This window comes from Halomonas sp. NO4 (assembly GCF_010994375.1).
Taxonomy (GTDB): Bacteria; Pseudomonadota; Gammaproteobacteria; order Pseudomonadales; family Halomonadaceae; genus Halomonas.
This window is the reverse complement of record NZ_WHMA01000001.1, coordinates 196,634-252,280: the sequence shown is the minus strand read 5'-3', so window position 1 is coordinate 252,280 and position 55,647 is coordinate 196,634. Positions and strand designations below refer to the sequence as shown.

At 66.4% G+C, this 55,647-nt stretch carries 53 protein-coding genes and 4 tRNA genes (2 of these 57 only partly in view); 32 read left to right on the top strand and 25 right to left on the bottom strand.

What is annotated here, in order from left to right:
• The 4 genes in view from FEF15_RS01275 to FEF15_RS01260 are tightly spaced (at most 25 nt apart) and all read left to right on the top strand, a layout consistent with a single transcriptional unit that may run on beyond the window.
• Window positions 1-1,687, top strand: the 3' portion of a protein-coding gene (locus tag FEF15_RS01275) for a cbb3-type cytochrome c oxidase subunit I (RefSeq protein ID WP_163557266.1). Its footprint begins 80 nt before the window's first position; the window shows 1,687 of its 1,767 coding nt (coding positions 81-1,767); its start codon lies beyond the left edge, outside the window; the stop codon is at window positions 1,685-1,687.
• A complete protein-coding gene (locus FEF15_RS01270; protein ID WP_163557265.1) occupies window positions 1,684-2,379 on the top strand; it encodes a cytochrome oxidase subunit III in 696 nt (231 codons plus the stop codon). Before FEF15_RS01275 ends, FEF15_RS01270 begins: the two co-directional genes overlap by 4 nt.
• Before the next feature lie 13 nt (window positions 2,380-2,392).
• On the top strand, window positions 2,393-3,145 hold the full coding sequence (locus FEF15_RS01265) for a heme-copper oxidase subunit III family protein (protein WP_240454032.1): 753 nt from the start codon (window positions 2,393-2,395) through the stop codon (window positions 3,143-3,145).
• A 25-nt stretch (window positions 3,146-3,170) separates the two neighbouring features.
• Complete coding sequence (locus FEF15_RS01260; RefSeq protein WP_163557264.1) at window positions 3,171-3,488, top strand: cytochrome C oxidase subunit IV family protein; 318 nt, start codon at window positions 3,171-3,173, stop codon at window positions 3,486-3,488.
• Between the two features lie 42 nt (window positions 3,489-3,530).
• Here the strand turns inward: FEF15_RS01260 and FEF15_RS01255 are convergent, their stop codons facing one another.
• The 11 genes from FEF15_RS01255 to FEF15_RS01205 all read right to left on the bottom strand — a co-directional run bounded on the left by FEF15_RS01255 (window position 3,531) and on the right by FEF15_RS01205 (window position 14,873).
• The gene (locus FEF15_RS01255; RefSeq protein WP_163557263.1) at window positions 3,531-3,719 is read right to left on the bottom strand and encodes a hypothetical protein; all 189 of its coding nucleotides are present in this window, start codon (window positions 3,717-3,719) and stop codon (window positions 3,531-3,533) included.
• Between the two features lie 94 nt (window positions 3,720-3,813).
• Entirely contained in the window at window positions 3,814-5,073 is a 1,260-nt protein-coding gene (locus FEF15_RS01250) for a TRAP transporter large permease (RefSeq protein ID WP_163557262.1), read from the bottom strand.
• Window positions 5,070-5,603, bottom strand: a complete 534-nt coding sequence (locus tag FEF15_RS01245) for a TRAP transporter small permease (protein WP_163557261.1) — start codon at window positions 5,601-5,603, stop codon at window positions 5,070-5,072. Before FEF15_RS01245 ends, FEF15_RS01250 begins: the two co-directional genes overlap by 4 nt.
• A 12-nt stretch (window positions 5,604-5,615) precedes the next feature.
• A complete protein-coding gene (locus FEF15_RS01240) occupies window positions 5,616-6,611 on the bottom strand; it encodes a TRAP transporter substrate-binding protein (protein WP_163557260.1) in 996 nt (331 codons plus the stop codon).
• Window positions 6,612-6,708: 97 nt separating this feature from the next.
• Window positions 6,709-7,812: an aminotransferase class I/II-fold pyridoxal phosphate-dependent enzyme gene (locus FEF15_RS01235; protein WP_163557259.1), complete on the bottom strand. Its 1,104-nt coding sequence runs from the start codon at window positions 7,810-7,812 to the stop codon at window positions 6,709-6,711.
• A gap of 65 nt (window positions 7,813-7,877) precedes the next feature.
• Window positions 7,878-8,324 carry a GNAT family N-acetyltransferase gene (locus FEF15_RS01230; RefSeq protein WP_163557258.1) on the bottom strand — a complete coding sequence of 149 codons (447 nt, stop codon included), beginning with the start codon at window positions 8,322-8,324 and terminating at the stop codon, window positions 7,878-7,880.
• Entirely contained in the window at window positions 8,321-9,724 is a 1,404-nt protein-coding gene (locus tag FEF15_RS01225) for an FAD-binding oxidoreductase (protein ID WP_163557257.1), read from the bottom strand. The genes FEF15_RS01230 and FEF15_RS01225 overlap by 4 nt, the downstream gene beginning before the upstream one ends.
• A gap of 75 nt (window positions 9,725-9,799) precedes the next feature.
• Window positions 9,800-11,413 (bottom strand): ABC transporter ATP-binding protein, encoded by a 1,614-nt coding sequence (locus FEF15_RS01220; RefSeq protein ID WP_163557256.1) that lies wholly within the window; start codon window positions 11,411-11,413, stop codon window positions 9,800-9,802.
• Between the two features lie 21 nt (window positions 11,414-11,434).
• Window positions 11,435-12,271, bottom strand: a complete 837-nt coding sequence (locus FEF15_RS01215) for an ABC transporter permease (protein WP_163557255.1) — start codon at window positions 12,269-12,271, stop codon at window positions 11,435-11,437.
• Window positions 12,268-13,245, bottom strand: a complete 978-nt coding sequence (locus FEF15_RS01210; RefSeq protein WP_163557254.1) for an ABC transporter permease — start codon at window positions 13,243-13,245, stop codon at window positions 12,268-12,270. The genes FEF15_RS01215 and FEF15_RS01210 overlap by 4 nt, the downstream gene beginning before the upstream one ends.
• A 71-nt stretch (window positions 13,246-13,316) precedes the next feature.
• Window positions 13,317-14,873 (bottom strand): ABC transporter substrate-binding protein, encoded by a 1,557-nt coding sequence (locus FEF15_RS01205; RefSeq protein ID WP_163557253.1) that lies wholly within the window; start codon window positions 14,871-14,873, stop codon window positions 13,317-13,319.
• 197 nt (window positions 14,874-15,070) lie between these two features.
• Between FEF15_RS01205 and FEF15_RS01200 the strand changes: the two genes are divergently transcribed.
• The 3 genes from FEF15_RS01200 to FEF15_RS01190 all read left to right on the top strand — a co-directional run bounded on the left by FEF15_RS01200 (window position 15,071) and on the right by FEF15_RS01190 (window position 17,692).
• Window positions 15,071-15,763 carry a GntR family transcriptional regulator gene (locus tag FEF15_RS01200; RefSeq protein ID WP_163557252.1) on the top strand — a complete coding sequence of 231 codons (693 nt, stop codon included), beginning with the start codon at window positions 15,071-15,073 and terminating at the stop codon, window positions 15,761-15,763.
• A gap of 122 nt (window positions 15,764-15,885) precedes the next feature.
• Window positions 15,886-16,347, top strand: coding sequence for a TerB family tellurite resistance protein (locus FEF15_RS01195; protein WP_163557251.1), 462 nt, complete (start codon window positions 15,886-15,888; stop codon window positions 16,345-16,347).
• 100 nt (window positions 16,348-16,447) lie between these two features.
• Entirely contained in the window at window positions 16,448-17,692 is a 1,245-nt protein-coding gene (locus FEF15_RS01190; RefSeq protein WP_163557250.1) for an FAD-binding oxidoreductase, read from the top strand.
• A gap of 21 nt (window positions 17,693-17,713) precedes the next feature.
• On the opposite strand, the gene FEF15_RS01185 is transcribed toward FEF15_RS01190, so the two are convergent.
• Entirely contained in the window at window positions 17,714-18,127 is a 414-nt protein-coding gene (locus tag FEF15_RS01185) for a hypothetical protein (RefSeq protein ID WP_163557249.1), read from the bottom strand.
• Between the two features lie 159 nt (window positions 18,128-18,286).
• Between FEF15_RS01185 and pyrC the strand changes: the two genes are divergently transcribed.
• Window positions 18,287-19,324 carry a dihydroorotase gene (pyrC, locus tag FEF15_RS01180; RefSeq protein ID WP_163557248.1) on the top strand — a complete coding sequence of 346 codons (1,038 nt, stop codon included), beginning with the start codon at window positions 18,287-18,289 and terminating at the stop codon, window positions 19,322-19,324.
• An 89-nt stretch (window positions 19,325-19,413) separates the two neighbouring features.
• Here pyrC and mtnN read toward each other — a convergent pair whose 3' ends face one another.
• From mtnN to folD, 3 genes are read right to left on the bottom strand one after another with little or no spacing between them, the layout of a single operon-like run.
• Window positions 19,414-20,154, bottom strand: a complete 741-nt coding sequence (gene mtnN / locus FEF15_RS01175) for a 5'-methylthioadenosine/S-adenosylhomocysteine nucleosidase (RefSeq protein WP_163557247.1) — start codon at window positions 20,152-20,154, stop codon at window positions 19,414-19,416.
• 38 nt (window positions 20,155-20,192) lie between these two features.
• Window positions 20,193-20,666, bottom strand: coding sequence for an S-ribosylhomocysteine lyase (locus FEF15_RS01170; protein ID WP_163557246.1), 474 nt, complete (start codon window positions 20,664-20,666; stop codon window positions 20,193-20,195).
• Between the two features lie 59 nt (window positions 20,667-20,725).
• Window positions 20,726-21,604: a bifunctional methylenetetrahydrofolate dehydrogenase/methenyltetrahydrofolate cyclohydrolase FolD gene (gene folD / locus FEF15_RS01165; protein ID WP_163557245.1), complete on the bottom strand. Its 879-nt coding sequence runs from the start codon at window positions 21,602-21,604 to the stop codon at window positions 20,726-20,728.
• A 219-nt stretch (window positions 21,605-21,823) separates the two neighbouring features.
• Between folD and FEF15_RS01160 the strand changes: the two genes are divergently transcribed.
• The 11 genes from FEF15_RS01160 (at window position 21,824) to FEF15_RS01110 (ending at window position 32,206) form a co-directional block, all read left to right on the top strand.
• A tRNA-Pro gene (locus FEF15_RS01160) sits at window positions 21,824-21,900 on the top strand.
• A gap of 67 nt (window positions 21,901-21,967) precedes the next feature.
• Window positions 21,968-22,044 (top strand) — tRNA-Arg (locus tag FEF15_RS01155).
• 43 nt (window positions 22,045-22,087) lie between these two features.
• A tRNA-His gene (locus FEF15_RS01150) sits at window positions 22,088-22,162 on the top strand.
• 25 nt (window positions 22,163-22,187) lie between these two features.
• Window positions 22,188-22,262, top strand: a tRNA-His gene (locus tag FEF15_RS01145).
• 274 nt (window positions 22,263-22,536) lie between these two features.
• Entirely contained in the window at window positions 22,537-23,892 is a 1,356-nt protein-coding gene (gene tig / locus FEF15_RS01140; RefSeq protein ID WP_163557244.1) for a trigger factor, read from the top strand.
• 95 nt (window positions 23,893-23,987) lie between these two features.
• Window positions 23,988-24,608, top strand: a complete 621-nt coding sequence (clpP, locus tag FEF15_RS01135) for an ATP-dependent Clp endopeptidase proteolytic subunit ClpP (protein ID WP_163557243.1) — start codon at window positions 23,988-23,990, stop codon at window positions 24,606-24,608.
• A 74-nt stretch (window positions 24,609-24,682) separates the two neighbouring features.
• On the top strand, window positions 24,683-25,960 hold the full coding sequence (gene clpX, locus FEF15_RS01130; protein WP_163557242.1) for an ATP-dependent Clp protease ATP-binding subunit ClpX: 1,278 nt from the start codon (window positions 24,683-24,685) through the stop codon (window positions 25,958-25,960).
• A 152-nt stretch (window positions 25,961-26,112) separates the two neighbouring features.
• On the top strand, window positions 26,113-28,521 hold the full coding sequence (gene lon / locus FEF15_RS01125) for an endopeptidase La (protein ID WP_163557241.1): 2,409 nt from the start codon (window positions 26,113-26,115) through the stop codon (window positions 28,519-28,521).
• Window positions 28,522-28,696: 175 nt separating this feature from the next.
• On the top strand, window positions 28,697-28,969 hold the full coding sequence (locus tag FEF15_RS01120; RefSeq protein ID WP_163557240.1) for an HU family DNA-binding protein: 273 nt from the start codon (window positions 28,697-28,699) through the stop codon (window positions 28,967-28,969).
• 193 nt (window positions 28,970-29,162) lie between these two features.
• Window positions 29,163-30,980 (top strand): SurA N-terminal domain-containing protein, encoded by a 1,818-nt coding sequence (locus tag FEF15_RS01115; protein ID WP_163557239.1) that lies wholly within the window; start codon window positions 29,163-29,165, stop codon window positions 30,978-30,980.
• Window positions 30,981-31,186: 206 nt separating this feature from the next.
• A complete protein-coding gene (locus tag FEF15_RS01110) occupies window positions 31,187-32,206 on the top strand; it encodes a GTP-binding protein (protein ID WP_163557238.1) in 1,020 nt (339 codons plus the stop codon).
• A 74-nt stretch (window positions 32,207-32,280) separates the two neighbouring features.
• Here FEF15_RS01110 and lpxH read toward each other — a convergent pair whose 3' ends face one another.
• Window positions 32,281-33,042, bottom strand: a complete 762-nt coding sequence (gene lpxH, locus FEF15_RS01105) for a UDP-2,3-diacylglucosamine diphosphatase (protein ID WP_163557237.1) — start codon at window positions 33,040-33,042, stop codon at window positions 32,281-32,283.
• A gap of 84 nt (window positions 33,043-33,126) precedes the next feature.
• Window positions 33,127-33,639 carry a peptidylprolyl isomerase gene (locus FEF15_RS01100; RefSeq protein ID WP_163557236.1) on the bottom strand — a complete coding sequence of 171 codons (513 nt, stop codon included), beginning with the start codon at window positions 33,637-33,639 and terminating at the stop codon, window positions 33,127-33,129.
• Between the two features lie 167 nt (window positions 33,640-33,806).
• On the opposite strand from FEF15_RS01100, the gene FEF15_RS01095 reads away from it, so the two are divergent.
• Both FEF15_RS01095 and cysS read left to right on the top strand, forming a co-directional pair.
• A complete protein-coding gene (locus FEF15_RS01095; protein WP_163557235.1) occupies window positions 33,807-35,486 on the top strand; it encodes a glutamine--tRNA ligase/YqeY domain fusion protein in 1,680 nt (559 codons plus the stop codon).
• Window positions 35,487-35,500: 14 nt separating this feature from the next.
• Window positions 35,501-36,898 carry a cysteine--tRNA ligase gene (gene cysS, locus FEF15_RS01090; RefSeq protein ID WP_163557329.1) on the top strand — a complete coding sequence of 466 codons (1,398 nt, stop codon included), beginning with the start codon at window positions 35,501-35,503 and terminating at the stop codon, window positions 36,896-36,898.
• Here cysS and FEF15_RS01085 read toward each other — a convergent pair.
• Window positions 36,871-37,866, bottom strand: coding sequence for a DUF1853 family protein (locus FEF15_RS01085; protein ID WP_163557234.1), 996 nt, complete (start codon window positions 37,864-37,866; stop codon window positions 36,871-36,873). The two genes, cysS and FEF15_RS01085, sit on opposite strands and share 28 nt — an antisense overlap.
• A 92-nt stretch (window positions 37,867-37,958) precedes the next feature.
• Here FEF15_RS01085 and FEF15_RS01080 point away from each other — a divergent pair, with 92 nt between their 5' ends.
• The 8 genes from FEF15_RS01080 (at window position 37,959) to FEF15_RS01045 (ending at window position 47,678) form a co-directional block, all read left to right on the top strand.
• Entirely contained in the window at window positions 37,959-38,876 is a 918-nt protein-coding gene (locus FEF15_RS01080) for an ABC transporter substrate-binding protein (protein WP_163557233.1), read from the top strand.
• 3 nt (window positions 38,877-38,879) lie between these two features.
• Window positions 38,880-40,034, top strand: a complete 1,155-nt coding sequence (locus FEF15_RS01075) for an ABC transporter permease (RefSeq protein ID WP_240454031.1) — start codon at window positions 38,880-38,882, stop codon at window positions 40,032-40,034.
• Window positions 40,031-40,969, top strand: a complete 939-nt coding sequence (locus FEF15_RS01070) for an ABC transporter ATP-binding protein (RefSeq protein WP_163557232.1) — start codon at window positions 40,031-40,033, stop codon at window positions 40,967-40,969. Before FEF15_RS01075 ends, FEF15_RS01070 begins: the two co-directional genes overlap by 4 nt.
• Entirely contained in the window at window positions 40,966-41,724 is a 759-nt protein-coding gene (locus FEF15_RS01065) for an ABC transporter permease (protein WP_163557231.1), read from the top strand. Before FEF15_RS01070 ends, FEF15_RS01065 begins: the two co-directional genes overlap by 4 nt.
• A gap of 163 nt (window positions 41,725-41,887) precedes the next feature.
• Entirely contained in the window at window positions 41,888-43,123 is a 1,236-nt protein-coding gene (locus FEF15_RS01060; protein WP_163557230.1) for a thiamine pyrophosphate-dependent dehydrogenase E1 component subunit alpha, read from the top strand.
• Between the two features lies 1 nt (window position 43,124).
• Entirely contained in the window at window positions 43,125-44,102 is a 978-nt protein-coding gene (locus FEF15_RS01055; RefSeq protein WP_163557229.1) for a transketolase C-terminal domain-containing protein, read from the top strand.
• Between the two features lie 28 nt (window positions 44,103-44,130).
• Window positions 44,131-45,783, top strand: a complete 1,653-nt coding sequence (locus FEF15_RS01050; protein ID WP_163557228.1) for a dihydrolipoyllysine-residue acetyltransferase — start codon at window positions 44,131-44,133, stop codon at window positions 45,781-45,783.
• 11 nt (window positions 45,784-45,794) lie between these two features.
• On the top strand, window positions 45,795-47,678 hold the full coding sequence (locus tag FEF15_RS01045) for a protein kinase (RefSeq protein WP_163557227.1): 1,884 nt from the start codon (window positions 45,795-45,797) through the stop codon (window positions 47,676-47,678).
• Here the strand turns inward: FEF15_RS01045 and FEF15_RS01040 are convergent.
• Genes FEF15_RS01040 through FEF15_RS01030 form a run of 3 tightly spaced genes read right to left on the bottom strand, consistent with a single transcriptional unit; the run spans window position 47,644 to window position 50,564 of the window.
• Window positions 47,644-48,942: a TRAP transporter large permease subunit gene (locus tag FEF15_RS01040; RefSeq protein ID WP_163557226.1), complete on the bottom strand. Its 1,299-nt coding sequence runs from the start codon at window positions 48,940-48,942 to the stop codon at window positions 47,644-47,646. The two genes, FEF15_RS01045 and FEF15_RS01040, sit on opposite strands and share 35 nt — an antisense overlap.
• Before the next feature lie 16 nt (window positions 48,943-48,958).
• The gene (locus FEF15_RS01035) at window positions 48,959-49,510 is read right to left on the bottom strand and encodes a TRAP transporter small permease (protein ID WP_163557225.1); all 552 of its coding nucleotides are present in this window, start codon (window positions 49,508-49,510) and stop codon (window positions 48,959-48,961) included.
• A gap of 55 nt (window positions 49,511-49,565) precedes the next feature.
• Window positions 49,566-50,564, bottom strand: coding sequence for a TRAP transporter substrate-binding protein (locus FEF15_RS01030; RefSeq protein WP_205598449.1), 999 nt, complete (start codon window positions 50,562-50,564; stop codon window positions 49,566-49,568).
• Between the two features lie 194 nt (window positions 50,565-50,758).
• Between FEF15_RS01030 and FEF15_RS01025 the strand changes: the two genes are divergently transcribed.
• Genes FEF15_RS01025 through FEF15_RS01015 form a run of 3 tightly spaced genes read left to right on the top strand, consistent with a single transcriptional unit; the run spans window position 50,759 to window position 53,177 of the window.
• Window positions 50,759-51,514: a 5-oxoprolinase subunit PxpA gene (locus FEF15_RS01025; RefSeq protein ID WP_163557224.1), complete on the top strand. Its 756-nt coding sequence runs from the start codon at window positions 50,759-50,761 to the stop codon at window positions 51,512-51,514.
• Entirely contained in the window at window positions 51,511-52,236 is a 726-nt protein-coding gene (pxpB, locus tag FEF15_RS01020) for a 5-oxoprolinase subunit PxpB (protein ID WP_240454030.1), read from the top strand. Before FEF15_RS01025 ends, pxpB begins: the two co-directional genes overlap by 4 nt.
• Entirely contained in the window at window positions 52,236-53,177 is a 942-nt protein-coding gene (locus FEF15_RS01015; RefSeq protein WP_163557223.1) for a biotin-dependent carboxyltransferase family protein, read from the top strand. The genes pxpB and FEF15_RS01015 overlap by 1 nt, the downstream gene beginning before the upstream one ends.
• Before the next feature lie 9 nt (window positions 53,178-53,186).
• On the opposite strand, the gene FEF15_RS01010 is transcribed toward FEF15_RS01015, so the two are convergent.
• The 4 genes from FEF15_RS01010 to sulP form a co-directional block, all read right to left on the bottom strand.
• Window positions 53,187-53,405 carry an iron-containing alcohol dehydrogenase gene (locus FEF15_RS01010; protein ID WP_163557222.1) on the bottom strand — a complete coding sequence of 73 codons (219 nt, stop codon included), beginning with the start codon at window positions 53,403-53,405 and terminating at the stop codon, window positions 53,187-53,189.
• 158 nt (window positions 53,406-53,563) lie between these two features.
• A complete protein-coding gene (gene csiR, locus FEF15_RS01005; protein ID WP_163557325.1) occupies window positions 53,564-54,250 on the bottom strand; it encodes a DNA-binding transcriptional regulator CsiR in 687 nt (228 codons plus the stop codon).
• 108 nt (window positions 54,251-54,358) lie between these two features.
• A complete protein-coding gene (locus FEF15_RS01000) occupies window positions 54,359-55,336 on the bottom strand; it encodes a cysteine synthase A (RefSeq protein ID WP_163557221.1) in 978 nt (325 codons plus the stop codon).
• Between the two features lie 75 nt (window positions 55,337-55,411).
• Window positions 55,412-55,647, bottom strand: partial view of a sulfate permease gene (gene sulP, locus FEF15_RS00995; RefSeq protein ID WP_163557220.1) — the 3' portion only. It continues 1,477 nt past the right edge of the window; the window shows 236 of its 1,713 coding nt (coding positions 1,478-1,713); the start codon falls outside the window, past its right edge; it ends in the stop codon at window positions 55,412-55,414.

Below are 55,647 nucleotides of genomic sequence, written 5' to 3'. Positions count from 1 at the left end.
GTTCATCGGTAAGTACATCTGGAGCCAGGATGCCAAGGTCATCGCCATCCAGTACATGTTGACCGCCACCGCCATCGGCCTGGTGGCGTTGGCGCTGTCGATCGTGATGCGGCTGCAGCTCGGCTTTCCCGATACCTTTTCGCTGATCGACCCCGCCGAGTACCTGCAGTCGGTGAGCATGCACGGTATGATCATGGTGGTCTACCTGTTGACGGCCTTCTTCCTGGGCGGCTTCGGCAATTATCTGATTCCGCTGATGTGCGGCACGCGGGACATGGTGTTCCCTTATCTCAACATGCTGAGTTTCTGGTTCTACCTGGTCTCCGTACTGATCCTGGCGGCGGGCTTCTTCGTGCCCGGCGGCAGTACCGGTGCCGGCTGGACTCTCTACCCGCCCCAGTCGATCAGCGAGGGGACGCCGGGGGTGGATGGCGGCATCATCACCATGCTGGTATCGCTGATGGTGTTCATCGCCGGTTTCACCATGGGCGGGCTCAACTACGTGGTCACTGTATTACAGGCCCGCACGCGAGGCATGACGCTGATGCGCCTGCCGCTGACCATCTGGGGAATCTTCATGGCCACGGTGATGGCGCTGCTGGCGTTTCCCGCACTCTTCGTGGCCTGTTTGATGCTGCTCTTCGACCGGCTGCTGGGCACGAGCTTCTTCATGCCGGAGATGCTGGGCGTGACCCAGGATGTGGCGCGCGAGGGGGGTAGCCCGGTCCTGTTCCAGCATCTCTTCTGGTTCTTCGGCCATCCGGAGGTGTATATCGTGGCGCTGCCCGCCTTCGGCATCGTCTCCGATCTGATCGCCACTCATGCGCGCAAGAACATCTTCGGCTACCGGATGATGGTCTGGGCACTGATCCTCATCGGCGTGCTGAGTTTCGTGGTCTGGGCCCATCACATGTTCGTCAGCGGCATGAACCCCTACTTCGGCTTCCTGTTCGCCACCACCACGCTGATCATCGCCGTGCCTACCGCCATCAAGGTGTACAACTGGGTGCTGACCCTGTGGCGCGGTAATATCCGCTTCACGCTGCCCATGCTGTTCGCCATCGGCTTTCTGTTCACCTTCCTCAACGGCGGGCTTAGCGGGCTTTTCCTGGGCAACGTCACGGTGGACGTGCCCCTCTCGGATACCTATTTCGTGGTCGGCCATTTCCACATGGTCATGGCGGTGGCACCGATCCTGGTGATCTTCGGGGCGATCTACCACTGGTATCCCAAGATTACCGGGCGGATGCTCAACGTACCGCTGGGCCAGATCCATTTCTGGGTCACTTTCCTGGGCACATACCTCATCTACTATCCCATGCACTTCATCGGCCTCGAAGGTGTGCCCCGGCGCTACTACGCCTACGGCGAGACCACCTTCATCTCCGACTCGGTGCAGTCGCTCAACGCCTTTATCACCATTGCCGCGATCGTCGTCGCCTTGGCCCAGCTGCTGTTCCTGTTCAATATCGTGTGGAGCTATTACCGGGGACGGGAAGCGGGTGACAACCCCTGGCACGCCACCACCCTGGAGTGGCAGACCGCGGAGACCCCGCCGCCCCATGGCAACTTCGGCAAGGAATTGCCGGTGGTCTACCGCTGGCCTTACGACTATTGCGTGCCGGGGGTGAAGGCGGATTTCATCCCGCAGAATGTTCCGCCCCAGGCGGTGGAGCGTGACTCATGACGGTTTCACTGGTCTTCCTGGCCCTCTTGATGATGGGCTTCGGCTTCTGGCTGTTTCGCCAGTCCCTCTTCGTCCAGCCCTGGGTGGCGGAGTCGGCAGGGCAGCTGCCGGCACTTACGGTGTCGCGCCGGTTCACGGCGCCGCGCCTGGGGCTGGTGGTGTTCATGGCGGTGGTAACCTCGCTGTTTGCCCTGATGATCAGTGCCTACCTGATGCGCATGGCCGAGGCGCCGCAGTGGGAGCTGTTGCCGCAACCCAACCTGCTGTGGGTCAACACCGGCATCCTGCTGATTGGCAGTCTGGCCCTGCAGTCTGCCTGGGAGGGGGCGCGTCGCGAACATCGCGGCAGACTGCAGGGCGGATTGGCCGTGGGGGCACTGTGCACACTGGCCTTCCTGGTGGGCCAGTATCTGGTATGGCGCGAGCTGCTTGCCGCGGGCTATTACCTCGATACCCACCCCGCCAGCGCCTTTTTCGTGATCATGTCCGTGCTGCATGCCCTGCACCTGATCGGCGGCCTTGGGGTGGTGGCTCTCTGTTTGCAGCGTGTGGCTCGCCGGACCTCGCTGGCGCAGCTGGTCGAGTGGACCGGTCTGTGCACCCTGTACTGGCACTTCCTGTACGTGGTCTGGCTGGTGCTGTTCGGCGTGTTGTTCGTCGGCGCGGCGCCGCTTTATGCATTGTGTCGCTAGGGAGGTGTTGGCCATGACTCGCCAAGACACGACCCACTGGTCCGATGAGGGCACCATGACAGGGGATACTCTGGCCGCTCGCTCCCCGGAGGCGAGCATCAAGCGAATGATGGCCGACTGGAGCTCGGACCAGCGGGTCTTCAAGCAGGTGCCGTGGGGCAAGGCCATGATGTGGGCCTTCATCCTCAGCGACATCTTCATTTTCGGCTGCTTTCTGATCGCCTACATGACGGTGCGGATCACCTCGACCGAGCCCTGGCCGAATGCCGCCGAAGTCTTCGCACTGCAGGTAGGGGGTGAGTACGTACCGCTATTGCTGATCGCCATCATGACCTTCGTGCTCATCAGCAGCAGCGGCACCATGGCGCTGGCCGTGAAATATGGTTATGAGCGGAACCGCCTGGCCACGACGCTGCTGCTGCTGTTGACCTCGCTGCTCGGGGCCTCCTTTGTCGGGATGCAGGCCTTCGAGTGGACCAAGCTCATCGAAGATGGGGTCAGACCCTGGGCCAACCCCTGGGGCGCGGCGCAGTTCGGGGCCACCTTTTTCATGATCACCGGTTTCCACGGTGCCCACGTCTCCTTCGGCGTGCTCTTTCTGATCATCATGACGGTAAAGGTGGCGCGGGGCTCGCTGGACAAGGAGCGCCCAGGCTTTCTGACCGGGCGCAAGGGCAACTACGAGATGGTCGAGTCGCTGGGCCTGTACTGGCACTTCGTCGACCTGGTGTGGGTCTTCATCTTCGCGTTCTTCTATCTCTGGTAGGCGCGTGCAGCGCCGGGAGGGTGACATGGCACACGAAGAGGGACAGCAGCATCCACTCAGCACCTATCTATGGGTGTGGCTCCTGCTGTTCGTGCTCAGCGTCCTGTCCTACCTGGTGGATTACGTCGGCTTCGAGGGCTACCTGAAGTGGTTCTTGATCACCCTCTTCATGTTGCTGAAGGCGGGCCTGATCATGGCGGTCTTCATGCACATGGTGTGGGAGCGGCTGGCGATCGTCCTGGCGGTTTTGGTACCGCCCGGCGCGCTGCTGTTCCTGATGCTGCTGATGGCGATCGAGGGGGAGTACGTGTTGTCGAGCCGCCTGGAGCTGTTCTTCCAGTAAGCCCGGCGCCCAGAGGCTCGCCCGTCTGCCAGTGGCGGGGCGTCACTCGGGAATCTCGCCGGGTACCCGGTACTCGACAGGGTCGCCCTGGCGATCGTCTTCGTGGCGCTTGACTTCCTCCTCAGCCGGTACCCCCCATACCGTCTCGCGGCGGCCATCTTCCCAGGTGTAGGTGGTGCAGCCGGCGAGCAGGGCGAGCGTCACGGCAGCCACGGTCATCAGTCGGTGCATGAGGCGTCCTTCCTTTTGGATGAGGGAACCGCCCGGGGCGGCATGCCTTGCCATCATCGCGCGGCGGCAGGGTGGCGAACAAGCCTCGCGCGGCTCATCCCGACAGGCCCAGCAGGATCGGCACGTAGACCACCAGCAGCAGCACGCTCACCAGGCCCAGCAGGTAGGGCAGGATGGCGCGGGTGATGCGTTCCAGCGGCAGCTGCGTCACCGACGAGGCGACGTAGAGGTTGATCGCCACCGGCGGGGTGATCATGCCGATGGCCAGACCCACCACGATGATGATGCCGAAATGGATGGGATCGATGCCCAACTGAGTGACCAGCGGGAGCAGCACCGGAGTGAGGATGATCAGCGCGCTGGCCGTCTCGATGAACACCCCCGTGAGCAGGATGACAGCTACCACCAGCAGCATGATGACCAGCGGATTGGTGGAGAGCGACAGCACCCACTGGGCGAGGCTGCCTGGTACCTGCCAGCTCGAGAGTGTCCAACTGAGGACTGCCGAGGTGGCGATCACGAACATGATCACCGCCGTGGTGATCGCCGAGCGGATCAGGATACGATAGACGTCGCCGAGGCTCAGGTCGCGGTAGACGAACAGCGACACCAGCAGGGCATAGTTGACCGCCACGACCGCCGCCTCGCTAGGCGTGAACACGCCGGAGAAGATGCCGCCGAGAATGATCACCGGTGTCATCAGGCCCCAGCTCGCGCCCTTGAAGGTTTGCCAGATCGTGGCTGCCGAGAGTGCGCTGCCCCGCGGGTACTGGCGACGATAGGCCTGGACGATGGCGATGGCGGCGAGGCCGATGCCCATCAAGATGCCGGGAATGATGCCGTTGAGGAAGAGCCGCGACACCGATTGCTGGGCGATCACCGCGTAGATGATCATCGGTACCGAGGGCGGGATCACCACGCCGATGGTGCCGCTGGCGGCGATCAGGCTGGCGGCGCTCGCCGGCTCGTAGCCCTTCTTGCGTAGTTCCGGTACCAGGGTGGAGCCCACCGCGGCCGTGGTGGCCGCGCCGGACCCGGAGATGGCGGCGAAAAACATCCCGGCGAGTACCGAGACGATGGAGAGCCCGCCCTTGAGGAAGCCGAACAGTGCATCGGCGAAGTTCACCAGGCGCTCGCTGACCTTCCCCTGGGCCATCAGGTCCCCGGCGAGGATGAACATCGGTACCGCCACCAGGGCGAAGGAGTTGATGCCCTGGAACATCTGCTGGGTGACGACCATCAGCGGTACGCCCTGGGCGTTGAGCGCCACCAGAGTGCTGGCACCGATGGCCAGGGCGATGGGCACGCCCAGCAGCATCAGGGCGATGAACAGCAGAAACAGCAGGGCGGTCATGGGGGGAGTTCCTCGCTGTCACCGCGATCCGAAGCCTTGCCGTCATCGGGACCGCGGACCAGCAGGCGCACCAGGTCCACCACGGCATAGCCGCTCATCAGCGCCGCACTGATCGGGATCACGGCGTATACCCAGGTCATGGACAGTCGCAACGAGGCGGATTTCTGGAAGCTCTGAGCCAGCATGTAGCGCTGCCCGACCACGGTGAGCGCGATCAGGAAGGCGAGCCCCGCTAGGATGGCCAAAAGCTGGGCGAAGTGGCGGAGCCGGCTCGGCAGCGCCTCGACGACGAAAGTCACGGCGATGTGCCGGCCGCGCTGGAAGGCCAGGGTGGCGCCGAGAAAGGTGATCCACACCAGCAGGAAACGGGCGACTTCCTCGGTCCAGCCCACGGCAGTGAAGAAGACGCGCGAGACGATCTGCAGGGTGATCACGGCGATCAACGCCGCCATGCCCGCGAAGACCGCGGGCTGAATGACGGCGTCGATGGCGCGCTCGAGGCGTTCGAGCAGGCCCAGCAGCTTGTGCATCGGGCCTGTCACTTACTGCATGGCCTCGCGGATGCGCGACAGGTAGTCGCCGAACTGGTCGCCATACTGCTCGTAGACCGGGTCCACGGCGGACTGGAAGGCCGCGATGTCGGGTTCCTCGACGATGGCCATGCCGGCCTCGCGCAGATCGGCCAGCTGCTCGGCCTCCATCTCGGCGTTGACCCGGCGCTCATGCTCGGCGGCTTCCTGGGCGGCCTCTTCGATCACTGCCTGTGCGGCTTGGGGCAGCTCGTTCCATACCGGCATGCCCATGACGAAGATCGCCGGGGCGTAGGTATGCCGCGACAGGGTCATGTGGTTCTGGGTCTCGTAGAGCTTGAAGGAGTGGATGACGTTGACCGGGTTCTCCTGGCCGTCGATGGTGCCCTGCTGCATGGCGGTGAGCGCCTCGGTCCAGGCCATGGGCACGGCGTTGGCACCCAGCTCGCGGAAGGTGTCGGTGTAGACGGGGTTCTCCATCACGCGGATGCGCAGGCCGTCGATATCCTCGGGGGCGTTGACCGGACGCACGCTGTTGGTGAGGTTGCGAAAGCCGCGCTCGGCGTAGGCCAGGCCCTTGAGGTTGACCTCGCCGAGCTTGTCGAGCAGTTCCTGGCCGATGGGCCCGTCGAGCACCTCGTAGGCCGCCTGCGGCGAGGGGAAGAGGAAGGGCAGTTCGAACACCGCCATCTCCTCGACGAAGTTGGCCACCGGACCGTTGGTGATCACGCCCATCTCCACGGTGCCGATCTGCATGCCCTCGAGGAGGGTGCGTTCGTCGCCGAGGGTGGCGTTGGGGTAGATCTCGATGTCCACCTTGCCGTCGGTGCGCGCTTCCACCAGTTCCTCGAACTTGGTGGCGGCGATATGGAAGCCATCCTGTTTGTTGACCACGTGGGCCAGGCGCAGGGTGACGGGCTCCATGTCGGCGAATTCCGATGCGTTGGCGGCGGTGGCCATGGCCAGGGAAACACCGAGTGCCAGCGTGCTGCGTGCAAAACCGTTCATTATGGTTTTTCCTCTGTCGGTTCAGTCTCTTGGGGACAGTTGAGAATGCCTCACGGGAGGGAGGCGGTCAATCGGCCTTGGCTGTTGCAAGGTCGGACTACCCGCTCAGGGTACGCTCGAGAATCTCGAAGCGGCCGGGCTCCAGGGCGTCGGCCACGGCGGTGATGCGCAGGATGTGGCCAAGGTCCGGATGCCCCGGCCGGGCGATCAGGCGGCCTGCCTCGAGTAGCTCGCGGTGCAGCCGCCCGGCAAGGTCGGCATCGGACAGGCGCAGGGCGATGAAGTTGGTGGCACTGGGTAGCACTTCGGCACCCAGGTCGCGAAAGTGGCCGGCAAGCCTTTCGCGCCGGGCTTTCACTGCCCTCACGTGTTCTCGCACTTCGTCATTGTGGTCGAGAACGGTCTCGGCGGCAGCCAGCGTCAGGGTGGAAACGGCGTAGTGGATACGCACCTTCATCATCATCGCCAAGGTGTCGGGCTCGGCCAGGGCATAGCCGATGCGCAGGCCGGCCATGCCGTGGGCCTTGGAGAGCGTGCGCAGGCGAATCACCCCGGGAAGCACCTCGCGGCTGAAGGGCGACTCGGCGTCGTCGCGAAAGTCGTGGTAGGCCTCATCGAGCAACAGCCAGCAATCCTCGGGCAGGTCACGACGCAGTTGGCGGATGGCGTCGTCGTCGTGGAGGTGGCCGCTGGGGTTGTCGGGGTTGGCCAGGTAGACCAGTCGCGCCTGATGCTCATGGGCCGTCTCGAGCAGGGCGTCGAGATCGGGGGCGAGCAGCCCGGGGTGTTCGGCATAGGGCCGTTCGAGCAAACGGCAGCCCTGGCCCTCGGCGAAGTAGCCGAAGGTGGGGTAGGTGCCGGCGGCGCTGACCACCGTGCAGTCGGGGGTGCAGGTGGTGCGCAGGGCCAGCGCGATCAGGCTGTCGGCGCCGGCGTCCACCAGGGTCGCCTCCAGGGGAAAGCCGTGCAACGCACAGAGGCGTTGCCGTACGCCGAGCGCTTCGGCGTCGCCGTAGCAGTAGGCGTGTTCGGCCATGGCGTCGCCGAAGCGCTCGCGCAGGGCGCGGTGAGGCATGTCGAGCCCCTCGTTGGAGCCCAGGCGGTGGGGAATCGTCCGGCCGATGCGGCGCTCCAGCACCTTGATGCCAGGAAAGGGGTTGCTGGGGCCCTGACCGCTCAGGTGGTCGGGAAAGCGGGGCATGGCAATCTCCCGGTATGGTTGGGTGGTTTTATGCTGGACCGGTTGCCCCGGGCCAGCAAAGGCATTCAGGTTGCCAACTGGTAGGTCTGCCAGTCCGTGTGGGTCGCCCAGCGGTCGTAGACGGCACGCGCCCGATAGTTCTGCTCGCGGGTGATCCAGCGCACGAAGGGCCAGCCCAGGTGGCGCGCCTCGGCCATGAGGCCCTCGAGCATGGTGTCCACGGCGCCACTGCCGCGGTGGGCCGGGTCGACGAAGAGGTCGTCGAGAAAGCCCACATAGGTGCCGCGTAGCGGGGAGGGCATGGCGCGAAAGTGCATCAGTCCCACGGCCTCGCCGGCGGGGGTGAGCGCCAGCCGGCAGTGGAAGGGCTCCGCCGGGTCGTGGATCCACTGCCAGACGGTGTCGAGAGTGGCCTGGGACGCGGGCAGGCCATAGTAGTCGGCATAGCTGCGGAAGAGGCGCTCCCAGTGGGAGCGGTCGGCCGCCGTGGGGGTGGTGAGAGTGACGCTCATGGGCTCTCCTCCGGGGCTGGGGGCAGCACCTTGTGGCGATTGAGCAGGTGGTAGGGGTCGAGCGCCTGCTTGAGGGTGCGCATCAGCGCGATTTCCTCGGGTGTGCGCGACAGTGACAGGTAGCCGCGCTTCTCGAGGCCGATGCCGTGCTCGGCGGAGACGGAGCCGCCGAGCCGGGCGAGCGGGGCATAGACTAGCCGCTCCACGCTGCGCCGAGCCTCGGCGCCGGCGCTGCCGACGCTCACCGAGACGTGCAGGTTACCGTCGCCGAGATGGCCGAACACCACCAGGCGCCCCGCCGGCCAGGCGTGGGACAGGGCGGCCTCGAGCCCTTCCACGTAGGCCGCCATCTCGGGGATGGGCAGGCTGATGTCGAAGGTGAAGAGCGGAGAGAGCGCCTGGATCAGCCCCTCGATGTCCTCGCGAATGGCCCAGAGGGCGTCGCGCTGGGTGGCCGAATGCGCCACGACCGCATCGCTGATCAGTTGCGCGGCAAGGGCCGTCTCCAGCGCCTCGCCAAGCTGGGCCGCGTTGCGGGCGTCATCCAGGCCGAGGGATTCCACCAGCACGTAGTAGGGGGCGCCAAGGGCGAGCGGTGGCGTATGGCGGCCGCTCTCCTCGGTGAGCAGCCGATAGTGGTTCTTCCACATCACCTCGAAGGTGCCCAGGGCACCGCCCAGGTGGTGGCCGAGATGGCGCAGCAGGCCGGTGAGGGCGTCGAAATCGGGGCAGGCTACCAGGGCGGTCTGCTCGCTGGGCAGGCGTGGCTGCAGCTTGAGCACGGCGCGGGTGATGATGCCCAGCGTTCCTTCGCTGCCGATGAACAGCTGCTTGAGATCGTAGCCGGCGTTGTTCTTGAGCATGCGGTTGAGCGAGCTGACCACGCTGCCGTCAGCCAGTACCGCTTCGAGGCCGAGCACCTGCTGGCGCATCATGCCGTAGCGGATCACGCGCACGCCGCCGGCGTTGGTGGCGATGTTGCCGCCGATGGTGCAGGAGCCGCGGGCTCCCAGGTCGAGGGGAAACTGCAGCCCCTCCGCCTCGGCCGCTTCCTGCACGCGTTGCAGGGGCACGCCGGCCTGCACGGTCATGGTGCCGCCGATGGGGTCGAGGGCCTCGATGGCGGTCAGGCGCTCCAGCGAGATCGCCAGCTCCTCGGGGCTCGCCTCGCCGCCGTGAACCAGTCCGGTGAGCCCGCCGTGGGTGACCACCGGCTGGCGGGCGGCATGGCACAGGCGCATCACCGCCGCTACTTCGTCGGTATCGCCCGGGCGCACGATCGCCCCGGCGCGGCAGCGCTCGCCGCTGAGCCAGTCGACCTGGCGGGCGGCCACGTCGTCACCGGTGAGCACGTTGCCGGGGCCGACGACGGCAGCAATGTTGTGGAGAAGGGCGTCCATTCGGTCTCCTTGCTGGAAATCAGGCATCAGGCATCAGGCATCAGGCATCAGGCATCAGGCATCAGGCATCAGGCATCAGGCACTGGCGAGTACCGCATCCCGCCCGGGGATCGCCTCGAGGAGCTCCCGGGTGTAGGCGGCCTGGGGCGTACGGAAGATCGCCTCGGCGGAGCCCTGCTCGACGATGCGGCCGTGCTGCATGACGATCAATCGGTCGCAGATCTGGGCCGCCACGCGCAGGTCGTGGGTAATGAAGAGCAGCGACAGCGAGAGCGTTTGCTGCAACTGCTCGAGCAATTCGAGGATCTGCGCCTGGATGGAGACATCGAGTGCCGAGACGGCTTCGTCGGCGACGATCAGCTCCGGCTCCAGCGCCAGGGCGCGGGCGATGCCGATGCGCTGGCGCTGGCCGCCGGAAAACTCGTGGGGGAAGCGGTCGGCGACACCGGCCAGTCCCACCAGTGCCAGCAGCTCATCGGCCTTGGCCAGGGCCTGCTGTCGCGGCACACCGTTGGCGATGGGCCCCTGGGCGATGGCCAGGCCCACTCGGGTGCGCGGGTTGAGCGAGGCGTAGGGGTCCTGGAAGATCATCTGCACCCGCCGGCGCTCGCGCCGCAGGGTCTCGCCCTTGAGAGTGGTGAAATCGACGCCATCGAGCAGTAGCTGGCCGCTATCGGGGCGCTCCAGGCGCACCACGCAGCGGCCCAGCGTCGACTTGCCGGAGCCTGACTCGCCGACGATGCCCAGGGTTTCGCCGCGGCCCAGGGTGAAGCTGACATCATCGAGTGCTTGCACTTCGCGGGCCGGCTTGAAAAAGCCGCCGCGCGAGCGAAACACCTTGTCGAGGTGGCGTACTTCAAGGAGCGGTGTCTCTTCCTCCCGGCGACGGGTGGGCGGGACGGCATTGGTGGGAATGGCATCGATCAGTGCTCGGGTGTAGTCATGCCGGGGGTGGTCCAGCACGTCCCGGGCTTCGCCCAGCTCGACGACCTCCCCTTCGCGCATCACGCACACGCGGGTGGCAACCTCGGCGACCACGCCGAAATCGTGAGTGATGAACATCACCGCCATGCCGTGACGCTGCTGAAGGTCGCGGATCAGCTCGAGGATCTGCGCCTGGGTGGTGACGTCGAGCGCGGTGGTGGGTTCGTCGGCGATCAGCAGTTCCGGTTCCAGCGCCAGCGCCATGGCGATCATCACCCGCTGGCGCTGGCCGCCCGAGAGCTGGAAAGGGTAGGCGCGAATGGCGCGCTCGGGCTGGGGGATGCCCACCTCCTCGAGCAGCGCCAGGGCGCGTGCCTGGCGCTCCTTGGGCGTGTAGCGGCCGTGGGCCTCGAAGACCTCGGCGATCTGGGCTCCCACGCGCATCAACGGGTTGAGCGCAGTCATTGGCTCCTGGAAGATCATGCCGATGCGCAGGCCACGCAGCGCGCGGTGGGCGTTCTCGTCGAGGGTCAGCAGGTCCTGGCCATCGAACAGGATCTCGCCGGCGGTGGCGTGGACGCCCTTGGGCAGCAGTCCCATCACGGCGTTGGCGGCCATCGACTTGCCGGAGCCGGACTCCCCGACCACGCAGAGAATCTCGCCGGCGGCCACGTCATAGCTGACGTGCTCCACGGCGAAAGCGCGGTCAGCCCCCTTGGGCAGCGCCAGGGTCAGGTCGCGAATGCTGAGTACGGTTTCGGTCATGGGACTCTCCCGGTGGGCGGCTCAAGTGCGTTCGCGAGCGAGCTTGGGGTTGAGGGCGTCGTCGAGCCCCTCGCCGACGAGGTTGAGGGCGAGCACGGTGAGCAGGATCGCCACGCCGGGGAAGAAGCTCAGCCACCACGCCTGCCGGATCACGGTGCGTGCCGCGCCGATCATGTAGCCCCAGGACATCACGTTGGGGTCGCCAAGCCCGAGGAAGGAGAGAGCGGATTCCAGCAGGATGGCCGTGGCCACCATCAGCGAGGCGAGCACGATGATCGGCGACAGGGTGTTGGGCAGGATCTGACGCAGGATGATGGCGGCGTTGCCCTGGCCTACCAGGCGCGCGGCCTCCACGTACTCGCGATGGCGCAGCGAGAGGAACTCGGCGCGCACCAGGCGTGCCACTGGCGGCCAGCTCACCAGGGCGATGGCCAGCACGATGGAGGTCACGCTGGGCTGCATGATCGCCACCAGCACGATGGCCAGGGCGAAGTTGGGGATGGTCTGGAAGAACTCGGTGAAGCGCATCAGGCCATCGTCGATCAGTCCGCCGAAATAGCCGGCCACGGCGCCGATGGGCACCCCGATCAACAGCGCCACGCTGGTGGAGACGAGCCCGATCAGCAGCGATACCCAGGCGCCGTGCATCAGCCCCGCGGCGACGTTGCGCCCCATCGTGTCCGTGCCCAGCGGGAAGCCCTCCGTTTCCAGCGGGGGCAGGAAGGGGCGCTGGACCATGCGCCAGGGCGATTCGGGATAGAGCAACGGGGCGAGAATCGCCATGAGGATGATGGCGACGAGGATGATCAGCCCGATCAGGGCACCGCGATTCTGGGCGAAGCGGGCGAAGAAGCTCATGAGGCCTCCTTGATGCGCGGGTCGGCCAGGCGGTAGACGAGATCGGTGACGATATTGAAGACGATCACCAGCGCCGCCGAGAAGAAGAAGATGCCGAGCAGCAGGTTGTAGTCGCGCTGCTGCAGCGCCTCGAACATCAGCCGGCCGATGCCGGGCCAGGCGAACACCGTCTCGGTCAGGATGGCCCCGCCCACCATCTGTCCCGCCTGGAGGCCGGCCAGGGTGATGATCGGCAAGAGGGCGTTGCGCAGGATGTGGCGCCGCTGGATGACGCTGTCCTTCAGTCCCTTGGCGCGAGCGGTCTTGACGTAATCCTGCTGCGAGGCCTCGAGCATCGAGGCGCGGGTCATGCGCGTATAGATTGCCATGAAGAAGAGCGCGAGCGTCGTGGCCGGCAGGATCAGGTGCTTGCCGACGTCGAGTGCGAGGGCCAGCCCGGTATGACCGGCGCCCACCGTGAACATGCCGTAGGCCGGCAGCCAGTCGAGATAGACCGAGAAGAGCACCACGGCCATCAGCGCCACCCAGAACAGCGGGGTGGCGTAGAAAAGCAGGGCGAGCGCCATGATCAGTGAGCCGGAGGGCTTCTTGACCCGCGCCGCGGCCAGGGAGCCGGCCAGGATGCCCAGGCCCAGGGAAAGCACGAAGGCGGTGCCGGTGAGCAGCAGGGTGGCGGGCAGACGCGCCAGAATGAGGTCGAGCACCGGCATCTGCTGGCGGTAGGAAAACCCGAAATCCAGCATGGCGACGCCCGAGACGTAACGCCACAGCTGCACGTGGAGCGGCTCGTCGAGGCCGAAGCGTTCGCGCAGCTGGCGCAGGAACTCCTCGTCGGTGGCGCCGGCCTCGCCGGCGAGAATCGCCGCGGGATCACCCGGCGCGAGCTGGATCAGGACGAAGTTGAGGATGATGATCAGGAAGAGCACGGTCACGGCCTTGACGAGCCGTGAAGCGATCAGTCGGGCGTAGAGCATGCGCGGGCCTCGGACGACGTGCGGGACCTGAAGGGCGGCAGTGGCCGCCCTTCACGGTGCGTGGGGCGCAGTCAGCGATCGAGCCAGGCGTCCTTGAAGCCGTCGTTGACGCCGACGCTCGAGGTCACCAGGTTCTTGACGTCGCAGCGGTAGATGGTCGGGAAACCGAGCTCCAGCAGCCAGCCCACCGGCACGTCCTCCTGGAGAATTTCCTGCACCTCGTGGTAGAGCGCCTCGCGTTCCTCGTCGGGGTAGGCCGTGGCGGCGGCGTTGAACAGCTCATCGACCCGCTCGTTCTCGTAGCCCTCGACGTTGTTCCAGGGCGAGCCCTTCTCGATGTTGTCGGAGAGGTAGGTGCGCGAGATGCCCAGCGCCGGATCGCCGTACTGGTAGAGGTAGGTGAAGGCCAGGTCATAATCCCAGTCGCCGAGGCGCTGGTTCCAGCCGCCCACGTCGGTGGCTTCGGTGCGCACGTTGATTCCCACTTCCTTGAGGTTCTGCTGCACGGCCTCGGCCCAGCGGGTCCAGGTCTCGCCGTAGGGCAGCGGCAGCAGGCGCACTTCCTCGCCGTCGTAGCCCATCTCGTCGAGCAGCTCGCGGGCGCGCTCCGGATCATGATCGAACGGCTCGAGATCGTCGTTCTGGAACCTGGCGTTGGAGCCAAAGGCGCCCAGGGGCACCTGGCCGAGACCGTTCCACAGCACGTCGCGGGCGAACTCGCGATCCATGGCGTACATCACCGCCTGGCGGAAGCGCTTGTCGGCGGTGGGGCCTTCGCGGTTGTTCATCCACAGCATGGCGAAGGGGCTGAAGTACTCGTGCCCCTCGTCGGTCACGCAGGTGTTGTCCATCTCGGTGAGGCGGGGAATGTCGAAGTTCTCCACCGTGCCGTAGGGCAGCACGTCGACGGTGCCGTTCTCGTAGGCCACGGCCCGCGAGGCGCCGTCGGGAATGATGTGCCAGTTGATGCCATCGAGGTAGGGCAGACCCTCTTCGTAGTAGTCCTCGTTCTTGACCAACTGGATGACCGTGCCGCGATCCCAGCGCTCGAACTTGAACGGGCCCGTGCCGATGGGGTGATTGTTGGCCTCGTTGTCGCGGAACTCGGTGCCCGCGTAGATGTGCTCGGGGACCATGGTGAAAGTGCCGGCCTCGAAGGAGATCAGGAAGGGACCGAACGGCTCCTCGAGGGTGAATTCGACGGTGCGCTCGTCGAGTGCCTCGATGGAGTCGATGTGCTGCAGCACGGCGCGAGCGCTGGGGTTGAGTTCGCGATGGAAGACATCGGCGGAGAACACCACGTCCTCGGCGGTGAAGGGCTCGCCATCGTGCCAGGTGACGTCGTCGCGCAGGTGGAAGGTGTAGGTGAGGCCGTCGTCGCTGATCTCCCAGGATTCGGCGAGCTGCGGCATCGGGTTGAGCTCGGTGTCGTAGCGCAGTAGCCCCTCGTAGATGTTGCCGGCCACGGTACGGGTAGGGGCGTTCTGGATCATGCCCAGCACCAGGCCCGGGGGCTCCGGCTGGATGATGGTGTCGATCACGCCGCCGGTTGTGGGCTCGTCGGCCGAGGCGGCATTGGCGGTAAGGGCTGCCGCAGTCGCGACGGCGATGGCGAGAGGTGTCTTCATCGTCCTGCTCCAGTCTTGTTGATGCTGTTGTCGAGCGGAGGTCGGGTAGGGAATGCCCGGCATCGTTGCCAAGGTGGCCGGGTACCGATCTGAACATAGCAGCGCCTGCAAAAACTGTCGACAGTCGTCAATCGACGGTCGACAAGTCAAAGTCAACGGCCATACTCTAGGACAGTGACTCCCCAACCCGAGCCGTCATGCCTGCAACCCTGTCCGACTCCGCCGTGTCATCCCCCTTCATCCAGCAGCGCAACCTGGTGGAGCAGGTGGCCGACTATCTCACTCAGTCGATCATCAATCAGCGTTTCGTGCCCGGCGAGCGCCTCTCCGAGGTGCAGCTGGCACGCGATCTGGGCGTAAGCCGTGCCCCGGTGCGCGAGGCGGCGCGGCTGCTCGAGAGTCGTGGTCTGCTGGTTTCCCAACCGCGCCGTGGCTTCTTCGTGCGTGCCTTGGATGCCGCCGAGCTGGGCGATGTCTTCGATCTGCGCCTGTGCCTGGAGCGCCATGCCATGCAGCGGCTGCTGGCACGCTATGACGCCGAGGCCGAGCGGGCCCTGCATCGGCAGGTCGAACGCATGTGCGAGGCGGCCGCTCGCGACAGCGAGAGCCGCAAGATCGAGGAGGACCTCGCCTTCCATCGCTTGATGATCGACCTGGCCGGCAACCGTCGCCTGCTCAAGGCGTTCGATGACCTGGCCCATGAGCTGCGCTTGTGCATCGCGCTGATCGGCAAGACCCACGCCGATCCCGACAGTATCGCCACCTCGCACTGGGCGCTGCTGGAGTCGCTGGCCTCCGGCAGGGAGCGACGCTGCCGCGAGGCGATCGATTATCACATCGGCGTGGCCCGCGACTATGTGGTCCAGGGTATCGGCGAGACGTCGCCGTGAAGGGGCTTGTCGATCACGGCCGGGTAGGGTGAGGGGGCGCCGTCAGGCCGGGATGAACGTGCCCGGGCCAGGGGTGTCATAAAGCCCGGGGTGTCCTAAGACAGTATCGCAGGGAGCTTGCCATGCTCGACAGGATCCAGCGTTTCTTCCAGCACGCACTGGCCGACCCCGACGCCAGTGATGACGCCGCGCCCACTCTGGAGCTGGCCACCGCGGCCTTGCTCTTCGAGGTGGCGCGTGCCGATTACCACCTCGACGACAGTGAACTCGCCCTGCTGCGTGATCAGCTGGGGCGACGCTTCGGCCTGTCCAGCGACGCCCTCGAGGAGCTGCTGCAGATGGCCGGCGAGGAAGCCGAGCAGGCGGTCGACCACTACCAGTTCGTCAGTCTCGTCAAGCAGCATTACGGCTACGCCGAGCGCTGTGAACTGGTGCGCATGATGTGGACCTTGGCGCTGGCCGACGGTGAGGCCCACCACCTCGAGGAGCATCGCATCCGGCGGCTCGCCGAGCTGCTCCACGTCAGTCACTCCGACTTCATCCGCACCAAGCTGCAGGCGCAGGACGCCGCTCCCGAAAGCTGAGCATCGCTCGGCGCCGCCTCGTGCGGCCTGCTAGAATGGCGCTTCGCCGCCGGCCATCGTCTGCTGGCGGCGCTGTCGTTCGTCTATCCGGAGGAGAGGCATGTCTCGTGAAACCATCGTTCTGGGAGCCGGCATGATCGGCGTTTCCATCGCCTGGCACCTGGCGCGACGCGGCCGCTCGGTGTTGCTGGTGGATCGCCAGCGGCCGGGGCGGGAGACCTCCTTCGGCAACGGTGGCCTGATCCAGCGCGAGGCGGTGCGGCCCTATCCCTTCCCCCGCGAGCTGAGCAAGCTGCTCGACGTCCTGCCCAACCGGCGTGCCGACATCCGCTACAGCCTGCGTGGCATGGTCAAGGCGGCCGGTCCGCTGTTCGCCTACTGGCGCCACTCCGCGCCACGCCAGCATGCGCGCATCATTCCCGAGTACGCCTCGCTGATCACCCTGTGCACCCAGGAGCACGCCGAGATGTTCACCGCGGCCGGGGCCGAAGACCTGATCAAGAAGCAGGGCTGGCTGGAGGTCTACCGCAGCCGGGCGGGCCTGGATGCGCGTGCGGCCGAAGCACAAGACGCTGCCGAGCGATTCGGGGTGACTCATGAGCTGCTGGACGCCGCCGGGCTGCGGGACCGCGAACCGCAGCTGGCCGACGGTCCAGCCGGGGCGATCCACTGGACCAATGCCTGGGGGGCGGTCGATCCTGGCGCGCTGGTCGCCGCCTACGCCGAGGCCTTCGAACGCGAGGGCGGGCGCTTCTTGCAGGCCGAGGTGAGCGGGATGCGCCAGGCCGGCCAGGGCTGGCGGGTGGATACCGATGCCGGTGTACACGAGGCGCAGGAGATTGTCGTGGCGCTCGGGCCCTGGGCCGGCGACTGGCTCAAGCCCCTCGGCTATCGCCTGCCGGCGTTCGTCAAGCGCGGCTATCACATGCACTACGGCGCCGAGGCGGGGAGGCGCCTGCATCACTGGCTGCTCGACGCCGAGGTGGGCTACATTCTCGCGCCCATGCGCGCTGGTATCCGCCTGACCACCGGTGCCGAGTTGGAGCCCCGTGACGCGCCGCCGCGTTCCGGTCAGCTGGATGCTGCCGAGGCCGAGGCGCGCCGCCTCTATCCCGGCCTGGGTGAGCGCCTCGACCCCGAGCCCTGGAAGGGCGCGCGCCCCTGTCTGCCCGACATGAAGCCGGTAATCGGTCCCGCGCCTCGCCATGACGGGCTATGGTTCGCCTTTGGCCATGGCCACCAGGGCTTCACCCTGGGGCCGGTGACGGGCCGCGTGCTGGCGGAAATGATGGAAGGGGAAGAGCCGGTTGTGGACATGACGCCCTTCCGCGCCGACCGCTTCTAGGCGAGGGCTGTGCGACGGCGGTCAGCGCCGCCGCTTGCACTGGTGGATGATGAACTTGACCACCAGGGTCATCACATAGACCACCCAGCCGGCGGTGGCCAGGATGTTGAACAGCAGCATCTTCTGCTGGCCGCTGAGCGGGGCAATCAGCACTTCCAGCACCACGCCGAGCAGCAGCGCCAGCAGCATGGGCAGTGCCAGGATGTGCATCCACATTTCCGTGCGTCGCTTGCGCACGTGATAGCGGCTCAGGTGGATGCGGATAGGGCGATGCACGAAGCTCAGCAAGATCATGGTGCCGAGCAATAGCAGGGCGGCGAGCACCGGTTCCATGCTGTCCATGCTGGCCGAGATGCTCACCGACCAGAACACCAGGATCCACATCAGGCCGGCCAGGATGGCGACGATGTCGGCGTAGTGGCGGACTCTGGGCATGGCGATGACTCTCCGGCTGAAACGGCGTCGATGATACGGGAAATCGCGCCGCGCTGCCTGATTCCCTGGCGGTTGACGCCACCCGGTACGCCCAGGCATGCGGTATACTCGGTGCCCCAGGCGCCGACTGGCCAATCCATGCCGACCACAGGAACGACCGTGAACGCTATCACCCTGACGCGACCCGACGACTGGCACCTGCACCTGCGCGATGGCGATGCCTTGCAGGCCGTGGTTCCCGCCTCGGCCCGCCAGATGGGGCGGGCGATCATCATGCCCAACCTCAAGCCGCCCGTCACCACCACCGAGCAGGCGCTGGCTTACCGCGAACGCATCCTCGCCGCGCGCCCCGAAGGCAGTGCCTTCGAGCCGCTGATGACGCTCTACCTCACCGACAATACCCCGGCCGAGGAGATCGAACGTGCCCATGCCAGCGGCCTCGTGCACGCGGTGAAGCTCTATCCCGCCGGCGCGACGACCAATTCGGCTTCCGGAGTCACCGACCTCGCCAAGTGCGAGGCGGCGATTGCCACCATGGCGCGGCTGGGCATGCCGCTGCTGGTCCACGGCGAGGTGACCGCTGCCGAGATCGACATCTTCGATCGCGAGGCGGTGTTCATCGAGGAGGTGTTGAAGCCGCTGCTCGAACGGCATCCCGACCTCAAGGTGGTGTGCGAGCACATCACCACTGCCGAGGCGGCCCGTTTCGTCAGCGAGGCACCGGCCAACGTCGCGGCGACCATCACCGCCCATCACCTGCTCTTCAACCGCAACCACATGCTGGTGGGCGGCATTCGCCCTCACTACTACTGCCTGCCGATCCTCAAGCGCGAGCGGCATCGCGAGGCGCTGCTGGTCGCGGCCACCTCGGGCAGCCCCAAGTTCTTCCTGGGGACCGACAGTGCTCCCCATGCCCAGGGCGACAAGGAGTCGGCCTGCGGTTGCGCCGGCGCCTATACCGCCCCGGCGGCCATCGAGCTTTACGCCACGGCGTTCGAACAGGCCGGCGCCCTGAAGCGCCTGGAAGGCTTTGCCAGCCACTTCGGTCCCGACTTCTACGGCATGCCGCGCAACCGCGATAGCGTCACTCTGGTGCGCGAGCCCTGGACGCTGCCGGCCTCGCTGCCCTACGCGGATGGCCAACGCATCGTGCCGCTGCTGGCGGGAGAAAGCCTGGAATGGCAGCTGGCCCGCTGATTCGCGGCTTCGAGAGCCGCGCTCGAGTGAGACGCAACAGCCGCCCTTGAGGGCGGCCGTTCGATCTCGGCTTGTTCTCGGCTGACGGCTCAGCCTGCGACTGTCTGGGAATCGACCTGGGGCGCGGGGGTGGCCAGGCGAGCGACCATGGCCTCGACCATGCGAGCGGAGTGGTCGGCTGCCTGGTCGAGGAACTGCTCGAAGGAGAGGTGGTTGTCGCCGCCGCCGGCGATGTCGGAGAGGGCGCGAATCACCACGAAGGGACAGCCATAGAGGTGGCAGGTCTGGGCAATAGCGGCGGCTTCCATCTCGGCGGCGAGCATGGTGGGAAAACGCGAGCGTGTCTGAGCGACCCGCTCGGGGCAGGCCATGAAGACGTCGCCGGTGGCGATCAGGCCTTCCACCACGCGCACCTCGCCGAGCGCCTCGACGCATTCGCGCGCGACGCGCACCAGCCGTTCGTCGGGCAGGTAGGCGGCCGGCATCTTCGGCACCTGGCCGTGCTCGTAGCCGAACACCACGGCATCGACGTCGTGATGGCGCACTTCGCTGGAGACCACGATGTCGCCGATGGTCAGGCCCTCGCCGAAGCCTCCCGCCGAGCCGGTGTTGATGATCGCTTCTGGCTGGTAGACGTCAAGCAGCAGGGTGGTGCCGATGGCGGCATTTACCTTGCCGATGCCGGATTGCAGGATCACCACGTCCACGCCATGAAGGCGCCCGTGATGGAAGGTGCAGCCGACGTGGGTGCGGGTCCGGCCGCCTTCCAGCAGCGAGGCGAGGTGGGCCACTTCCTGGGCCATGGCGCCGATAATGCCGATGCGTTTCATCTTTTTGCGTTCTCTCCGGCGAGGTCAGGAAAGCGGGATCACGCCGGCTCGGCGAAGACCTGGGGCCACTCGTCGCGCTGGGCGAGGAAGCGGCGGGCGATGGTCTGGGCGCCTTCCAGGCTGTGGCTGGCCGCCCAGCCGCACTGCATCTCGTTGCAGGCGGGCACCTCGGTGGCTTCCAGCACGTCCTCGAGAGTGTGCTGCAGCAGGCGCAGCACGTCGTCGTAGTCGTTGTGGTTGATCAGGGCCACGTAGAAGCCGGTCTGGCACCCCATGGGGCTGATGTCGACGACCTTGTCGGAATGGTTCCGCGACAGCTCGGCCATCAGGTGCTCCAGGGAGTGCAGGGCGGGCATCTCCATGTGGTCCTGGTTGGGCTGGCAGATGCGCATGTCGTACTTGTGAATGCGATCGCCGTTCGCGCCGGTCTTGATGTCGGCCAGGCGCACGTAGGGGGCCTTCACCTTGGTGTGGTCGAGGTTGAAGCTTTCGACGTTCATCTTGTCGCTCATGGGCGCGCTCCGGCAGGTGAAAGAGAAAACGCGCATTCTAGACGAAGCACCCCGGCCTGTCAGTCTTGAGGCGACGCCGGTGCCATGGCGTCATGCAGTTCCGCGGCGTGCAGGGTGTTCTCGAGCAACGAGGCGACGGTCATGGGGCCGACACCGCCCGGCACGGGGGTGATCCAGGACGCCCGCTCGGCGGCGGGGCCGAATTCCACGTCGCCCACCAGGCGACCATCCGCCTCGCGGTTGATGCCCACGTCGATGACGATCGCATCGTCGCGTACCCACTCGCCCTTGACGATACCCGGTTTGCCCACGGCCACCACGAGCAGCTCGGCGCGGCGCACGTGGGCCTCCAGATCACGGGTGAATCGGTGGCACACCGTGGTGGTGCAGCCGGCGAGCATCAGTTCCAGTGCCATGGGGCGGCCGACGATATTGGAGGCGCCCACCACGGTAGCATCCAGGCCGCGCACCTTGAGCCCGCTGGCCGCCAGCAGCGTCATCACTCCCTTGGGGGTGCAGGGACGCAGCAGGGGAAGGCGCTGCGCGAGGCGGCCGAGGTTGTAGGGGTGGAAGCCGTCGACGTCCTTGTCGGGCAGGATGCGCTCGAGCAGTGGCCGTTCGTCGAGGTGGGCGGGCAGCGGCAACTGAAGGAGAATGCCGTCGACCCTCGGGTCGGCATTGAGGTCGTCGATCAGCCTTTCGAGCGCCTGCTGGGTGGTGTCGTCGGGCAGCGTATGACGGAAAGAGAGCACGCCGGCCTGCTCGCAGGCGCGATGCTTGTTGCTCACGTAGACGTGGGAGGCTGGGTCGTCGCCCACCACGATGACAGCCAAGCCGGGTGTGCGCTTGCCTTCGGCATGGCGCGCCTCCACCTGGCGCGCGACCTGCTGGCGGACCTCGGCGGCTACGGCTTTGCCATCGATGCGTTGAGCGGTCATCGTCTCTTCCCCTGGTGGTGGTGAACGGATGGTAGCGAAAGGGTGCCGGCGGCAGCGGGTAGGCACCAGAAAGGGTGGGGATTTTCGCACGGTCGCCTGCTCAGGCAAAGCGCTAAAGCCCTGTCAGGTCAGGCGGCTATTGACCGTGGGGGATTCTCGGGTAGAATACGCAGCGCTCGATGAGGCCCGATGGCGGCATCGAGGCCGTGCGAAGGCCGGCGGGGTGTAGCGCAGTCTGGTAGCGCGCCTGCTTTGGGAGCAGGATGTCGGGGGTTCAAATCCCTCCACCCCGACCACAACCTCCTGTTTGAATTGATGAAATTCGCGTTCAGGGTTGCGGTCTGGCGTCATTGAACATAGAATGCGCCCATAGCTCAACCGGATAGAGCAACGGCCTTCTAAGCCGTGGGTTGCAGGTTCGAGTCCTGCTGGGCGCGCCATGCCGTGCGCAGTTGGGAGTCAGCGGTTCGAGCAGTCGATATGGTGGATGTAGCTCAGTGGTAGAGCCCCGGATTGTGGCTCCGGTGGTCGTGGGTTCGATCCCCATCATCCACCCCATCTCGACGTACCCGGTATTGCAGTGGTGGATGTAGCTCAGTGGTAGAGCCCCGGATTGTGGCTCCGGTGGTCGTGGGTTCGATCCCCATCATCCACCCCATTGCACCGGTTTTCCCTTCCTGCCCCAGTCTCTTCCCGGCCCTTCGGTCGACTGCGACCTGTGCGTCGTTTTTTTTGTTCGCGCGGTATCGGCAGCACGGCTGCACGCTGCTTCCCGATGTTGGAAAAATCCCGTCGATACGCCCCTTGCAATGCCCGCCGGTGCCCCCATCTCAAGGCCGTGGCGCTTGCCAGCGCAGGGTGGGATTCTTAAAATCACTCTTTTACGCATCCACGCATTCAACACAACGCCCCCAGTCGGTAGAGGACTATTCATGCAAGTTTCCGTCGAAGCGACCTCCCAGATCGAGCGCCGTGTCACGTTCCAGGTGCCTGCGGCCGAGGTCGATCAAGCCGTCGAGGCTCGCCTCAAGGACACCGCGAAGAACGTGCGCCTGGACGGTTTCCGCAAGGGCCATGTGCCCCTGTCCGTGGTCCGTCAGCGCTACGGCCGCGGGGTGCGCGACGAAGTGGTGGGCGAAGTGATGCGCGAGCGCTACGTCAAGGCCATCACCGAAGAGAACCTCAATCCGGCGGGGTATCCGAATATCGAGCCGCAGGTCAACGAGGCTGGCAAGGACCTCGAGTTCGTTGCCTCCCTGGAGGTCTACCCGGAAATCGAGCTCGCCTCCATCGAGGGAACGGAAGTCGAACGGCCGGTGGTTGAAGTGACCGATGCCGACGTCGACGAGATGATCGAGACGCTGCGCAAGCAGAACGCCAGCTGGGAAGAGGTCGAGCGTGCCGCCGAGGACGGCGACCAACTGACCATCGACTTCCAGGGCTTCCTGGGTGACGAGCCCTTCGAGGGGGGCAGCGCCGAGGGGCACGAGCTGGTGCTGGGGTCAGGCAGCTTCATTCCCGGCTTCGAGGAGCAGCTGGTGGGGGCCAAGGCCGGCGACGAGAAGGAGGTCAAGGTTACCTTCCCGGAGGACTACCAGGCCGAGCACCTGGCCGGCAAGGAAGCGACCTTCAAGGTCAAGGTGCACAAGGTCAGTGCCCAGCAGCTGCCGGAGGTCGACGCTGAATTCATCCAGCGCTTCGGTGTCGAAGGAGGTGATGTCGAGGCCTTCCGCGCCGAGGTCAAGAAGAACATGACCCGCGAGGCCAAGCAGGCGGTCGACAACCGCGTCAAGCAGCAGGTGCTCGAGGCGCTCAAGAAGGCCAACGAGGTGCCGGTGCCGCAGGCGCTGATCCAGCAGGAGACCGACGCCCTCAAGCGGCAGGCCGCCCAGCAGTTCGGCCTCGGCGAGGATTTCGACGTTTCCCAGCTGCCCAATGAGCTGTTCGCCGAACAGGCCAAGGGGCGCGTTCAGGTGGGGCTGCTGCTGGCCGAGGTGATCAAACAGGGTGAGCTCGACGCCACCGATGACGAGATCAAGGCGCGCGTCGAGGAGCTCGCCGAGCAATACCAGGAGCCGCAGCAGGTCGTTGACTACTACATGGGCAACGACCAGCTGAAGACCCAGGTCAAGTCGGCGCTGCTCGAGGAGAAGGCCGTCGATCGCCTTCTCGAGCAGGCTACCGTCAAGGACGTGGAGATGAGCTACCAGGAGGCGCTGGCTGCGGCCCAGCAGCAGCCTGAGCAGGACGACGAAGCGAACACGGAAGGCGAGGCCGACAAGGCCTGAGGTGCCAGCAGCCGACCCCGTTCGTCGACGGTCTGCCCGCGACGGACGGGGTGGCCCAGTTGCTTCCATTCAGCGGATGCAAGGACATCAAACAGATGAGCAACGAGTTCGATATCCACAACGCCGGCGGCCTGGTGCCGATGGTGGTCGAGCAGAGCGCGCGCGGCGAGCGGGCCTACGACATCTACTCCCGCCTGCTCAAGGAGCGTGTGATCTTCCTGATCGGTCCGGTGGAAGACTACACTGCCAACCTGGTGGTGGCCCAGCTGCTGTTCCTTGAATCCGAGAACCCGGACAAGGACATCCACCTGTACATCAACTCGCCGGGTGGCGGGGTGACCGCGGGCATGTCGATCTACGACACCATGCAGTTCGTCAAGCCGGATGTCTCCACCGTGTGCCTCGGCCAGGCTGCCAGCATGGGGGCGCTGCTGTTGGCCGGTGGCGCGGCCGGTAAGCGCTACTGCCTGCCCAACTCGCGGATGATGATTCACCAGCCCCTCGGCGGCTATCAGGGGCAGGCCTCGGACATCGAGATCCATACCCGCGAGATTCTCGGCATCCGCGACAAGCTCAACCGCATCCTGGCCCACCATACCGGCCAGGCCATCGAGACCATCGCCCGGGATACCGATCGCGACAACTTCATGAGCGGCGCTGAGGCCGCGGAGTATGGCCTGATCGATGCCGTGCTGGATAAGCGGCCGACATCCTGATAGCGTGATCTAGACACGCCCCCGATACGTGATCACCGGCGGCACCGTGCCGCCGAAGCGACAGAGGTACGCGAATGGCCGACGGCAAAGGCAAGGACGAAGGCGGCAAGCTGCTCTACTGCTCGTTCTGTGGCAAGAACCAGAACGAAGTGCGCAAGCTCATCGCCGGCCCGTCCGTGTATATCTGTGACGAGTGTGTCGATCTGTGCAACGACATCATTCGCGAGGAAGTTCTCGATGCCGATGCCGAGAGCGACGAGGAGCGTCTGCCCGTTCCCCGCGAGATCCGCCACACGCTGGATGACTATGTGATTGGTCAGGACCGTGCCAAGACGGTGCTGTCCGTGGCCGTCTACAATCACTACAAGCGGTTGCGTGCCGGCGTGAAGGGGGATGACGTCGAACTGGGCAAGTCCAACATCCTGCTCATCGGTCCCACCGGCAGCGGCAAGACGCTGCTGGCCGAGACCATGGCGCGGCTGCTCAACGTGCCCTTCACCATCGCCGATGCCACCACCCTCACCGAGGCGGGCTATGTCGGCGAGGACGTCGAGAACATCATCCAGAAGCTGCTCCAGAAATGTGAATACGACGTCGAGAAGGCCCAGCGCGGCATCGTCTACATCGACGAGATCGACAAGATCTCGCGCAAGTCGGACAACCCCTCCATCACGCGTGACGTGTCGGGAGAGGGCGTCCAGCAGGCGCTGCTCAAGCTGATCGAAGGCACCACGGCGTCTGTGCCGCCCCAGGGCGGGCGCAAGCATCCCCAGCAGGAGTTCCTGCAGGTCGATACTGCCAACATCCTGTTCATCGTCGGCGGTGCCTTTGCCGGCCTGGACAAGGTGATTCGCGATCGCGCCGAGAAGGGCGGCATCGGCTTCAATGCTACGGTGAAGAGCAAGGACGAGACCAAGGGCGTGGGCGACCTGCTGCTCGACGTCGAGCCCGAGGACCTGGTGAAGTTCGGCCTGATTCCCGAGTTCGTGGGTCGCCTGCCGGTGATCGCGACCCTCACCGAGCTCAGCGAGGATGCGCTCATCCAGATCCTCACCGAGCCGAAGAACTCGCTGATCAAGCAGTACTCGCGCCTCTTCGACATGGAAGACGTCGAGCTCGAGTTCCGCGAAGACGCCCTGCGCGCCGTTGCTCAGAAGGCCATGGCCCGCAAGACCGGCGCCCGGGGCCTGCGCTCCATCCTTGAGTCGGTGCTGCTCGACACCATGTACGAGATTCCCTCCATGGAGGGGGTGACCAAGGTGGTCATCGATGCCGCGGTGATCGCCGGCGAGAGCGACCCGCTGCTCATCTATTCCCAGCAGGAGCAGCGCGTCGACGGTACCGACGGCTGAGGCGCGGCACGTTCTTACTTCGAGCCTGTAGCGAATGCAAGGGGTCGCCTGGCGACCCCTTTGTGCGTTACGGCCGCCCAGGCCCTTGCAACGACCGCGTCATGCCCCCACTCCTTGAATATCCACCCGATTACGTTTGAGGAAAGTCTGCGATGCAGCAGAACGCCGAACAGACCCTGAGTCTGCCCCTCTTGCCACTGCGCGATGTCGTCGTCTATCCGCAGATGGTGATACCGCTGTTCGTGGGGCGCGAAAAGTCGATCCAGGCCCTCGACGCTGCCATGGAAGCGGACAAGCGCGTGCTGCTGGTGGCCCAGCGTGAGGCCGGCCAAGACGATCCGGGCACCGATGATCTCTTCACCATCGGTACCGTGGCCGAGATCATGCAGCTGCTCAAGCTGCCCGATGGCACGGTCAAGGTACTGATCGAGGGGACCTCACGCGCCGATCTGCGGGCCGTCCACCACACCGACGGCGGCTACAGCCAGGCCGAGGCCGTGCTGCGCGACAGTCAGCCGCTCACCGAGCGCGAGCAGGAGGCCTTGGTGCGCGTGCTGCTCAACCAGTTCGAGCAGTACGTCAAGCTCTCCAAGAAAGTGCCCAACGAGGTGCTCAACTCGCTGTCAGGCATCGAGGATCCCAGTCGACTGGTCGACACCATCTGTGCCCACCTGTCGTTGAAGATCCATGACAAGCAGCAGCTGCTCGAGATGGACCGGGTGCGCGACCGCATCGAGCACCTGATGGCGCTGATCGAGTCCGAGATCGACCTGCTGCAGGTCGAGAAGCGCATCCGCTCGCGCGTCAAGGATCAGATGGAGAAGGCCCAGCGTGAGTACTATCTCAACGAGCAGATGAAGGCCATCCAGAAGGAGATGGGCGAGCTCGAGAACGTACCCAACGAGGCCGAGAAGTACGAGAATGCCATCGAGGAATCGGGTATGCCCAAGGAGGCCCGCGAGAAGGCCTCCCAGGAGCTCGGCAAGCTGAAGATGATGTCGCCCAGCTCCGCCGAAGCCACGGTGGTGCGCTCCTGGCTCGATTGGTTGATCTCCGTGCCCTGGAAGAAGCGCTCCCGGGTCAAGCATGACCTGGTGCACGCCCACCAGGTGCTTGACGAGGATCACTATGGCCTGGACGAGGTGAAGGAACGCATTCTCGAGTATCTGGCCGTCCAGAAGCGCGTGCGCAAGCTCAAGGGGCCGGTGCTGTGCCTGGTCGGCCCGCCCGGCGTGGGCAAGACGTCGCTGGGGCAATCCATCGCCCGTGCCACCAACCGCAAGTACGTGCGCCTGGCGCTCGGGGGCGTACGCGACGAGTCCGAGATCCGCGGCCATCGCCGCACCTATATCGGTTCACTGCCCGGCAAGCTGATCCAGCGCATGAGCAAGGCCGGGGTCAAGAACCCGCTGTTCCTGCTCGACGAGGTCGACAAGATCGGCATGGACCATCGCGGTGACCCGGCCTCGGCCTTGCTGGAAGTGCTCGATCCGGAGCAGAACGACAAATTCAGCGATCACTACCTGGAGCTGGATTACGACCTCTCCGAGACCATGTTCATCTGCACCGCCAACTCGATGAACATTCCCGGTCCGCTGCTGGATCGCATGGAGGTCATTCGCCTGCCGGGCTACACCGAGGACGAGAAGCTCGCCATTGCTCGGCGCTATCTGGTGCCCAAGCAGCTCAAGGCCAACGGCTTCAAGGATGAGGAACTGGCGTTCTCCGACGAGGCGCTGCTCGAACTGATCCGCTACTATACTCGCGAGGCGGGCGTCCGCGAGCTCGAGCGCCAGATCGCCAAGGTGTGCCGCAAGGTGCTGCGCCAGCGCCTCGAAGGTGAGGAGCACGCCGGAGCGCAGGCCCCGGCGACGCTCACCGCTGCGGATATCGAGACCCATGCCGGCGTGCGCCGCTACAGCTATGGCCTGGCCGATCAGGAGGATCAGGTGGGGCGGGTCACCGGTCTTGCCTGGACCTCGGTGGGCGGCGAACTGCTCAACATCGAATCGGTGGTCACCCCCGGCAAGGGGCGCATCAACAAGACCGGCTCGCTCGGCGATGTCATGAAGGAGTCGGTGAGCGCCGCGCAAACCGTGGTGCGTGCCCGGGCACTGAAGCTGGGCATCGATCCCGAGCGTTTCGAGAAGGAAGACCTGCACATCCACGTTCCGGAAGGGGCTACGCCCAAGGATGGTCCCAGTGCGGGCATTGCCATGGTCACGGCCATGGTCTCCGCCTATACCGGTCGACCGGTTCGTTGTGACCTGGCCATGACCGGCGAAGTGAACCTGCGCGGTGAAGTGATGCCGATCGGTGGGCTAAAGGAGAAATTGCTGGCTGCCCGCCGCGGTGGTATAAAGTCGGTGCTCATTCCGGAAGAGAATCGTCGTGACCTCAAGGAGGTCCCGGACAACATCAAGGATGCACTGGAAATCCGGCCCGTGCGTTGGATCGACGAGGTTCTGGAAGCTGCACTGACAGAAATAACCGAGGTGAAAGGTGAGGATTCCCGCGCGGATGAGCCGGCAGCCTCGGCTTCAATGATCAGCACGCATTGATCATTTCTTCGCGCCATACCGGTCTTAGAATGCCGGCATGGCGCGGTTCGGCGCCGCAGGTTGCTTGACACGTCTTTTTCGGCATTGCTATAAACTGCAGCCATGCCGTGATCGAATTGTTGGCCGAGAGTCGCGCTGATAAGAGCCATTATCTGAAACAGTCAAGGGGTGAAGTGTGAACAAATCCGAGCTGATCGAAGCCATCGCCGCGTCTGCTGATATTCCCAAGGCAGCCGCGACGCGCGCGTTGGACGCGATGGTCGACACCGTCACCGATAGCCTCAAGAGCGGTGACACCGTTTCCCTGGTGGGTTTCGGTACGTTCTCCGTCAAGGAGCGCGCGGCGCGTACTGGCCGCAACCCGCAGACCGGCGAGCCGATCCAGATCAGCGCTGCCAAGGTGCCGACCTTCAAGGCCGGCAAGGCGCTCAAGGACTCCGTCAACTGAGTGACGATGGGGCTACGGGCACTGCAGCCGCGGTGCCACTGCCACGCCCACTCGGAGCGACAACAGAGAGGCGCATCGCCATGGCGATGCGCCTTTTTCTCGGTTGTGGCCAGCCTGGCGAGCGGCATGGTCGGAAGGCCCGGGCCGTGCGTATAATGGTCGCGATTTCCGTTACTTAATCACCGAGGCCTGCATGCTGCAAAGTATTCGAGACCGCTCCCGGAGCTGGGGCGCCAAGATCATCGTCGGTGCCGTCGTCGCGGCACTGGCCCTGTTCGGCATCGAGTCGCTGGTGGGGCTCATCGGCGGCAGCGGCGACGAGATCGCTGAGGTCAACGGCGAGCCGATCACCCGCCAGCAGCTCGAGCTGGAGGTCCAGCGCGCCATTCGCTCCGGCCAGGTGCCGCCCGAGCAGGAGCGCGCCCTGCGCGGGGAGGTGCTCGACAGCCTCATCGGTGAGCAGCTGATGACGTCCTACGCAGAGGACGGCGGCCTCTACCTCTCCGAGGAGCAGATCGACCAGGTGATCGTGAACCTGCAGGAGTTTCAGGATCAGGAGGGGCGCTTCTCGCAGGAGCTGTTCCGCAACCGGCTGGCGAGTGCCGGCTTCACGCCGCTTTCCTTCCGCGAGGCCTTGAAGGTCGACATGATGCGCCAGCAGCTGCAGCTGGGCGTGGCCATGAGTGACTTCACCCTGGAGCGCGAGCGCGAGCGTCTCGCGGCACTTCAGCGTCAGACCCGCACCTTCCGTCATCATCAGCTCACTCCCGAGCAGCTCAGCGAACCGGTGGCGGTCAGCGATGCGGAGATCCAGGCCTACTACGAGGCCAATGCCGAGCAGTACCGCCGCCCTGAGCAGGTCCGTCTCGAGTACGTGATCCTCGATCGCCAGGCCATGGCCGAGTCCGCTGAGGTGAGTGACGAGGCGATCCGCGACGCCTGGGAAGCTCGCAGCCGCGATGCCGATCGGCGGGTCTCCCACATCATGGTCACCTTCAACGGTGAGCGTAGCCGTGAGGAGGCGAGGGCACGCCTGGAGAGGGTCCGCGAGCGCCTGGCGGAAAGTGAATCCTTTGCCGAGCTGGCGCGTGAATTCTCCGATGACGCCACCACGGCGGAGCAGGGCGGTGACCTGGGCTTCATCAGCCCCGGCTTCTTCGGTGACGCTTTCGACGATGCCGCCTTCGGCATCGGTGTCGGCCAGGTATCCGAGATCGTCGAAACCAGCAATGGCCTGCACCTGGTCAAAGTAACCGAACTCGACATGCCGCCTCTCGAGGAGATGCGCGATGAACTGGAGCGCGAGCTTGCCCTTCAGGCCGTCGATGACACCTTCAATCGCCGTGTTCAGGCGTTGATCGACGAGAGCTTCGCGGCCGAGGATCTGGCCAGCGTGGCCGAGAGCCTCGACCTCGAGCTGCGGGAGAGCGGCTGGGTATCGCGCGACAGCGCCAGCGGCGTCCTGGGGGAGCCTGGCGTGATGAGCGAAGCCTTCAGCCAGGACGTGCTGAGCGAGGGTTTCAACAGCGAGGTCGTCGAGCTCGATGCTGACCGCCGCCTGGTGTTGCGGGTAGCCGAGCACCGCGAGGCCGCGACGCGCCCCCTCGAAGAGGTGCGTGTTGATGTCCGAGCGGCCGTGGAGCAGCGCAAGACGCAGGAGGCCTTGCTTGAGGTGTCGCGAGAGCGCGTAGAGCGCCTGCGCGACGGCGAGTCGCTCGACCTCGAATGGCAGCGGGTCGAGGGAGCCACTCGCCAAACCGGCGAGGCGCCTCGGTTCGTCGTCCAGACCGCTTTCCGCTTGCCGCACCCTGAGCGTGACCAGCCAGTCTATGGCCAGGCCAGCGACGGTGAGCGGGTGGTGCTGATCGCTCTCGAAAATGTGGCCGACGCCGAACCCGACGAGCAGACGGAAGCCTTTGTCGCCCGCATGGCCGAGCAGCTCCGCGGCCAGTCCGCCATTCAGGCGCTGCGGGCTCACCTGCGTGATACCGCGGAGATCGAGCGCTACTGAATCGCGATCGCCGCCGTACAGTCCAGGGGCACCCAAGGGTGCCCCTTTGTTATGAGGGGCTTTGGTCGGCATATTTATACCGTTATCTTCATAAAGACAAGCAAGAACACCAACGCTCTCGGCTTATTGAATGACAGTGGCCGCAAGGATGTTACCCTGTAACAAATCAAGGCGTACCGGAGTCAAGCGTGTCTCAAGGACCTGTTATGAACGTGCCGGTGCATCTGGTCACCGGCTTTCTGGGTAGCGGCAAGAGCAGCCTGATCCGCAGCCTCATCGATCAGAAGCCGGCGCAGGAAACCTGGGCCGTGCTGGTCAACGAGTTCGGCCAGGTGGGGATCGATCAGGCCATGTTCGATACTCAGGCGGGGGTAGTGGTCAAGGGGCTGCCGGGAGGCTGCCTGTGCTGCCAGCTCGCCTTCGTGATGCAGGCCGCCCTGGTCAATCTCCTGCACCGGCACCGCCCCGATCGCTTGCTGATCGAGCCGTCCGGCCTGGGTCATCCGGCCGGGTTGCTCGAGGTGCTGCGCGGCGAGGCGTTTGACGGCGTGCTCTCCGTCCACGACATCATCGCCGTGCTCGATCCGCGCCGCTTCGACGACCCCCGGTCGCGGGAGCACGAGACCTTTCGCGACCAACTGGCCATGGCCGATGCCGTGGCCTTGACCATGACCGACCTGGCCAGCCCGGACCAGCTGACCGCCGCCCAGGCGTGGCTGGACGCGAGCTGGCCACGCAAGAAGTGGATACGGCAGGCGCCCCACGGTGAGCTGGCCGTGTCGCTGCTGAGCGGCGAGAGCGCGCCTGCCGAGGCGGGGCAACGCCCGTTGCCGGAGAGCGAAGCGCACCGGCGGCTGCGCCAGCAGGCGGCAGGCAGCGTGGAGCTGGAGGGAATGGACGTCTCGGCACCGACGCCGGGGCATCCCGTCCGCGAGGAGGGCGCAGCCCTGGGCTATGCGACACTGGGCTGGCGCTGGCACCCCGACGATGCCTTCGAACTGGATCGCGTCTCGGCGCTGCTCGGTGATCTGCCGTCCGGGCTGCGCGTCAAGGGGGTGCTGCACACCGAGGCGGGCTGGAAGCGCTATAACCGCTCGGCGGGCACGGTGAGCCTCGAGCCCACCGCCTGGCGTCAGGATTCCCGCCTGGAGATCATTGCCGAGGTGGGAGCGTTGCCGGATGCCGACTGGCTGGAGGTTCGTCTCAACGCCTGCCTGAATGGATAGGCGGGCCGTCGTCCCTCATTTGGCGCTGGCCTGGGCCGGCAGAGAGTGTCCGGTGTTGCGCGTTGTTGCCGCCATTAGACGAGAGAAAAGGCCCTGAGCTCGGGATGGCCGTTTCCGTCGACCTCGATTTCCCAACCCTGGTCGGGCTGCCAGTCGCCGAGCACCAGCCGGCGGGCGGGCTGGCCATCGACCTCGAGACCGTGCACGGCGGGGCGATGCGTATGGCCGTGGATCAGGATCGCCACCCCGTGGGCGTGCATGACGTGCACCACCTCCGCGGGGGTGACGTCCATGATCGCGTCGGCCTTGTTGGATGTGGCCTCGCCGGACTGCTCGCGCAGCGAATGGGCCAGCGCCAGCCGGTCGGGAATCGGCAGGGCCAGGATTTGTCGCTGCCACTGGGGATTGCGTGCCTGCGTGCGGAAGGCCTGGTAGGTGTCATCGCCGGTGCAGAGGCTGTCGCCGTGCATCAGCAGGACCGGCGCGCCACCCAGGGGCATTACGCTGGGATCGGGCAGCAGGGTGGCCCCCGCGTCGCGGGCAAAGCGCTCGCCGAGCAGGAAGTCGCGGTTGCCGTGCATGAGATAGAGGGCCGTACCGCTGTCGCTGAGCTCACGCAGGGCGGTCACCACCCGCCTGGCCAGCGCCGCGTGACCGGTGGGGTCGGCGTCTCCGAGGTCGAGCAGATCGTCGCCGATCCAGGCGTCGAAGAAGTCGCCCAGGATGTAGAGCGCCTCGGCCTGGCGAGCGCGGTGCCCGAGCCAGTCGAGGAAGCGCTCGGTCAGCTCGGGAGCGCCGGGGTGCAGGTGCAGGTCGGAAATCAGCAGCGTGCTCATGGGCCTCGTCTCGCAGGGCTCTTGTCGTTGGGCGGCGGGGTGTCAGAAACGCAAGCGCCCGCCGGAAGGGCGGGCGCGAAAGGCTCAGGCATCGCTGTTTGGCGTCTCGGCGACGTAAGCGCGCTGGATGACGACATCCTCGGCGGGCACGTCGGCATGCATGCCACGACGCGTGGTGGGCACCGCCTTGATCTTCTCCACCACGTCCATGCCGTCGACCACCTTGCCGAATACGCAGTAGCCCCAGCCCTGGATGGACTTGCCGCTGTGGTTGAGGAAGTCGTTGTCGGCCACGTTGATGAAGAACTGTGCGGTGGCGGAGTGCGGGTCCTGGGTGCGGGCCATGGCCAGTGTGCCCGTGGCATTCTTGAGGCCATTGTCGGCCTCGTTCTCGACGGGGTCGCGGGTCGGCTTCTGGTTGAAGTCGGTGTCGAAGCCGCCGCCCTGGACCATGAAGCCGTCGATGACGCGGTGGAAGAGGGTGCCGTCGTAGAAGCCGTCGCGCACGTACTGCTCGAAGTTGGCGGCGGTCTTGGGGGCGTTGTCGTGATCGAGGGCGACGTGGATGTCGCCGAAATTGGTCTGAAGAACGATCATTGCGGGTATCCCTCGTCAGGAAGCGGGGCGCGCCTTGGCGCCATGCATGGGCGTGGCGCTATAATAGCGGTTTTGCTTCGCTGCGCGAAGCGAAGGCGCGGGAACCCGGCCATACCCGGCGTTCGACCGCCAGGCCCGCATTTCAACCAGAGGTTGCCTTTCCAACCATGACCACCGAAACCACCAGCGCGCCGAACTTCATTCGTAACCAGATCCAGGAGGAGATCGCGGCGGGTCGCACCACCCAGATCGTCACCCGCTTTCCTCCGGAGCCCAACGGTTTCCTGCATATCGGCCACGCCAAGTCGATCTGCCTGAACTTCGGGCTGGCCGAGCAGTTCGGTGGCGATTGTCACCTGCGCTTCGACGATACCAATCCGGCGAAGGAGGAGCAGGCCTACATCGATGCCATCAAGGAGGATGTCAGCTGGTTGGGGTTTGCCTGGTCAGGTCCCGTACGGTTTGCGTCCGACTACTTCGAGCAGCTTTATGCCTGGGCGCAGCACCTGGTGCGCGAGGGCAAGGCGTACGTCGACGACCTCTCGCCCGACGAGATCCGCGAGTATCGCGGCACCCTGACCGAGGCGGGCACGCCCAGTCCGTATCGCGAGCGCAGCGCCGAGGAGAACCTGGACCTGCTCGAGCGCATGCGTGTCGGTGAGTTCGCCGAGGGGGAGAAGGTGCTGCGCGCCAAGATCGATATGGCCGCGCCCAACATCAACCTGCGCGATCCCATCCTCTACCGCATCCGCCATGCCAGCCATCACCAGACCGGCGAGGCGTGGAAGATCTACCCCTCCTATGACTTCACCCACGGCCAGTCGGATGCCATCGAAGGCGTGACACACTCCATCTGCACCCTGGAGTTCGAGGATCACCGGCCGCTCTACGACTGGTTCCTGGCCAATCTGCCGGTACCCACGACGCCGCGCCAGATCGAGTTCGCGCGGCTCAACATGAACTACACCCTTACCTCCAAGCGCAAGCTCAAACTGCTGGTGGACCAGGGTATCGTCGACGGCTGGGACGATCCGCGCATGCCGACAATCTCCGGCATGCGTCGGCGCGGCTACACGCCGGCTTCGATCCGCAAGTTCTGCGAGATGATCGGCGTGACGCGCGCCGACGGCGGCCTGGTCGATATCGCCATGCTCTACCACGCGATCCGCTCCGACCTCGAGGACAATGCGCCACGGGCAATGTGTGTGCTGAAGCCGCTCAAGGTGGTGCTGACCAACGTGGCGGAAGACCACGAGGAAGTCTACGAGGTGCCCGGCCATCCGGCGCGGGAGGATATGGCGGTGCGCCGCGTGCCGTTCACCCGCGAGATCTATATCGACCAGGACGACTTCATGGAGGAGCCGCCCAAGAAGTTCTTCCGCCTGGCGCCGGGCAAGGAGGTGCGCCTGCGCAACAGCTATGTGATCCGCTGCGACGAGGTGGTCAAGAATGCCGCCGGCGAGGTCAGCGAGCTACGCTGCTCGGTGGACTTCGACACCCTGGGCAAGAACCCGGAGGGTCGCAAGGTGAAGGGGGTGATCCACTGGGTCAGCGCCGCGCACGGCGTGCCCATGGAAGTGCGCCTCTACGACAACCTCTTCCAGGTCGAGCAGCCCGACAAGGACAAGGATGCCGACTTCCTCGAGCATCTGCACCCCGAGTCACTGGTCACGCTGCAGGCCATCGGCGAGCCGAGCCTCGCCGCCGCCGCGCCCGAGTCGCGCTTCCAGTTCGAACGGGTGGGCTACTTCTGTGCCGATCGTCACGCCTGCTGCGACGGCAAGCGGGTATTCAATCGCACCGTGGGGTTGAAGGATTCCTGGGCCAAGATCAAGAAGAAGGGGTGAACGTGAGCGCAGACCTGCTGATCTACAATACCCTGACCCGGCGCAAGGAAGCCTTCACGCCCATCGACCCGGGCCAGGTGCGCATGTACGTCTGTGGCATGACGGTGTACGACTACTGTCACCTGGGGCATGCCCGGGTGATGGTGGCCTTCGACGTCATCACCCGCTATCTGCGCCATCGCGGCTTCGATGTGACCTACGTGCGCAACATCACCGACATCGACGACAAGATCCTGCGTCGGGCCGAGGAGAACGGCGAGTCGATTGGGTCGCTGACCGAGCGCATGATCGAGGCAATGCGCGAGGACGAGGCGAGGCTCCGAGTGCTGCGTCCCGACCGCGAGCCGCGCGCCACGCGCCACGTGGGCGATATCGTTGCCATGATCGAGACGCTGATCGCCAAGGGCTTCGCCTATGCCGCGGTCAACGGCGATGTCTACTACCGGGTGAGGAAGTTCGAGGGCTACGGCAAGCTCAACAACCGCGATCCTGACGAGATGCGCGCCGGAGCGCGGATCGTGGTGGGCGAGCACAAGGAGGATCCGCTGGATTTCGTGCTGTGGAAGGCGGCCAAGCCTGGCGAGGCGAGCTGGCCGTCGCCCTGGGGCGAAGGGCGTCCCGGCTGGCATATCGAGTGCTCGGCCATGTCCCGGTGCTGCCTGGGCGAGACCTTCGACATCCACGGCGGCGGGCCCGATCTCACCTTCCCCCACCACGAGAATGAGATCGCCCAGAGCGAAGCGGCCAACGACAAGCCCTTCGTCAACACCTGGATGCATGCCGGCGCCGTGCGGGTGAATCAGGAGAAGATGTCCAAGTCGCTGGGCAACTTCTTCACCATTCGTGAGGTGCTTGAAGTCCACGATCCGGAAGTGGTGCGCTACCTGCTGGTGGCCAGCCACTACCGCAGCCCCATCAACTATGCCCCGGAGGCGCTGGGTGAGGCGAGGCGCTCGCTGGAGCGCTTCTACAATGCGCTCGACGGCGTGGAGCCGGCCGAGGGCGAGGTGGATGCGCGATTCACCGAGCGCTTCGGCGCCGCCATGGACGACGATTTCAACACTCCCGAAGCGCTCTCCGTGCTCTTCGACCTGGCGCGCGAGCTCAACCGCGCCAAGCAGGAAGAGCCCCAACAGGCGCCGGCGCTGGCCTTCGAGCTCAAGCGTCTGGGTGACGTGCTGGGACTCCTCGACCAGGAGCCGGCGTACTTCCTCAAGGGGGGCGAGGTCGCGCTGCCGCTGCCCGAGGCCGAGATCGAGGCAAAGATCGCCGCGCGCGCCGAGGCCAAGAAAGCCAGGGACTTTGCCGCGGCCGACGCCATTCGCGACGAACTGGCGGCCCTGGGCATTCAGCTCAAGGACTCGCGGGAGGGCACCCGCTGGATTTACGAGCCGCCGGGCGAGCGCGTCTGACTCGGCGGCTGGCGCGGCGGCAGCGGGATCTGCCGTGGCCAGTCGTCGTCCACGATGAACAGCCGTTGCCTCCCCGCCGGGGTGGCCAGTGCCACCTGCACCGGCGAGCCGGGGTCGGCGAAGTGCTGGGCGAGACGGGCCTCCAAGGTGCGCAGTGCCACGAAGGCTGGGTCACGCGGCAGGGCTAGCCAGTGCGGGCGGGCCAGCCAGGCGCCACGGGTGCTGGGGGGCAGTCCATCCCGAAAGTCGCGCCACTCCGACCACCTCAGCCAGCGTCCCTGCCAGTGTGTTGCCGCGCTGCCGCGCGGGGTGGGCAGGGGGGCGCGCCACGGCTGAAAGAGCACGCCGGGCAAGGCCAGGCGACGGGTAATCGTCATCAGCGGGCCCGGCAGCCGGTCGGCGAGTGCCTCGCGGATAACTTCACGCGCTTCGGCGCGGCTGCTCAGGGGTAGCTGATGGTCGCGCAGGTGGGCGAGCTTGCAGGCCAGGCTGTCGGCACCCCCGGGGCCGATCCAGCGTGCCGGGTCCGCCGCCTCGCCCGGGCCTTCCGGCAGGCCCAGGTAGAACTTGATGGCCACCTCCAGGTGGATCGGTATGGCGCGATCGTCGCGGCAGTAGAGCAGGTCCAGCTCGCCCAGGGTCTGCTTCTCGCGGTGGACCCTGAGGTTGTGGGCGAGCAGGCGGGTACCGGGTGAGTGCGCCAGCAGGAATTGCCACAGCCGTTCATGGTAGAGCCCCATGCGCCCCGCGAGGGTGTCGCCGACGCACGCCTCGAGGGCGGCCGGGTTCCCTTCGAGGTCGGCGAGCCAGGCGTCGAGGTGCGCGGGGTCGGACAGGCCCAGGTCGTCGCGGCCGGGGCGCGGCGGCCAGCTGCCATCGACCAGGTCGGGGCAAGCCAGCAGCCACGCCAGGTCCCTCACCAGGGGGTGATGCCAACGGTCGAGTAGGGAGGTGGCGGTATCTCGCATGGCGGGTCGGTGTCGCGTTGAGATCGGCGTCTGACAGGCAAACTGTACACGCCTTATACTCTGCGTACATTCACAACGAACGGGTGGTGACGATGAACCGCTCCCTGATCGGCCTGGCGGCCCTGGCTGCCGGCTCTGCGCTGACGCTCTCGGTGGCCCATGCCAACGAACCGGTGGTGGTGGCCTCCAAGATCGATACCGAAGGCTCCGTACTGGGGGAACTGATTCTCCAGCGCCTGGAGCAGGCCGGCATCGCGACCGAGGATCGCCTGCAGCTCGGCGGCACCAGCATCGTCCGGGAGGCGCTGCTGACCGGCGAGATCGACATCTATCCCGAATACACCGGCAACGGCGCCTTCTTCTTCGACATGACCGGCAGCGACGTCTGGCACGATGCCGACGAGGCGCTGGCCACGGTGCGCGAGCGTGACGCCGAGAACGGGCTGGTGTGGCTGACGCCCGCCGAGGCCAACAACACCTGGGCGATGAGCGTGCGTGCCGACCTGGCCGAGGAGCATGGTCTCGAGACGCTAGAGGACCTGGCGGACTACCTGGCCGACGGCGGCGAGTTCAAGTTCGCGGCCAGCGCCGAGTTCGTCGAGTCCCCCCAGGCGCTGCCCGCCTTCCAGGAAGCCTATGGCTTCGAACTGTCGTCCGACCAACTGCTGGTTCTCTCAGGGGGCAACACCGCCGCCACCATGCGTGCCGCCGCCCAGCAGACCAGCGGCGTGAACGCCGCCATGACTTACGGTACCGATGGTGGCCTGGGCGCCCTGGGCCTGGTGGTGCTGGAGGACTCGCTCGGCGTGCAGCCGGTGTACCAGCCGGCACCCGTGGTCCGCGAAGCCGTCCTCGAGGCCTATCCCGAGATCGAGACGCTGCTCGAACCGGTCTTCTCCGCCCTGGATCTGGAAACCCTGCAGCGCCTCAACGGCGAGGTGGCGGTGAATGGCATCGCTCCCAGCGAGGTCGCTGCCCGCTTCCTCGACGGTCTCGAGACAACGGAGTAGCGCGTGCAGCAGGCAAGGTCCAAGCCCAATGCCGTGCTGCTGGTGTTGATGCTCGTCGGCGTGGTCGCCTGGCTGACCCTGCCGGCGATCAGCGTGGCGCCCAACCGCATCGTGCCGGGAACCCCTCAGCGGGCCCAGGAGGCGCTGGGCTGGGGCGTGGCGCTCCTGGCCACGGTACCCATGCTGGGCGTGGCCACGCTGGCCTGGCGCCCCTTCACATGGCATCTGCGCGCCGCCCTGGTCCTGGTCGTTGGCCTGCTGGCCGCCATGCCTCTGTGGCTGTCGGGCGTGGCGGCGACCCTGGAAGCCGCCTCGCGACTGGGCCTGGGGAGTGCGCTCTGGTTGCTGCTCTTCCTGTGGTTGCTGGCGCTGATCGAGTTGCGGGCGCGCCTGGCCCTGTCTCGCCCCCTGGGCTGGGCCCTGCTGCTGCCGGTCCTGCTCGCCTGGTGGGTCTGCCTGATGCAGTGGCTGGCTCCCCTGGCGCTCTATCGCGAGTACCAGGTGCGCAGCGATCAGTTCGTGGGTGCCATCGGTCAGCACCTCGCCTTGGTCGGGTCGGCGGTGGGGGCAGCACTGTTGCTGGGCGTGTGCCTGGCGCTCGCCATGCGTCGCCGTGCCGGCGTGCGCCGCGTGGGGTTCGGGATACTCAACTTCCTGCAGACCATTCCCAGTATCGCCCTGTTCGGATTGCTGCTGGCGCCGCTGGCCTGGCTGGCATCACGGGTGGAGTGGTTGGCGGCACTGGGCGTGAGCGGCATCGGCTGGGCGCCGGCCTGGCTGGCGCTGCTCGGCTACAGCCTGCTCCCCATGGTGCGCAACACCTTCGTGGCCCTGGAAGAGGTCGACCCCGCCGTGATCGAGGCGGCGCGCGGCATGGGTATGAGCCAGCGCCAGGTGTTTCTCCAGGTCCGCCTGCCGCTGGCCCTGCCGGTGGTGCTGGAGGGCATTCGCATCACCACCGTGCAGGCCATCGGGCTCACCGCGGTGGCGGCACTGATCGGTGCCGGGGGGCTCGGTACCTTCATTTTTCAGGGGCTGGGGCAGGCGGCGATGGACCTGGTGCTGCTCGGGGCGTTGCCGATCATCGCCCTGGCCCTGATGGTCGATGCGCTGCTCAGCGCCCTTGCCGACTGGCTGCGTCAGGGAGGAACGACGTGATCGAGCTGTTCGACGTCACCAAGCGTTTCGGCGAGGAGGTGGCGGTCGACGCCATCTCGCTGCGGGTGCAGAAGGGCGAGCTGTGCGTGCTGGTCGGTACCTCGGGCTGCGGCAAGTCCACCACCCTGCGCATGATCAACCGGCTCATCGAACACAGCGACGGGGAGATCCATCTCGACGGCCAGCCGGTGAGGACCTTCGACGAGGTGACCCTGCGCCGGCGCATCGGCTACGTGATCCAGAATACCGGCCTGTTTCCGCACTGGACGGTGGCACGCAACATCGGTCTGGTGCCACGGCTGCTCAAGTGGCCGCGCGCCCAGGTGCGCGAGCGGGTCGAGACGCTGATGGCGCTGCTCGGCCTGCCGATCGAGGAGTTCGCCGCCAAGTATCCCCACCAGCTCTCTGGCGGTCAGGCGCAGCGGGTCGGCGTGGCCCGAGCCCTGGCAGCCGACCCCGAGATCCTGCTCATGGACGAGCCCTTCGGGGCCCTCGATCCGATCACCCGCGAGGCGCTGCAGCACGAACTGCTCGACCTTCAGGCGCGCCTGCACAAGACCATCGTCTTCGTTACCCACGACATGGACGAGGCCCTGGCGCTGGCCGACCGCCTGGTGGTCATGCGCCAGGGGCGCATCGTCCAGCAGGGGCCGCCCCTCGAGCTGCTCCACGAGCCGGTGGACGATTTCGTGGCCTCGATGCTCGGCGGCGATGCGCGTGGCCTCAAGGAAGCCGCCCTGACCCGGGTGCGCGACCGCATGCTGCCGCTGGGACCGCGCCTGCTTGCCCACGAGCGCGTCGCGGTCGATGTTCCCCTCAATCAGGCGCTGTCGCTGATGCTGTGGCACCGCGTCGACCGCCTCACCGTGGTCGACGATGACGACATTCCCATCGGCGAGCTGTCGCTGCGCCGGCTGGTGGGGAGCAAGGCATGAGCGGGGATGTCGTCAGGCAACGTCACTCGCTGGCCGGTTGGTGGGTGCCGCTCGCCTGGCTGGCGCTGCTGTTGGCGCTGAGCCTGGGAATGGGGCTGCTCGAAGGTCCGTTGCGCGTCATCGAGCCCGACAGTCGCGACGTGCTCTATGTGCGTGCCAGCTTCCTGGCGCTGCTGGGCCAGCACGTGATGGTAGTGGGGCTGGCTTCACTCCTGGCCGTGCTGCTCGGCGTGGGTGGCGCGGTGGCGGTGACACGACCGGCGGGGCGCGACTTCCTGCCGCTGGTGACTCAGCTCGCCTCCATCGGCCAGACCTTTCCCCCTGTCGCCGTGCTGGCGCTGGCAGTGCCGGCACTGGGCTTCGGTACCCTGCCGATCGTGGTGGCCCTGCTGCTTTATGGCCTGTTGCCCATCGTGCGCAACACCCTGGCCGGCATTCAGGGCATCGATCCGGGCGTGCACGAGGCGGCCCGCGGCATGGGTATGACCCCCGGCCAGATCCTGCGTCAGGTGGAGCTGCCGCTGGCCGCCCCGGTGATCCTCGCCGGGGTGCGTACCTCGGTGACCATCAATGTCGCCACCGCCGCCATCGGCGCTACCGTGGGCGCCAGCAACCTGGGCGATCCCATCATCTCCGGCATCGTCAATGGCAATACCGCCTACGTGCTGCAGGGGGCACTGCTCATCGGCCTGCTGGCGATCACCGTGGACAGCGCCTTCGAACGCCTGCAGCGCCGGGTGGTGCGGCAGGGCTGACGCGGGCATCATGGGTGAGCCTTTCTGACGATTTGACGTTAACGTCAACTGTCGTATTATCGGCGCTGCGTTGGAGCGAACCTCTGGCGCGGCGCTACAGTTATGACAACACTGCCCTCACAAGGGGCGGTTTTCCTCCTGCCACCACCCAAGGACCAGGAAGATGACAACAACAGAAGATGTCCATGCGCTGGCGTTCATGACCGGCGATGAGTTCCATATCCCGACCTACCGGTTACTGCAGCAGGACGGCACCCTCTTCGAGGGCGCCGAGGTGCCCGACCTCGACCAGGACCGGGACAAGGCGCTGCGCATCTATCGCGCCATGCTCACCACCCGGGTGCTCGACGAGCGCATGCTGGCGGCGCAGCGCCAGGGGCGCCTCTCCTTCTACATGCAGTGCACCGGCGAGGAGGCCGCCGTTGTCGGTGCCACGGCGGCGCTCGACGACACCGACATGATCATGGCCCAGTACCGCGAACAGGGCGCACTGGTCTACCGCGGCTTCACCTACGACGAGTTCATGAACCAGCTGTTCGGCAACGAGCTCGACTACGGCAAGGGGCGTCAGATGCCGATCCACTACGGGTCGCGCAAGCTGCACTACATGACGATCTCGTCGCCCCTGGCTACCCAGATCCCCCAGGCCACCGGCTACGCCTATGGCCAGAAGATGGCCGGCGAAGGGAACTGCACCATCACCTTCTTCGGCGAGGGTGCCGCCTCCGAAGGGGATTTCCACGCCGCCCTGAACATGGCCGCGGTGCACGAGGTGCCGGTGATCTTCTTCTGCCGCAACAACGGCTATGCCATCTCCACGCCGGCCCATGAGCAGTTCGCCGCCGACGGCATTGCGCCACGTGCCTTCGGCTATCGCATGCATGTCATCCGCGTGGATGGCAACGATATCCTGGCCGTCTATCGTGCCACTCAGGCGGCGCGCGCCATCGCCGTGGACAAGAATCAGCCGGTGCTGATCGAGGCGATGACCTACCGTCTGGCCGCCCACTCCTCCTCGGACGACCCTTCCGGCTACCGCTCGCGCAAGGAGGAGGATGCCTGGCGCGAGAAGGACCCCATCCTACGCATGCGGCGCTGGCTCACCGACAAGGGGTGGTGGAGCGACGACGAGGAGAAGGCGCTGCAGGAGAGCCTGCGCCGCGAAGTCCTGGAGACCATGAAGCGTGCCGAGAAGCGCCCGCCGCCGCCCCTGGACAGCCTGGTCACCGATGTCTATGCCGACGTGACTCCGGCCCTGCAGCGCCAGCTCGACGCTCTCAAGCGCCACATCCGTCGCTATCCCGACGAGTACCCCAAGGGAGCGCGGTCGCTGGATCCCGACGTGCGCGCCGAGGATGCCGCCGACAAACCGGCCGATGACGACCAGGGAGGTGCCTGAGATGCCGACCATGAACATGCTGCAGGCGATCAACAATGCCCTGGATATCGCCATGGCGGAAGACGAGCGGGTGATCTGCTTCGGCGAGGACGTAGGGGTGTTCGGCGGCGTGTTTCGCGCCACCAGCCACCTGCAGGAGCGCTACGGCAAGTCGCGCTGCTTCAACACGCCGCTGGTGGAACAGGGCATCATCGGCTTCGCCAACGGCCTGGCCGCCCAGGGCTCCGTGCCGGTGGCCGAGATCCAGTTTGCCGACTACATCTTTCCGGCCTTCGACCAGATCGTCAACGAGACGGCCAAGTTCCGCTTCCGCTCCGGCGACCTCTTCAACGTTGGCGGCCTGACCATCCGCACCCCCTACGGTGGCGGCATCTCCGGCGGGCTCTACCACTCCCAGTCTCCCGAGGCCTATTTCGCGCACACCCCGGGGCTCAAGGTCGTGGTGCCGCGCAATCCCTACCAGGCCAAGGGCTTGCTGCTCTCGGCGATCCGTGACCCCGACCCGGTGATCTTCTTCGAGCCCAAGCGGCTCTACCGCGCCTCCACCGGCGAGGTGCCGGAAGACGACTACCAGCTGCCCATCGGCGAGGCCGAGGTGACCAAGGAGGGTACCGATGTCACCGTGCTCGGCTGGGGCGCCCAGATGGAGATGATCGACCGTGCCGTCGAGCAGGCCGAGAAGTCGGGCATCTCCTGCGAAGTGATCGACCTTCGCTCCATCCTGCCTTGGGACGAGGACACCGTGGCGGAGTCGGTGCTCAAGACCGGCCGGCTGGTGATCGCCCACGAGGCGCCGCTCACCGGGGGATTCGCCGGCGAAATCGCCGCGGCCATCCAGGAGCGCTGCTTCCTGTACCTGGAGTCGCCCATCGCGCGGGTGACCGGCCTGGACACGCCCTTCCCGCTGACACTGGAGAAGGAGTACATGCCGGATCACCTCAAGGTCTATGAGGCCATCCGCGCCAGTGTGGAATTTTGACGACCGGTATCAGGACAGGAGACGCAAGATGAGTGAGTTCATGCTGCCCGATATCGGCGAAGGTATCGTGGAATGCGAGATCGTGGAGTGGCGGGTCGCCGAGGGCGACGTCATCGAGGAGGACCAGCCGGTCGTCGAGGTGATGACCGACAAGGCGCTGGTCGAGATCACCGCGCCCGAGGCGGGGCGTATCACCCGGCTCCATGTGCCCAAGGGCGAGGTGGCCAAGGTGCACGCGCCATTGTTCGCCTACGAGCCCGCCGAGGGAGAGCCGGCGGATGCCGATACACCCCAGCAAGCGGCTGAGACGACGGCAGCGGCACCCGGCGGTGACTCCGTCGCCCAGCAGCCGGCGCCGGCCGAACCCAGCGAGGGGGTCGAAAAACCGACGGCCGCGGCCAAGGACTTCATCCTTCCCGATATCGGCGAGGGCATCGTCGAGTGTGAGGTGGTGGAGTGGCGTGTGGCCGAAGGCGAGCACATCGCCGAGGACCAGCCGGTGGTCGACGTCATGACCGACAAGGCCTTGGTGGAGATCACCGCGCCGGAAGGGGGGCGAGTGAGTCGGCTTCACGTGCCCAAGGGCGAGGTGGCCAAGGTGCATGCGCCGCTCTTTGCCTATGTGCCCGACAGCGTCGAGGATACGGCGTCCGACGCGGCTCCGGCGCGCGCGGCCGATGCGCGGCCTGCCGAGCCCGAGCCCGCGTCTCGACGGACCAGGCCCGCGGACGCGTCACCGCGCGCGGCCGGCGGCTACGGCCCCTACGGTCGCATTCCCGCCGCACCGGCGGTGCGTCGCCTGATGCGCGAGTACGACCTCGCCCTGGAGGACGTGCCCGGCACCGGCAAGCAGGGGCGGGTGCTCAAGGAGGACGTGCTGCGCTACCTGGAGCAGGGGGCTGCCCTCTCCGCCGCAACGGCCTCTCCAGCCCAGTCCACTCCGTCGCCGGCACTCGCGTCCGAGGCTGAGGCGAGCGAGGTGCGCGTGGAGCCCCTGCGCGGGGTGCGCGCGGTGATGGCCAAGCGCATGGTGGAAGCCGCCACTACCATCCCGCATTTTCAGTATGGCGAGGAGATCGACGTCACGGCGCTGCTTGCGCTGCGCGAGCGCCTGAAACCGCAGGCCGAGGCAAAGGGAGCGCGCCTGACGCTGATGCCGTTCTTCATGAAGGCGATGGCGCTGGCGGTACGCGAGGAGCCGATTCTCAATGCCCGCCTCGATGCAGCCGCCAGCGAGATCCACTACCTGCCCTCGGTCAACGTGGGCATGGCGGTGGACAGCCAGGCCGGGTTGCTGGTACCCAACGTCAAGGGCGTGGAGCGACGTACCCTGCTCGAGGTGGCCGGCGAGATCCAGCGCCTCACCGAGGCGGCGCGCAGCGGCAAGGTGGCCCAGGAAGACCTCAAGGGCGGTACCATCAGCATCTCCAATATCGGGGCGCTGGGTGGCACCTATGCGGCGCCGATCATCAACGCCCCGGAAGTGGCGATTGTCGCCATTGGCAAGATCCAGTGGCTGCCGCGCTTCGACGAGGCCGGCGAGGTGGTGCGCCGGGCGATCATGACGGTCACCTGGGCCGGGGACCACCGAATCATCGACGGCGGCACCATTGCCCGCTTCTGCAATGCCTGGAAGGGCTATCTGGAAGCGCCGGAGACGATGCTCCTGCATCTCGGCTGAGGAGCAGCGCCATGCCCCAGGCACCCCTGCAGCAGTTCTACATCCCGGAAGAGCAGTCGATCTACCTGCTCAGTCACGACGACGCCCGCAAGCTCAAGGAATGGGTGGCGCTGTGTCAGGCCCAGCTCGAGCAGCTGGGCTACCGGGACATCGAGCTGATCGGCAAGGGTGCCTACGGCTTCGTCTTCGCCGGCATCACCGCCCACGGCGAGGAGTACGTCTTCAAGTTCACCCGGGTCAACCTGCCCCAGCACCTTCAGGACCGCCTCGAGGAAGAGGCCTTCATGCTGGAGCAGGTCGACCATCCGCGAGTGCCCAAGCTGATCGCCTTCCAGCGCGTGCGCAGCCAGTCGATCCTGGTCATGCAGCGCGCGCCGGGGCTCAACCTGGAGGAGGTCTCGCTCCAGGAAGGGCGCCTCGCACCGCGGCTGATCGTGCGTATCGCCGACCAGCTGGCGGACATCCTGCGCGCCCTGCGCCGGGAAGCCGGCCCGGCCGGCAAACCCATCGTCCACGGCGACATCAAGCCCTCCAACCTGGTCTTCGACGCCGCCCGTGAGACGGTGGCCCTGATCGACTGGGGTTCCTCGGTGTTCGCCCAGCTCGATGCCAACCTGCAGTTCGTGGCGACCAACGTCATGGAACTGATGTCCGACAATCTGCAGCAGACCAACGCCCGCCTGGGCGACGTCTACTTCATCGGCGACGAGCAGCTCAATGGCGCACTGTCCTCGCCGCGCTTCGACGAGCAGGGCGCGGCGGGCACCCTCTATGCGCTCGCCTCGGCCCAGTCGTGCCGCTTCGGCCATCGCGCCATCCCCGCGACCTCGCTGGGACTGCCCATGGAGTTCGCGCGCATGCTCGACGGCATGCTCGATCCCGATCCCGCCACCCGGCGCCAGGCCGGCGATCACTTCGTGCGCGAGATGCCGCGCCTGGCCCGCACCGTGATGATCGATCTCCCCGAGCCACCCGAGGCGCCGCTGGTACCGACCTGGGTGCGACCCTCGACCCACGAGATCGACACCGTCGTCTACAGCTCGCGCAAGGCCTTCCTGCGCGAGGAGGGCGGCGAGGAGACGCTCAGCGACGTCAACGATGTCCAGCTCGACCGCTACTACAAGAACTTCATGCAGGGCATGGGCGAGACCGAGAAGGCGTTCCTGGCGGCGGTCAGCCGGCTTGGTAAGTACCCGGTGGTGGGCGGGCTTGCGGTGCGCTGGGAGGCGGAGGGCGTCTACATCGACACCTCGCTCAACCTCCACGACCCGGCGCTCAAGCCGGCCTTCGTGGCGGCGGTCAACAACATGGTCAACCTGGCGCGGGCCATCTACCGTCGAGGGATCTTCAAGAGCTGCCTGTTCAATGCTCGCGACACCCTGCACCTGGACCGCGACGACCCCGAGGAGCCGTTCCACCTCGAGCCGGGGATGCGCCTGCGCTACGAGGTGAGTGCGGTGCCGGAACTGGAGGATCGCTCGCGGCTGCACAGCTACTTCGAGGACGGCCCCGACCCCGAGGAGTTCCTGGTGCTGCCCGAGCCGATCATCGCCTCGCTGGAGGCGCTCAACGAGATCCACCATACCGGCATGATCATCTTCGAGGCGCTGCCCGCCCATCTCAAGATCCACAGCTACTACCGGCTGCTCGATCCCTCCCGGGAGGCGGAGTTTCGTCAGCGCCTCGACGACATCCTCGCCGCCGTGGACCAGATCACCGGCCTGGGCGTCTCCGGCTTCATGAAGATGCCCTACAAGGACACCCGCTTCTTCACCCACGTGCAGCGCCAGCCGGAGCGCTACTACCCTCGCGATCCCCGGGCGGCCCTGGCGGAGCTGGAGGCGCCTCCGGAGCGTCGCCTCAGCGATTCCCCATCGCCTCGGGCAGGAAGGTGACGATCGCCGGGAAGAGGGTGATCAGGACGACACCCAGCATCATCAGCAGGAAGAAGGGCATCGCCGCCCAGGCGATGCTGAGAATGTTGCGCCCGGTCATGCCCTGGAGCACGAAGAGGTTGAAGCCCACCGGGGGGGTGATCTGCGACATCTCTACCACGATCACCAGGAAGATCCCGAACCAGATCAGGTCGATGCCGGCGGCCTCCACCATCGGCAGCATGATCGAGGTGGTCAGCACCACTACCGAGATGCCGTCCAGAAAGCAGCCCAGTACGATGAAGAAGAGGGTGAGGGCCGCGAGCAGCATCCACGGCGAGAGCTCCTGCGCGGCGATCCAGGCGGCCAGGTCGCGGGGCAGGCCGGTGAAGCCCATGGCAGCGGTCAGGAAGGAGGCGCCGGCGAGAATGAAGGCGATCATGATCGAGGTGCGCACGGCACCGAGCAGCGCATCGCGGAAGACGTGGCGATCCATGCTGCCCTGCACGCGCGCCAGCAGCAGGGAGAGCACGACCCCCACGGCGGCGGCCTCGGTGGGCGAGGCGAGGCCGGCGTAGATGGAGCCGATCACGCCGATGATGAGTGCCAGCATGGGCAGCAGGCGCCGCGAGCGGCGCAGTTTCTCGCCCAGGCCGATGCCCGGGTCGGGGGCCGGCACGCGCTCGGGATAGCGCCACGACCACAGCATCAGGTAGAGGGCGAACAGCGAGACCAGCATCAACCCGGGAAGGATACCGGCAATGAACAGGCGGGCGATCGACTGGTCGGTGGCCACGGCAAACACGATCAGGATGATCGAGGGCGGAATCAGCAGGCCCAGGGTGGCCGAGCCCGCCAGGCTGCCGATCACCAGGCGCTCGTCGTAGCCCCGCCGGGTGAGCTCGGGCAGGGTCATCTTGCCCATGGTGGCACAGGTGGCCGCCGAGGAGCCCGAGACTGCGGCGAAGAGCGCGCAGCCCACCACGTTGGTGTGCAGCAGTCGGCCCGGTACCCGCCGCATCCAGGGCGACAGCCCGGTGAACATGTCGTTGGCGAGCCGGGAACGGAAGAGGATCTCGCCCATCCAGATGAACATGGGCAGGGCGGTCAGCTCCCAGCTGTAGCTCGAGCCCCAAACGTTGGTCGCCATGACGTCGCCGGTGGGGATGTTGGTGAACTGGGAGAGCCCGATCCAGCCCAGCGCCATCAGCGAAAAGGCCACCCAGACGCCGCTGCCGAGCAACACCAGCAGGGCGACGAGGAGCGAGAGCATCATCGTCAGCATGGTGGTCTCTCCCGGTTCACGAGTGGCCCGTGTCGTCGATGGTGAAGTCCCTCGGGCGCGTCACGGCGGTGACGAGGGTGATCAGCCAGGCCTCGATCAGCGCCAGGCAGAGCAACACCACGCCGGTGAGCATGGCCGTCTGGGGAATCCACAGCGGAATGTTCACCAGGCCGTAGGAGGTTTCCCCGTAGGCGATGCTGTCGGCGAGCAGCCAGCCGAGGTTCCAGGCGAGATAGAGGCTCAGCGCGGCGGCGATGCTCAGGCAGAACACCTCGAAGTAGACGCGGATGGCGGCGGGCAGGCGCCCGATCAACAGGGTGACCCGGATATGGCCACCGTTGACGAAGGTGTAGGCCAGCCCCAGGAAACTCGCACCCACCAGCAGGTAACCCGAGATCTGGGCGAGCCCCGGGATGGTCAGGCCGATACGGCCGGCCCCGAGCTGCGTGGCGACCCGGTCGAGCAGGCGCCCCACGATCTGCGCGGTGATCAGGGTGCAGATCAGGCACAGGCAGGCAGCGGAGAGATAGCCGCCCAGGTTGTAGAGCGGCCTAAGTCGATAGCGCATGGTGGCAAACCCTGGCGGCAGGGAGCTCGGCCCCGGCTGGCCGGGACCGCAGCGATCATTGGCGGGCTGCTTCGTAGGCCTCGAGAATGGCGGCTCCCTGCTCGCCGGCTTCCTCGGCCCATTCGCTGGTCATGGTGTCACCGATCTCGCGCAGCTTCTCGGCGAGCTCGGGGGTGGGCTCGCTCACCTCGATGCCGTTCTCCTCGAGCACGGCCAGCGCCTCGTCGGTCTCTTCGCGGCTCATGGCCCAGCCACGCTCCTCGGCCTCGGCGGCGGCCTCCAGCACCGCCTCGCGGGTGGCCTCGTCGAGACGCGAGAACGCTTGCTCGTTGACGATGACCATGTTCTTGGGCAACCACAGCTGGGCATGGTTGAAATGGCTCAGGTAGTCCCAGGCCTGGGTGTCGGCGCCGGTGGCCGGCGAGGTGATCATGGCGTCTACGCGGCCGGTGCTGAAGGCAGTGGGGATGTCCGGCACCTCCACCTGGGTGGGCACGGCGCCGGCCAGCTGGGCGAGGCGCTCGCTGGCGGCGTTGTAGGCGCGCATGCTGAGGTTCTGCAGGTCATCGGGGCCGGTCAGCGGCTGCTGGGTGTAGATCCCCTGGGGCGGCCAGGGCACGGCGAACAGCAGGCGCAACCCCTGTTCGCCCAGTTCTTCGCTGATGATCTCGCGCGAGGCGTCCCACAGGGCGCCGGCCTCCTCGTAGCTGGCCGCCAGGTAGGGCACGGAATCCACCTCGAAGATGGGGTTCTCGTTGGCCAGGCGAGACATGATCAGCTCGCCGATGGGCACGATACCGCGGCGCACCGAGTTCTTGATCTCGGGGTGGCCGATCAGCGAGCCGTTGGCGTGCACGGTGATGTCGAGTTCGCCATCGGTGCGCTCCCGAACGGCATCGGCGAATTCGCGGATATTGACGGTGTGGAAGGTGCGATCCCCATAGGGTGTTGGCATGTCCCATTCGGTGGCGGCCTGGGCGCCGGTTGAGGAAATGGCTAGGCTGAAACCGAGGGTGGCGGCCATCCCGGCCAGCAGCGGTGTCTTGGCGGTCATCGTGGTTTCCTCTCGTTACCGGTGTTGTCGGTCTTGTTGGCGAAGCGCGCCTCGCTATGGGTAGAGCATAGCGCCCGTCGGGAAGGGCGTCGCACGGCCGCCATACGCTGCATCAACTTTCCTGTGCGTAGCCCCTGCTTCAGGTCCCACTTATTGATACATTCCCGGGGAGATGCCCTTTCAAGGAGGTGTTCATGCCGAGACTGCGACTCAACGCCGACATGGGGGAGAGCCTGGGCCCTTGGGTCATGGGCCGTGACGCAGAGGTCATGCCCTACGTGGATCTGGCCAACGTTGCCTGCGGCTTTCACGCTTCGGACCCCGATGTCATGCGGCGCACCCTGCGCCTGGCGGCCGAACACGGCGTGACGGTGGGCGCGCATCCCGCCTACCCGGACCTGGTCGGCTTCGGGCGCCGTTCACTGGCCTGTTCGCCCAGCGAGATCGAGAACCTGGTGCTCTATCAGGTGGGGGCGCTCGCTGGTGTGGGGCGCGCCGAAGGCGTCACGCTTGGCTACGTCAAACCCCATGGCGCCCTCTACAACGACATGGTGCGGGATCGCGACACCCTGGCGGCGGTGATGCGCGCCGTGGCGGCCTACGACCCGGCGCTGCCGCTGATGGTGATGGCCACCCGCGACACGGAATCCATGCGTGAGCTGGCGCGTCGTGAAGGCGTGACGCTGTGGTTCGAGGCCTTCGCCGACCGCGCCTACGACGGCCACGGGCGACTGGTCTCGCGCCGCGAGCCGGGGGCGGTGCACCACGATCCCGACGTCATCGTCGACCAGGCGCGGCGCATCGCCAGCGGGGCGCCTCTCACCGCCAGCGACGGCAGCGAGCTGGTGCTCGAAGCCGACACCCTCTGCGTGCATGGGGACAATCCCGAGTCCATTGCCGCCGTGAAGGCGATCCGCCAGGCGCTTCAGGCCCTCGAGGCGGCCTCGTGAGCGAGCGTGACCGGTTGCCCCGCCTCGAGTCGGCCGGCCTGGATGGCTGGCTGGTGCGTCTCTTCGCGCGCATCGACGAAGCCAACCTGCCTTGGCTGGCGGCACTCACCCGGCGCTGCGAGGCGGCGTTCGGCGACACCCTGGTGGACCTGGTGCCGTCCTACACCACGCTGCTGGTGGTCTTCGATCCGTTGCAGCTTTCGCCGGATAAGGCGCGTTGCCGGCTTGTCGAACTCCTCACCGATCTGGCGCCGGATGATGAGCAAGCCGCGGCGGGGGAGGTGCACGAGTTGCCCACCTGGTACGATCCCAGCGTCGGGCCCGATCTCGAGCGCGTGGCGGCCCATGCAGGCCTCTCCGTGGAGCAGGTGATCGACTGCCACAGCCAGGGGGTCTACCGGGTTTTCGCCCTGGGCTTTGTCCCCGGCTTCGCCTTCATGGGGTTGCTCGACGAGCGCCTGGCGACGCCGCGACTCGAGACGCCGCGCCGCCGAGTGCCGCTGGGCAGCGTGGCGATCACCGGGCGACAGACCGCCGCCTATCCGATGCAGACGCCGGGCGGTTGGAACCTGTTGGGGCGTACCTCGGCCCGGCTCTTCGACCGCGACCGGGAGGGCTTCAGCCTGCTCCAGGTAGGGGATCGCGTGCGCTTCGTGCCCGTGGATCGCGACACTCTGCAGCGCCAGGGTGGGGACGTGACGCCGATCGAGGAGGCGCGTTGATGGGTAGTAATTATACCGTTATCTCATTTCGCGTCCTACATCCCGGACCGCTGGCTTTACTGCAAGATGCCGGCCGTTTCGGTGCGCGACGGCTGGGGGTGACACAAGGCGGTCCCGCCGATCTGAACGCCTGGGCCTGGGCCAATCGCCTGGCCGGCAATGCCTGGGGCACGCCAGCCCTGGAGGTGACCTTCGGCGGACTGGAACTCGAGGTGGCTCGGGACCTGGCCCTCGCTGTGGCCGGCGCAGACCTGGGCGCCACCCTGGATGGCGATCCCTTGCCGCTCTGGACGCGTGTCACCGCGCGCGAAGGGCAGCGCCTCGCCTTCGCCTCGCCCCAGGCCGGATTGCGAGCCTATCTGGCAGTGGCGGGCGGTTTTGTGGCAGAGCCGGTGCTGGGCAGTTGCGCTTGCGTGGTACGCGAAGGCCTGGGGGGCCACGATGGGCGAGGGCGACCCTTGGCCGAAGGCGATGAGCTGCGCGCGGCCCCCGCCGAGCCGTTCTCGGCGTCACCCGAGGTGCCGGGGGAGGCGCAGCCGGATTACCGGGCCGACTGCCGCCTGGCACTGCTGCCAGGCGCGCAGATTGCCGACTTCCACGGGGGGAGCCTTTACGCTGCCTTCAACGCGTCATGGGAAGTCGACGACCGTGCCGACCGGATGGGGGTGCGCCTGACAGGGCCGGTGCTGCGCTGCCGGATTGATTCCCTGATCTCCGAGGGGCTGGGGCTCGGCGCCGTTCAGGTGCCACCGGATGGCCAGCCCATCGTCTTGCTCAACGATCGCCAGACCATCGGCGGCTATCCGCGTCTCGGTGCCCTGACCCCGCTGGCCGCGTCGCGGCTGGCGCAATGCGTGCCGGGCCAGAGGGTACGCCTGGCCGCTCAGTCACCCGAGCGCGCACTGGCCGACTATCGGCGATTTCGCCGGCAGTTCGACTGAGCGGGGGCGCTAAGCCCCCAGGCCGCTCTCGCGCAGCACCTGATCCAGGGTTGGCGCCTCCCGCGGCGTGCGGTGGGGTCTCTCCTCCAGCAGCAGGGGCGCTTCCAGTTCCTCCAGCGCCAGGGCGACGCAGCGCTCGATCAGTTCCGCCTTGCTCACGCCCGTCTGCTGGGCCAGTCGCTCGAGGCGCGTTTCGATGTCACGAGAAAATCGCAGCAGATGGGGCATGTCGTCGTCTCCGTGGGCTGGGGCGACAGCGCTTCCCGAGCCATCGCGGGAGCGCTACCTACTGGAAAGATACAAAGCGTTACCTGACTTGTCACTGCGCCAGTGTCGTCCGTGTCGGTGACAGTACGATGACGCGTCGCTGTCACGCTGCCTGTGGTTCAGGCCAGCCCCTGGCGTTTCATGACCTCGGTGATGATCGGCACCGGGGTCATCAGGTGCTCGCGCATCATCTCGGCGGCGCGCTCGGCATTGCGCGCCAGGATGACGTCCACGAGGGCGGCGTGTTCACGACGCTTGCGTGCCAGCGCTTCCTCGGAGAAGACCGTTTCGCGAAGCCACAGGTGACGATAGCGCTCCACCTGGTCGAACAGGCTCTGGCGCACCTGGAGCAGGTGAGGGGAGCCGCAGCCACTGGCAATGGCGGTATGGAAGGCCTTGTGGCGAGTGTCCCAGACGTCCAGCAGTTCGTCGGGGGTGTTGACCTCCATGACCTTGGACAGGGTGTGCGCCGTGGCGAGGATCTCGGCTTCCCAGGCATCGTCACCGCGCTCGATGGCGAGCTTGAGGATCAGCCCCTCGATCTGGGCGCGGGCGTCGTAGAGGTCGGCGAGCTCGGCCAGCGACATGGGGGCGACCCGGTAGCCGCGTTGGCTGATTGCCACCACCAGGCGCTCGGCAACGAGTTGGGAGAGCGCTTCGCGCAGCGGGCCGATGCCCAGGTCGTAGCGCTCCTTGAGTCGGCTCATCAGCAGCTTTTCGCCCGGCTGGAAGATGCCGCGAATGATGTCGCGCTTCAGCCAGTGGTAGGCGCTGATGCCCAGGTTCTGGCGCGGGGCGTGCTCCATGGGGGTGCCATCCATGTGTCGATATTCCTGGCTTTTGCCGAACAGGATACCCAATCGACGCCCTTCCGATAAGCGCTGCGCCACGACACCCGGTGGCGACGTGCGACATCAGGGCACCGCGAGCCCCTTGCCGGCCAACCACTCGCGGTCGAACAGGCGTGAGGCGTAGCGCGCGCCGCCGTCGCACAGCACGGTGACGATGGTGTGTCCCGGCCCCAGCTGCTCGGCGACCTGCAGCGCCGCCGCCACGTTGATGCCCGACGAGCTGCCGAGGAAGAGTCCTTCGTCGGCGAGCAGCCGATAGACGGTGGTCACCGCCTGCTGATCGTCGATCTGCAGGGCGTCGTCGATCGGCGTGCCCTCCAGGTTGGCGGTGACCCGGCTACTGCCGATGCCCTCGGTGATGGAGCCAGGGCCGAGGACCTCCGGTTCGCCGGCCTTGACGTAGCGATAGAGGGCGCTGCCGGTGGGATCGGCGAGCACGCAGCGGATGTCCCTGCGCTGCTCCTTGAGGTAGCGGGCCACCCCGGCCAGGGTGCCGCCGGTGCCGGTCGCCGCCACGAAGGCATCGAGCTGGCCGTCGGTCTGCTCCCAGAGTTCGGGGCCGGTGGTCGCGTAGTGGGCCTCGCGGTTGGCCGGGTTGTCGAACTGGTTGGCCCAGATGGCGTTGTCCCGCTCCGCGGCCATGCGCTGGGCGACCTTCTGGTAGTTGTTGGGGTCGCTGTAGGGGGCGGCGGGCACGGTATGCACCTCGGCGCCGAGAGTGCGCAATAGATCGATCTTCTCGCGGGTCTGGGTCTCGGGAATGACGATCACGCAGCGGTAGCCGCGGGCGTGGCAGATGTGCGCCAAGCCGATGCCCGTGTTGCCGGCGGTGCCTTCCACCACGGTGCCGCCGGGGCTCAGGGCGCCGCGGCGTTCGGCGTCGAGGACGATGTAGAGGGCCGCGCGGTCCTTCACCGAGCCGCCCGGGTTCATGAATTCGGCCTTGCCCAGGATCTCGCAGCCGCTGGCGCGGGACAGGCTGGGCAGGCGAAGCAGGGGAGTGGCGCCAATGGCGCCGACGAAGCCTTCCGCTATGCGCATGGTGATCTGCCTCCTGAGATCGCTTCGGCGTTTCCTTCCAGCATAGGAGTTGGGCGCGGTCGCGGTGAAGGCGTGTCACTCCGGCTCGCGGGCCAGTTCGCGCCAGGCCGCGTAGGTGCTCAAAAAAACCCGCCCGGTCATGGCGTCGAGGAAGTCGCTGCGCTTGAGCTGGTCCATCACCGGGCCCTTGACCTCGGCCAGGTGAAGGGTGACGCCGGAGTCCTTGAGACGCGCATTGATGGCATCGAGGCTCTCCAGCGCCGAGGCGTCGATGAGGTTGACGGCCGAGCAGATCAGTACCACCTGCTCGA

Coding starts and splice junctions, on each gene's coding strand:
- FEF15_RS01270 (WP_163557265.1), top strand. CDS start 1,684: ATGACGGTTTCACTGGTCTTCCTGGCCCTCTTGATGATGGGCTTCGGC.
- FEF15_RS01265 (WP_240454032.1), top strand. CDS start 2,393: ATGACTCGCCAAGACACGACCCACTGGTCCGATGAGGGCACCATGACA.
- FEF15_RS01260 (WP_163557264.1), top strand. CDS start 3,171: ATGGCACACGAAGAGGGACAGCAGCATCCACTCAGCACCTATCTATGG.
- FEF15_RS01255 (WP_163557263.1), bottom strand. CDS start 3,719: ATGCACCGACTGATGACCGTGGCTGCCGTGACGCTCGCCCTGCTCGCC.
- FEF15_RS01250 (WP_163557262.1), bottom strand. CDS start 5,073: ATGACCGCCCTGCTGTTTCTGCTGTTCATCGCCCTGATGCTGCTGGGC.
- FEF15_RS01245 (WP_163557261.1), bottom strand. CDS start 5,603: ATGCACAAGCTGCTGGGCCTGCTCGAACGCCTCGAGCGCGCCATCGAC.
- FEF15_RS01240 (WP_163557260.1), bottom strand. CDS start 6,611: ATGAACGGTTTTGCACGCAGCACGCTGGCACTCGGTGTTTCCCTGGCC.
- FEF15_RS01235 (WP_163557259.1), bottom strand. CDS start 7,812: ATGCCCCGCTTTCCCGACCACCTGAGCGGTCAGGGCCCCAGCAACCCC.
- FEF15_RS01230 (WP_163557258.1), bottom strand. CDS start 8,324: ATGAGCGTCACTCTCACCACCCCCACGGCGGCCGACCGCTCCCACTGG.
- FEF15_RS01225 (WP_163557257.1), bottom strand. CDS start 9,724: ATGGACGCCCTTCTCCACAACATTGCTGCCGTCGTCGGCCCCGGCAAC.
- FEF15_RS01220 (WP_163557256.1), bottom strand. CDS start 11,413: ATGACCGAAACCGTACTCAGCATTCGCGACCTGACCCTGGCGCTGCCC.
- FEF15_RS01215 (WP_163557255.1), bottom strand. CDS start 12,271: ATGAGCTTCTTCGCCCGCTTCGCCCAGAATCGCGGTGCCCTGATCGGG.
- FEF15_RS01210 (WP_163557254.1), bottom strand. CDS start 13,245: ATGCTCTACGCCCGACTGATCGCTTCACGGCTCGTCAAGGCCGTGACC.
- FEF15_RS01205 (WP_163557253.1), bottom strand. CDS start 14,873: ATGAAGACACCTCTCGCCATCGCCGTCGCGACTGCGGCAGCCCTTACC.
- FEF15_RS01200 (WP_163557252.1), top strand. CDS start 15,071: ATGCCTGCAACCCTGTCCGACTCCGCCGTGTCATCCCCCTTCATCCAG.
- FEF15_RS01195 (WP_163557251.1), top strand. CDS start 15,886: ATGCTCGACAGGATCCAGCGTTTCTTCCAGCACGCACTGGCCGACCCC.
- FEF15_RS01190 (WP_163557250.1), top strand. CDS start 16,448: ATGTCTCGTGAAACCATCGTTCTGGGAGCCGGCATGATCGGCGTTTCC.
- FEF15_RS01185 (WP_163557249.1), bottom strand. CDS start 18,127: ATGCCCAGAGTCCGCCACTACGCCGACATCGTCGCCATCCTGGCCGGC.
- mtnN (WP_163557247.1), bottom strand. CDS start 20,154: ATGAAACGCATCGGCATTATCGGCGCCATGGCCCAGGAAGTGGCCCAC.
- FEF15_RS01170 (WP_163557246.1), bottom strand. CDS start 20,666: ATGAGCGACAAGATGAACGTCGAAAGCTTCAACCTCGACCACACCAAG.
- folD (WP_163557245.1), bottom strand. CDS start 21,604: ATGACCGCTCAACGCATCGATGGCAAAGCCGTAGCCGCCGAGGTCCGC.
- tig (WP_163557244.1), top strand. CDS start 22,537: ATGCAAGTTTCCGTCGAAGCGACCTCCCAGATCGAGCGCCGTGTCACG.
- clpP (WP_163557243.1), top strand. CDS start 23,988: ATGAGCAACGAGTTCGATATCCACAACGCCGGCGGCCTGGTGCCGATG.
- clpX (WP_163557242.1), top strand. CDS start 24,683: ATGGCCGACGGCAAAGGCAAGGACGAAGGCGGCAAGCTGCTCTACTGC.
- lon (WP_163557241.1), top strand. CDS start 26,113: ATGCAGCAGAACGCCGAACAGACCCTGAGTCTGCCCCTCTTGCCACTG.
- FEF15_RS01115 (WP_163557239.1), top strand. CDS start 29,163: ATGCTGCAAAGTATTCGAGACCGCTCCCGGAGCTGGGGCGCCAAGATC.
- FEF15_RS01110 (WP_163557238.1), top strand. CDS start 31,187: ATGAACGTGCCGGTGCATCTGGTCACCGGCTTTCTGGGTAGCGGCAAG.
- lpxH (WP_163557237.1), bottom strand. CDS start 33,042: ATGAGCACGCTGCTGATTTCCGACCTGCACCTGCACCCCGGCGCTCCC.
- FEF15_RS01100 (WP_163557236.1), bottom strand. CDS start 33,639: ATGATCGTTCTTCAGACCAATTTCGGCGACATCCACGTCGCCCTCGAT.
- FEF15_RS01095 (WP_163557235.1), top strand. CDS start 33,807: ATGACCACCGAAACCACCAGCGCGCCGAACTTCATTCGTAACCAGATC.
- FEF15_RS01085 (WP_163557234.1), bottom strand. CDS start 37,866: ATGCGAGATACCGCCACCTCCCTACTCGACCGTTGGCATCACCCCCTG.
- FEF15_RS01080 (WP_163557233.1), top strand. CDS start 37,959: ATGAACCGCTCCCTGATCGGCCTGGCGGCCCTGGCTGCCGGCTCTGCG.
- FEF15_RS01065 (WP_163557231.1), top strand. CDS start 40,966: ATGAGCGGGGATGTCGTCAGGCAACGTCACTCGCTGGCCGGTTGGTGG.
- FEF15_RS01060 (WP_163557230.1), top strand. CDS start 41,888: ATGACAACAACAGAAGATGTCCATGCGCTGGCGTTCATGACCGGCGAT.
- FEF15_RS01055 (WP_163557229.1), top strand. CDS start 43,125: ATGCCGACCATGAACATGCTGCAGGCGATCAACAATGCCCTGGATATC.
- FEF15_RS01050 (WP_163557228.1), top strand. CDS start 44,131: ATGAGTGAGTTCATGCTGCCCGATATCGGCGAAGGTATCGTGGAATGC.
- FEF15_RS01045 (WP_163557227.1), top strand. CDS start 45,795: ATGCCCCAGGCACCCCTGCAGCAGTTCTACATCCCGGAAGAGCAGTCG.
- FEF15_RS01040 (WP_163557226.1), bottom strand. CDS start 48,942: ATGCTGACGATGATGCTCTCGCTCCTCGTCGCCCTGCTGGTGTTGCTC.
- FEF15_RS01035 (WP_163557225.1), bottom strand. CDS start 49,510: ATGCGCTATCGACTTAGGCCGCTCTACAACCTGGGCGGCTATCTCTCC.
- FEF15_RS01030 (WP_205598449.1), bottom strand. CDS start 50,564: ATGACCGCCAAGACACCGCTGCTGGCCGGGATGGCCGCCACCCTCGGT.
- FEF15_RS01025 (WP_163557224.1), top strand. CDS start 50,759: ATGCCGAGACTGCGACTCAACGCCGACATGGGGGAGAGCCTGGGCCCT.
- FEF15_RS01015 (WP_163557223.1), top strand. CDS start 52,236: ATGGGTAGTAATTATACCGTTATCTCATTTCGCGTCCTACATCCCGGA.
- FEF15_RS01010 (WP_163557222.1), bottom strand. CDS start 53,405: ATGCCCCATCTGCTGCGATTTTCTCGTGACATCGAAACGCGCCTCGAG.
- csiR (WP_163557325.1), bottom strand. CDS start 54,250: ATGGAGCACGCCCCGCGCCAGAACCTGGGCATCAGCGCCTACCACTGG.
- FEF15_RS01000 (WP_163557221.1), bottom strand. CDS start 55,336: ATGCGCATAGCGGAAGGCTTCGTCGGCGCCATTGGCGCCACTCCCCTG.